The 57,671-nt window shown below is 43.7% G+C and carries 52 protein-coding genes, 1 tRNA gene and 1 riboswitch (2 of these 54 cut by a window edge); of the genes, 26 read left to right on the top strand and 27 right to left on the bottom strand.

The features are described 5' to 3' along the window. A protein-coding gene (locus WR49_RS00510) for a DUF1456 family protein (protein ID WP_046222700.1) crosses the window boundary here: on the top strand, nt 1-23 show its end. Its footprint begins 457 nt before the window's first position; only the last 23 of its 480 coding nucleotides appear in the window; its start codon lies off the left edge, out of view; the stop codon is at nt 21-23. 126 nt (nt 24-149) lie between these two features. Here the strand turns inward: WR49_RS00510 and fadR are convergent, their stop codons facing one another. Continuing rightward, nucleotides 150-989, bottom strand: a complete 840-nt coding sequence (fadR, locus tag WR49_RS00505; protein ID WP_017054971.1) for a fatty acid metabolism transcriptional regulator FadR — start codon at nt 987-989, stop codon at nt 150-152. 640 nt (nt 990-1,629) lie between these two features. On the opposite strand from fadR, the gene nhaB reads away from it, so the two are divergent. Together nhaB and dsbB are read left to right on the top strand one after the other, a co-directional pair. Further along, nucleotides 1,630-3,222 (top strand): Na(+)/H(+) antiporter NhaB, encoded by a 1,593-nt coding sequence (gene nhaB / locus WR49_RS00500; protein WP_046222699.1) that lies wholly within the window; start codon nt 1,630-1,632, stop codon nt 3,220-3,222. A 146-nt stretch (nt 3,223-3,368) separates the two neighbouring features. Further along, on the top strand, nt 3,369-3,878 hold the full coding sequence (gene dsbB / locus WR49_RS00495; protein WP_046222843.1) for a disulfide bond formation protein DsbB: 510 nt from the start codon (nt 3,369-3,371) through the stop codon (nt 3,876-3,878). A gap of 127 nt (nt 3,879-4,005) precedes the next feature. On the opposite strand, the gene WR49_RS00490 is transcribed toward dsbB, so the two are convergent. Beyond that, entirely contained in the window at nt 4,006-4,626 is a 621-nt protein-coding gene (locus tag WR49_RS00490; protein WP_017054968.1) for a YecA/YgfB family protein, read from the bottom strand. A gap of 202 nt (nt 4,627-4,828) precedes the next feature. Between WR49_RS00490 and dusC the strand changes: the two genes are divergently transcribed. Beyond that, nucleotides 4,829-5,785, top strand: a complete 957-nt coding sequence (gene dusC, locus WR49_RS00485) for a tRNA dihydrouridine(16) synthase DusC (protein ID WP_082082725.1) — start codon at nt 4,829-4,831, stop codon at nt 5,783-5,785. 42 nt (nt 5,786-5,827) lie between these two features. On the opposite strand, the gene WR49_RS00480 is transcribed toward dusC, so the two are convergent. From WR49_RS00480 to yfbV, 3 genes are all read right to left on the bottom strand, one after another. After that, nucleotides 5,828-7,300 carry a GGDEF domain-containing protein gene (locus WR49_RS00480; RefSeq protein ID WP_046222697.1) on the bottom strand — a complete coding sequence of 491 codons (1,473 nt, stop codon included), beginning with the start codon at nt 7,298-7,300 and terminating at the stop codon, nt 5,828-5,830. Nucleotides 7,301-7,556: 256 nt separating this feature from the next. Beyond that, nucleotides 7,557-8,522, bottom strand: coding sequence for an ABC transporter substrate-binding protein (locus WR49_RS00475; RefSeq protein WP_046222696.1), 966 nt, complete (start codon nt 8,520-8,522; stop codon nt 7,557-7,559). 268 nt (nt 8,523-8,790) lie between these two features. Further along, nucleotides 8,791-9,243 (bottom strand): terminus macrodomain insulation protein YfbV, encoded by a 453-nt coding sequence (gene yfbV, locus WR49_RS00470; protein WP_017054964.1) that lies wholly within the window; start codon nt 9,241-9,243, stop codon nt 8,791-8,793. A gap of 342 nt (nt 9,244-9,585) precedes the next feature. Here yfbV and WR49_RS00465 point away from each other — a divergent pair, with 342 nt between their 5' ends. Both WR49_RS00465 and pta read left to right on the top strand, forming a co-directional pair. Next, on the top strand, nt 9,586-10,782 hold the full coding sequence (locus WR49_RS00465; protein ID WP_046222695.1) for an acetate kinase: 1,197 nt from the start codon (nt 9,586-9,588) through the stop codon (nt 10,780-10,782). A 146-nt stretch (nt 10,783-10,928) separates the two neighbouring features. Continuing rightward, entirely contained in the window at nt 10,929-13,094 is a 2,166-nt protein-coding gene (gene pta, locus WR49_RS00460; RefSeq protein WP_017054962.1) for a phosphate acetyltransferase, read from the top strand. Nucleotides 13,095-13,175: 81 nt separating this feature from the next. Here the strand turns inward: pta and WR49_RS00455 are convergent, their stop codons facing one another. From WR49_RS00455 to moaA, 11 genes are all read right to left on the bottom strand, one after another. Beyond that, nucleotides 13,176-14,114, bottom strand: coding sequence for a glutathione S-transferase family protein (locus WR49_RS00455; RefSeq protein ID WP_046222694.1), 939 nt, complete (start codon nt 14,112-14,114; stop codon nt 13,176-13,178). 183 nt (nt 14,115-14,297) lie between these two features. Then, the gene (gene oppF / locus WR49_RS00450) at nt 14,298-15,284 is read right to left on the bottom strand and encodes a murein tripeptide/oligopeptide ABC transporter ATP binding protein OppF (protein WP_046222693.1); all 987 of its coding nucleotides are present in this window, start codon (nt 15,282-15,284) and stop codon (nt 14,298-14,300) included. Further along, on the bottom strand, nt 15,281-16,252 hold the full coding sequence (locus tag WR49_RS00445) for an ABC transporter ATP-binding protein (RefSeq protein ID WP_004734020.1): 972 nt from the start codon (nt 16,250-16,252) through the stop codon (nt 15,281-15,283). The genes oppF and WR49_RS00445 overlap by 4 nt, the downstream gene beginning before the upstream one ends. Nucleotides 16,253-16,294: 42 nt before the next feature. Then, a complete protein-coding gene (oppC, locus tag WR49_RS00440) occupies nt 16,295-17,197 on the bottom strand; it encodes an oligopeptide ABC transporter permease OppC (protein ID WP_017088567.1) in 903 nt (300 codons plus the stop codon). Nucleotides 17,198-17,212: 15 nt separating this feature from the next. After that, complete coding sequence (gene oppB / locus WR49_RS00435) at nt 17,213-18,133, bottom strand: oligopeptide ABC transporter permease OppB (protein ID WP_017078103.1); 921 nt, start codon at nt 18,131-18,133, stop codon at nt 17,213-17,215. Between the two features lie 103 nt (nt 18,134-18,236). Further along, the gene (locus tag WR49_RS00430; protein ID WP_046222692.1) at nt 18,237-19,868 is read right to left on the bottom strand and encodes an ABC transporter substrate-binding protein; all 1,632 of its coding nucleotides are present in this window, start codon (nt 19,866-19,868) and stop codon (nt 18,237-18,239) included. 637 nt (nt 19,869-20,505) lie between these two features. After that, nucleotides 20,506-20,979: a molybdopterin synthase catalytic subunit MoaE gene (moaE, locus tag WR49_RS00425; protein ID WP_046222691.1), complete on the bottom strand. Its 474-nt coding sequence runs from the start codon at nt 20,977-20,979 to the stop codon at nt 20,506-20,508. A 2-nt stretch (nt 20,980-20,981) separates the two neighbouring features. Further along, nucleotides 20,982-21,227 carry a molybdopterin synthase sulfur carrier subunit gene (moaD, locus tag WR49_RS00420; RefSeq protein WP_017054954.1) on the bottom strand — a complete coding sequence of 82 codons (246 nt, stop codon included), beginning with the start codon at nt 21,225-21,227 and terminating at the stop codon, nt 20,982-20,984. After that, nucleotides 21,224-21,703 carry a cyclic pyranopterin monophosphate synthase MoaC gene (gene moaC / locus WR49_RS00415; RefSeq protein ID WP_017054953.1) on the bottom strand — a complete coding sequence of 160 codons (480 nt, stop codon included), beginning with the start codon at nt 21,701-21,703 and terminating at the stop codon, nt 21,224-21,226. Before moaC ends, moaD begins: the two co-directional genes overlap by 4 nt. Before the next feature lie 12 nt (nt 21,704-21,715). After that, entirely contained in the window at nt 21,716-22,228 is a 513-nt protein-coding gene (gene moaB, locus WR49_RS00410; RefSeq protein WP_010437177.1) for a molybdenum cofactor biosynthesis protein B, read from the bottom strand. A 356-nt stretch (nt 22,229-22,584) separates the two neighbouring features. After that, a complete protein-coding gene (gene moaA, locus WR49_RS00405) occupies nt 22,585-23,574 on the bottom strand; it encodes a GTP 3',8-cyclase MoaA (protein WP_017056508.1) in 990 nt (329 codons plus the stop codon). Beyond that, a riboswitch (molybdenum cofactor riboswitch) is annotated at nt 23,563-23,715 on the bottom strand. (Overlaps the previous gene by 12 nt.) A 193-nt stretch (nt 23,716-23,908) precedes the next feature. Here moaA and WR49_RS00400 point away from each other — a divergent pair. Next, nucleotides 23,909-24,796 (top strand): YvcK family protein, encoded by an 888-nt coding sequence (locus WR49_RS00400; RefSeq protein ID WP_017056507.1) that lies wholly within the window; start codon nt 23,909-23,911, stop codon nt 24,794-24,796. A 113-nt stretch (nt 24,797-24,909) separates the two neighbouring features. On the opposite strand, the gene luxU is transcribed toward WR49_RS00400, so the two are convergent. The 3 genes from luxU to uvrB all read right to left on the bottom strand — a co-directional run bounded on the left by luxU (nt 24,910) and on the right by uvrB (nt 29,000). Then, nucleotides 24,910-25,254, bottom strand: a complete 345-nt coding sequence (gene luxU / locus WR49_RS00395) for a quorum-sensing phosphorelay protein LuxU (RefSeq protein ID WP_017056506.1) — start codon at nt 25,252-25,254, stop codon at nt 24,910-24,912. A 23-nt stretch (nt 25,255-25,277) separates the two neighbouring features. Further along, on the bottom strand, nt 25,278-26,666 hold the full coding sequence (gene luxO / locus WR49_RS00390; RefSeq protein WP_017056505.1) for a quorum-sensing sigma-54 dependent transcriptional regulator LuxO: 1,389 nt from the start codon (nt 26,664-26,666) through the stop codon (nt 25,278-25,280). Nucleotides 26,667-26,969: 303 nt separating this feature from the next. Continuing rightward, nucleotides 26,970-29,000 (bottom strand): excinuclease ABC subunit UvrB, encoded by a 2,031-nt coding sequence (gene uvrB, locus WR49_RS00385; RefSeq protein WP_046222690.1) that lies wholly within the window; start codon nt 28,998-29,000, stop codon nt 26,970-26,972. A gap of 508 nt (nt 29,001-29,508) precedes the next feature. Between uvrB and WR49_RS00380 the strand changes: the two genes are divergently transcribed. The 10 genes from WR49_RS00380 (at nt 29,509) to WR49_RS00335 (ending at nt 38,192) form a co-directional block, all read left to right on the top strand. After that, a tRNA-Asn gene (locus WR49_RS00380) sits at nt 29,509-29,584 on the top strand. A 361-nt stretch (nt 29,585-29,945) separates the two neighbouring features. After that, the gene (gene rsxA / locus WR49_RS00375; RefSeq protein ID WP_046222689.1) at nt 29,946-30,524 is read left to right on the top strand and encodes an electron transport complex subunit RsxA; all 579 of its coding nucleotides are present in this window, start codon (nt 29,946-29,948) and stop codon (nt 30,522-30,524) included. 2 nt (nt 30,525-30,526) lie between these two features. After that, a complete protein-coding gene (gene rsxB, locus WR49_RS00370) occupies nt 30,527-31,120 on the top strand; it encodes an electron transport complex subunit RsxB (protein ID WP_046222688.1) in 594 nt (197 codons plus the stop codon). Nucleotides 31,121-31,127: 7 nt separating this feature from the next. Beyond that, nucleotides 31,128-33,824: an electron transport complex subunit RsxC gene (rsxC, locus tag WR49_RS00365; RefSeq protein ID WP_046222687.1), complete on the top strand. Its 2,697-nt coding sequence runs from the start codon at nt 31,128-31,130 to the stop codon at nt 33,822-33,824. Beyond that, nucleotides 33,824-34,870: an electron transport complex subunit RsxD gene (gene rsxD / locus WR49_RS00360; RefSeq protein WP_017056502.1), complete on the top strand. Its 1,047-nt coding sequence runs from the start codon at nt 33,824-33,826 to the stop codon at nt 34,868-34,870. Before rsxC ends, rsxD begins: the two co-directional genes overlap by 1 nt. A 12-nt stretch (nt 34,871-34,882) precedes the next feature. Beyond that, entirely contained in the window at nt 34,883-35,512 is a 630-nt protein-coding gene (gene rsxG, locus WR49_RS00355; RefSeq protein ID WP_017056501.1) for an electron transport complex subunit RsxG, read from the top strand. Beyond that, the gene (locus WR49_RS00350; RefSeq protein WP_029626991.1) at nt 35,512-36,204 is read left to right on the top strand and encodes an electron transport complex subunit E; all 693 of its coding nucleotides are present in this window, start codon (nt 35,512-35,514) and stop codon (nt 36,202-36,204) included. Before rsxG ends, WR49_RS00350 begins: the two co-directional genes overlap by 1 nt. Nucleotides 36,205-36,384: 180 nt before the next feature. Then, complete coding sequence (nth, locus tag WR49_RS00345) at nt 36,385-37,020, top strand: endonuclease III (RefSeq protein WP_010437137.1); 636 nt, start codon at nt 36,385-36,387, stop codon at nt 37,018-37,020. Nucleotides 37,021-37,130: 110 nt separating this feature from the next. Continuing rightward, nucleotides 37,131-37,547, top strand: coding sequence for a lactoylglutathione lyase (gene gloA / locus WR49_RS00340; protein WP_017056499.1), 417 nt, complete (start codon nt 37,131-37,133; stop codon nt 37,545-37,547). A gap of 210 nt (nt 37,548-37,757) precedes the next feature. Then, complete coding sequence (locus tag WR49_RS00335; RefSeq protein ID WP_017056498.1) at nt 37,758-38,192, top strand: DUF2753 domain-containing protein; 435 nt, start codon at nt 37,758-37,760, stop codon at nt 38,190-38,192. Between the two features lie 108 nt (nt 38,193-38,300). Here the strand turns inward: WR49_RS00335 and motY are convergent, their stop codons facing one another. After that, entirely contained in the window at nt 38,301-39,182 is an 882-nt protein-coding gene (gene motY / locus WR49_RS00330; protein WP_017056497.1) for a flagellar protein MotY, read from the bottom strand. A gap of 188 nt (nt 39,183-39,370) precedes the next feature. On the opposite strand from motY, the gene rnt reads away from it, so the two are divergent. Next, nucleotides 39,371-40,015, top strand: coding sequence for a ribonuclease T (gene rnt, locus WR49_RS00325; protein WP_017061178.1), 645 nt, complete (start codon nt 39,371-39,373; stop codon nt 40,013-40,015). 65 nt (nt 40,016-40,080) lie between these two features. Next, nucleotides 40,081-41,406, top strand: a complete 1,326-nt coding sequence (locus WR49_RS00320) for a Na+/H+ antiporter family protein (protein ID WP_029626989.1) — start codon at nt 40,081-40,083, stop codon at nt 41,404-41,406. Nucleotides 41,407-41,599: 193 nt separating this feature from the next. On the opposite strand, the gene WR49_RS00315 is transcribed toward WR49_RS00320, so the two are convergent. Next, the gene (locus WR49_RS00315) at nt 41,600-42,229 is read right to left on the bottom strand and encodes a DsbA family protein (RefSeq protein WP_046222686.1); all 630 of its coding nucleotides are present in this window, start codon (nt 42,227-42,229) and stop codon (nt 41,600-41,602) included. A gap of 98 nt (nt 42,230-42,327) precedes the next feature. Beyond that, complete coding sequence (locus WR49_RS00310) at nt 42,328-42,666, bottom strand: Grx4 family monothiol glutaredoxin (protein ID WP_017056493.1); 339 nt, start codon at nt 42,664-42,666, stop codon at nt 42,328-42,330. A gap of 269 nt (nt 42,667-42,935) precedes the next feature. Between WR49_RS00310 and sodB the strand changes: the two genes are divergently transcribed. The 3 genes from sodB (at nt 42,936) to WR49_RS00295 (ending at nt 45,286) form a co-directional block, all read left to right on the top strand. Beyond that, the gene (gene sodB / locus WR49_RS00305) at nt 42,936-43,520 is read left to right on the top strand and encodes a superoxide dismutase [Fe] (protein WP_010437112.1); all 585 of its coding nucleotides are present in this window, start codon (nt 42,936-42,938) and stop codon (nt 43,518-43,520) included. Between the two features lie 303 nt (nt 43,521-43,823). Beyond that, complete coding sequence (locus WR49_RS00300; RefSeq protein ID WP_269429453.1) at nt 43,824-44,327, top strand: VC2046/SO_2500 family protein; 504 nt, start codon at nt 43,824-43,826, stop codon at nt 44,325-44,327. A gap of 275 nt (nt 44,328-44,602) precedes the next feature. Beyond that, complete coding sequence (locus WR49_RS00295) at nt 44,603-45,286, top strand: SDR family oxidoreductase (protein ID WP_046222684.1); 684 nt, start codon at nt 44,603-44,605, stop codon at nt 45,284-45,286. A 185-nt stretch (nt 45,287-45,471) separates the two neighbouring features. On the opposite strand, the gene adhE is transcribed toward WR49_RS00295, so the two are convergent. Then, nucleotides 45,472-48,177, bottom strand: a complete 2,706-nt coding sequence (adhE, locus tag WR49_RS00290; protein ID WP_017056490.1) for a bifunctional acetaldehyde-CoA/alcohol dehydrogenase — start codon at nt 48,175-48,177, stop codon at nt 45,472-45,474. A 638-nt stretch (nt 48,178-48,815) separates the two neighbouring features. Between adhE and WR49_RS00285 the strand changes: the two genes are divergently transcribed. Together WR49_RS00285 and WR49_RS00280 are read left to right on the top strand one after the other, a co-directional pair. Further along, the gene (locus tag WR49_RS00285; protein WP_017056489.1) at nt 48,816-49,454 is read left to right on the top strand and encodes a YchE family NAAT transporter; all 639 of its coding nucleotides are present in this window, start codon (nt 48,816-48,818) and stop codon (nt 49,452-49,454) included. 145 nt (nt 49,455-49,599) lie between these two features. Next, on the top strand, nt 49,600-50,445 hold the full coding sequence (locus tag WR49_RS00280) for an ion transporter (RefSeq protein ID WP_017056488.1): 846 nt from the start codon (nt 49,600-49,602) through the stop codon (nt 50,443-50,445). A 78-nt stretch (nt 50,446-50,523) separates the two neighbouring features. Here WR49_RS00280 and asd read toward each other — a convergent pair whose 3' ends face one another. Further along, complete coding sequence (gene asd, locus WR49_RS00275) at nt 50,524-51,642, bottom strand: aspartate-semialdehyde dehydrogenase (protein ID WP_017056487.1); 1,119 nt, start codon at nt 51,640-51,642, stop codon at nt 50,524-50,526. A gap of 498 nt (nt 51,643-52,140) precedes the next feature. On the opposite strand from asd, the gene nhaC reads away from it, so the two are divergent. Then, nucleotides 52,141-53,577, top strand: coding sequence for a Na+/H+ antiporter NhaC (gene nhaC, locus WR49_RS00270; RefSeq protein ID WP_046222683.1), 1,437 nt, complete (start codon nt 52,141-52,143; stop codon nt 53,575-53,577). Nucleotides 53,578-53,665: 88 nt separating this feature from the next. On the opposite strand, the gene WR49_RS00265 is transcribed toward nhaC, so the two are convergent. The 3 genes from WR49_RS00265 to yejK all read right to left on the bottom strand — a co-directional run bounded on the left by WR49_RS00265 (nt 53,666) and on the right by yejK (nt 57,458). Next, entirely contained in the window at nt 53,666-54,844 is a 1,179-nt protein-coding gene (locus tag WR49_RS00265; RefSeq protein ID WP_046222682.1) for a hypothetical protein, read from the bottom strand. 84 nt (nt 54,845-54,928) lie between these two features. Then, nucleotides 54,929-56,347 (bottom strand): Hpt domain-containing protein, encoded by a 1,419-nt coding sequence (locus WR49_RS00260; protein ID WP_046222681.1) that lies wholly within the window; start codon nt 56,345-56,347, stop codon nt 54,929-54,931. Nucleotides 56,348-56,453: 106 nt separating this feature from the next. Continuing rightward, nucleotides 56,454-57,458 (bottom strand): nucleoid-associated protein YejK, encoded by a 1,005-nt coding sequence (gene yejK / locus WR49_RS00255; RefSeq protein WP_017056483.1) that lies wholly within the window; start codon nt 57,456-57,458, stop codon nt 56,454-56,456. Between the two features lie 84 nt (nt 57,459-57,542). Here yejK and WR49_RS00250 point away from each other — a divergent pair, with 84 nt between their 5' ends. Beyond that, on the top strand, nt 57,543-57,671 hold the 5' portion of the coding sequence (locus WR49_RS00250; protein WP_017056482.1) for a YejL family protein. The gene runs 99 nt beyond the window's last position; the window shows 129 of its 228 coding nt (coding positions 1-129); its start codon is at nt 57,543-57,545; the stop codon falls past the right edge of the window.

Raw genomic sequence — 57,671 nt, 5'->3', positions numbered from 1 at the left:
ATTCAGAAGAGTTTGTAGCTTAAGTTACTAACATCCTCTCTTCAGAAATACAAAAGCGGCGAGATAATTTGATTATCTCGTCGCTTTTTCGTTTTCTTTATGTCACTTACCGAATAAACCTAAAATTTATCAGATTAGCGTTTACCGGATTAACTATCGTCTTCAGTGAAGTTAGTTGGCAACGTTGTTTTCATTTCATTCCAAACCTGCGCGCTTGCGATGCCGTAATTACGGATCACCAGTGGCAAGTTTTCTCGTTGACCACTCTCACAAATAACGAACAACTCTTTATAAAAGTTTATCGCCAAACGTCGAGCTTCTGGGTTGGAGAAGTAGTAACTACCAATGCGGTCATAGAATTTACGTACTCCGTTGAAAATCAAACCATAAATTTGATTACCTGAGTGGAACGCCAAACGTTGAAAAAGCATGTAGTCATAGAAGTTGAAAGTCTTCGCGATTAAGATCGTCTGACGTTTCGCTTCATCTTTCTCTGAATCTTCTTTGACTGCTTGCTTAATCTTGTCGGCGTATGGTGATGACTCTAAGAACTCATCCCACGTTGGTGCCGCAAGTAGCGCTTCACAAGATTCAATCACGTTGCTAATAGTACGCTCTGAAGCTTCTTTGTTTGCTTTGAATGCATAACGCATAAAGATCGGGCTGATATTAGTACGAGCAGCAAGTAAGTCTTCGACCATTTTACTTGCGTTATCAACATCCAACGTCATTAACGTATCTAGAATATGAAGACCTGAGGTTTCCATAAACTGGTTTACTTTGGTTGGTTTGCCGTGTTGGATTGTCAACCAACCATCACGAGCAAGACGCTGAAGCACTTCACGAAGCGTGGTGCGTGTTACACCAATCAGTTCAGAAAGCTCACGCTCAGCGGGTAAGATAGAGCCAGGAGCAAAACGGCCATTCCAAATACTTTCAATGATATACTTTTCTGCAAAACCTGCCGGGCTCTTCGCCTTAATGACCATCTACACTTCAATCCAATTAAATTATTCTGTTCTAATTTACTCATCATACCACTAGTCACACCTAGCGGAAACACCCTCAAAAACTTAACTCACTCATATCAAGCAATAGAGTTAAAACTCTAAAGATAAACACACGTTTGCACCCAAGCTTTAGAAAGCAAGTGACCATAAACAGCCATTCCAACAATTCATTAACACAACAAAAATTCTTTAAAATCAATGATATTGGTCATAATTTAAGAGCCATTAAATTGCAATATTAAGTTGTAAAAATCACACATAAACCGCCTTTATTCTGTGATTTTCAATCATTTCGATTAAATATTGATTCTAGTCGGTTTTTATTAAATTTTAAGTGATATGCTCGCACTACTTTGATCGCGTTTCTCAACAAAAAAGTGGTATTTTTAGCACTACAGAACTTTTCCTGTTGACTAAATGTTATCTAAGAGTAGAGTTTCGCTCAAAAATAAGCAGTGCTTGAGTTTCTAAGGGAGTGACTTGGCAAGACCACAGAACGTTACATGGAATGTAGTTTTTCTAAGTCACTGTTAGCTATAGTTTTTAATTGTTTCTATAGCTCGATTTTCAAAATGTTGTATTGCTTGTCTATTCATAATCAACATAAAAGAGTATTAACATGCCGATGTCTCTCGGAAACGCTTTTATCAAGAACTTCCTTGGTAAAGCTCCTGATTGGTATAAACTTGCCATCATTTCCTTTTTAATCATCAATCCATTTGTTTTTTTCCTAGTTGACCCATTTGTTGCGGGCTGGCTATTAGTGGTTGAGTTTATTTTCACTTTAGCAATGGCTTTGAAATGCTATCCTCTTCAACCAGGAGGTTTACTGGCGATTCAAGCGGTCGCCATAGGCATGACCAAACCTGAAATGGTATACCACGAGCTACAAGCTAACCTTCCTGTATTACTCTTGTTGGTATTCATGGTTGCTGGCATCTACTTCATGAAAGAACTGCTTTTGTTCATTTTCACGAAAATACTGCTCGGTATCCAATCTAAAATTCTGCTTTCTGTTGCTTTCTGTATCGCCGCCGCTTTTTTATCGGCATTCCTAGATGCGCTAACAGTAATTGCCGTTGTGATCAGTGTTGCGGTTGGCTTCTATTCTATCTACCACAAAGTGGCATCAGGCAAAGGCTCAACGTCTGCACACGATCATACTCATGATGAAGAAATCTCTGAGCTAACTCGTGATGACTTAGAAAACTACCGGGCCTTCTTACGTTCACTACTCATGCATGCAGGCGTGGGCACGGCACTAGGTGGTGTCATGACTATGGTCGGTGAACCACAGAACTTAGTGATTGCTAAACAAGCGAGTTGGGAGTTTGGTGAGTTTATCATCCGTATGCTGCCTGTCACGCTGCCCGTATTCATCTGCGGTATTCTAACTTGCGCACTTGTAGAAAAATTCAAAGTGTTTGGCTATGGTGCAAAACTACCAAATAACGTTCGCCAAATTTTGGTCGAGTTCGACAATAAAGAACGAGCAAATCGTACAAAGCAAGACATAGCAAAACTATGGGTTCAAGGTGCAATCGCAGTTTGGCTTATTGTAGGCCTTGCGCTTCACGTTGCTGAAGTGGGTTTGATTGGCCTTTCAGTTATCATCCTGGCAACGGCATTTACTGGCGTTATCGAAGAACACTCAATGGGTAAAGCGTTTGAGGAAGCACTACCATTCACCGCTCTGTTAGCTGTTTTCTTCTGCATCGTTGCAGTAATCATCGACCAATCATTATTTAAGCCTGTAATTGATGCTGTACTTCACGTTGAAGATAAAGGTGTTCAACTCGCACTATTCTATGTGGCCAACGGTATCTTATCGATGGTTTCAGATAACGTATTCGTAGGTACGGTTTACATTAACGAAGTGAAAACAGCGCTTATTGAAGGTATCATCACTCGTGACCAATTCGACCTACTCGCAGTGGCGATCAACACGGGTACTAACCTACCTTCGGTTGCAACGCCAAACGGTCAGGCAGCATTCTTGTTCCTATTAACATCAGCACTGGCTCCGTTAATTAGACTATCTTACGGGCGCATGGTTATCATGGCACTGCCTTACACAATCGTTTTGGCACTGGTTGGCCTAGCAGGCATCGTGTTCTTGGTAGAGCCGATGACAGCATGGTTCTACGATGCTGGTTGGATCATTCATCGAGCAGGTGAAGTCGTTGCTCCAGTTATCTCTGGTGGTCACTGATCCAACTTTGTGTTGTAAAGCACAATAAGTGTATCTAACTAGTCAAAAATATTAGTTGATTAGGAAACTTATCCAAGATAAAAAGCTCTGAGTATTCAGAGCTTTTTTATTTTATAGACAGGGTTAAATTCGTGAACTTTTTTGTAATGCTCAAAGACTTCTCTAAGGGACGTTTATCTTGGCTTTTACTGCTGGCTTTTATTGTATTTTTTGAGGCGTGCGCTCTTTTTTTTCAACATGTGATGATGCTTGGCCCTTGCGTGATGTGTATCTATGAACGCGTTGCTATGCTCGCAATTGGTGTTGCTGCCCTCATTGGTGTAATTGCTCCGAACAATCCAATATCGCGCTGGTTGGGCCTAGCTGGTTGGGGGTTTGGCGCATACAAAGGTTTGACACTGGCTTTAGAACACGTTGACTATCAGTTTAATCCGTCTCCTTTTGCTACTTGTGACCTATTCGTGACCTTCCCTAGCTGGGCACCTTTAAACCAATGGGCTCCTTGGATGTTTGAGGCTTATGGCGACTGCAGCAAGGTTGTGTGGCAGCTCTTAGAGCTTTCAATGCCACAGTGGCTGGTCATCATCTTCGCGGGTAACTTAGTTGCTTTCGGTTTTGTAGTGATTTCTCAATTCGTTAAATCAAAGAATGATTAACAATTAGCTCATTCATCATGTTCAGAAACGAAAAAGTCGACCCAAAGGTCGACTTTTTATTACTTAAAATTTTATCACTTAAGAAAATCTGTTACTCACTCAAGCTAAGTTGCTCAATAAGACGTAATTAGCTGTTTTTACCGCAGCATTGTTTAAACTTCTTACCGCTTTCACAAGGGCAAAGGTCGTTTCGACCAATATCTTTAAACGGGTTTACGCTCTGGGATTTATTGCCCAACATAGCTTCATCCGCTGCCATTGCCACTTCTGAGATCATCAGATCGACTTGACCCACTAAATCGGCAAGCGATGGTGGGTTGGTAAGCCCTGCAGCGATCATTTGTTGTTGAGTTTGCTCTTCATCAATCGCAAGCATCAAGGTTGTTAGGAGCGCTTGTAACATGCGCAGAGTGCCATCCACGACTGTTACGCTCTGCCACTGCTCTTCCACTGTTGGCCAAACCATCATGAAACCTTCCGCAAAATCTGCGAACTGCTCATTGAAGTCACCTTCAGTCAAAACGTCAGACAGTAAGTATTCACTACGCTGAATCAGGTTATGCTGGCGGTTAATCTGTTCCGTCACTAATGTTACAAGCTCTTTGCCCGCTTCAGGCGCTACAATAGCAAGCCATTCTTCAGGATCGAGTGGCTTTGTCGCTAGGTTAGACGCAAGGATTGCACCTTCAATAAACGGCGGCGTAATGTCTGAGATAGATTCAGGTAGGCTTAATAATTGATATGTCATGAAAGCTCTGGATATTGGGGCATTTTCTGTATTATAACGCCATCGCTCCTAAAATGTCGCTATTAACCGATGAAACCGACATCCATCTAACCGGCAAAGATATAGTAGTAGGTACACCACACTCATAGTGACAATCCTGTAAGCACACCGTACAATCACGCCTCTTAAATTTTCGGTACACTCAGTTTCGGTAGCAAACAATATGCGAGTAATACTTGGCCCTATGGAGGGCGTACTAGATCATCTAATGCGCGAAATTCTGACAGAGTTCAATGATTATGACCTCTGTGTGACAGAGTTTGTGCGCGTAGTTGATCAACTTCTGCCTCCGCATGTTTTCCACCGTATTTGCCCTGAATTACATCAAGGCTCTCAAACCATGGCAGGTGTGCCTATCCATCTCCAACTTCTTGGACAACACCCAAATTGGATGGCCGAAAATGCCTTCCAAGCTGCAAATTTAGGCGCTAAAGGCATTGATATTAACTTTGGTTGCCCTGCAAAGGCGGTAAACAAAAGTAATGGTGGAGCTTCACTGTTAAAAGAGCCAGAACTCATCTATCAAGTGGTAAAAGCCTGCCGAGAGGCGGTGCCTGCACACATTCCCGTTTCCGCAAAAATTCGATTAGGCTGGGAGCATCCTGAAGAGTGCTTTGAAATTGTCGACGCTATCGAGCAAGCAAAAGCTGACGAACTCACCGTACATGCACGAACCAAAATTGGCGGCTATAAAGCCAGCGAAATCAAATGGGACTACATCAATCAAATAAGAGAGAAAACGTCTCTGCCGTTGATTGCCAATGGGGAAATTTGGAACTATCAAGATGGCCAAGATTGCATTAAAGCAACAGGGGTGGACTCATTGATGGTTTGCCGCGGCGCCTTCAACATTCCGAACCTTGGTAATGTCGTTAAGCACGACCATCAAAAAATGCCGTGGAATAGAGTGATTGAACTTTTATTGCGTTATTCAGAGTTTCAAATTAAAGGGGATAAAGGCATGTACTACCCCAATAGAGTAAAGCAGTGGTTTGTCTACCTGAGTAAAGGTTACCCTGAAGCGAACGAACTATTTAAAGAAATTCGTACTTTCAAGAAAGCGCCTCCCATTGTAGAGCGCCTTCAGCGTTATCAAGAGGAACACAGCCAAACAGTTTGAGTGAGTTCACTCTTATCTCTTTATAAAGCCTCAATAGCGTGGTTAAAATACTATGCGGTCTTTGCCAGTAGTCTTAGCCACATAAAGCTTTTCATCCGCGTATTTGAATATCTCGTCAAAGTTGAGGTTGTTGTGTTCAGCCTCAACAATACAAACCCCACCTGATATCGTGAAACCATCAGGGATAATGTCCGTTGAGTTCGCACTAATTGCATTTTTAACGCGTTGTAATGTTTTTATCATGGCCGCTCGATCATCACCTTCCAGATAAACGACGAATTCTTCCCCACCAAACCTTGCAGCTACATCGCTATTTCGAATACTACTACTAATCTGACGCGACATATAACGAATCACATCATCACCTTTATCATGACCATAGGTATCATTAATCGACTTGAAGTCATCAATATCAAATACTATTAAAGCAAACAATTGGTCATGTTCTACGCTACTCCAAAAAACTTCCAAGCCACGTCGATTCAATAACCCAGTCATAGGATCTTTAGCTGCAAGATCTTTAAAATAGATACGTTCCATATTGGAATTAACGTAGAAAAAAATCGTTACAGAAAACATATACACGATAATAGCCACAATAAGGCTGTCTTTCTCATAAACAAAAAAGTGCTCAATCTCTTTCGCAAGGTCAAACTCGTAGTAAATCGCTTGATGAGACGCGACCCCTTCCAATGCTATCTCGTGATAGAAGGTGGCATTATCAGTCGGATTGACTAATGTGATATCAACGATATCAATTCGACCCACTAGATGCTCACTAGAGTTAGCAAGTAGCTTATCAGCATCAATATCCACCGATAACATCCCTTGATGGGCTCCTTTATGAAATACTGGAATTGTCATACTAATAATTCGATCAAGGGAATCAAACCGGTATGCAGGGCCAGATAGTGTTAGATGATCTGGGTTGTTAGCTGTTTTCTGCCAATAAGGGCGACTTTTGATTGTCGACAGTAGTTCTTTGCTTAATCCCTTAGCAATATCTTCAGGTGATGAAATAACGTAACCAAGTGTATCAATAAAGTAAATGCCGTTGTGATACTCATCAAGCTGGGACAAGAATGAAAGAATAGGCGCCAGAGTAATCTTCTTTGAGGCATTTATGTAACTGTCACTATCACTGTTTTCAGAACATAAGGACTCCTCACCAACCAACATGTAGTTGATATCAATAGAGGGAATGTCTGAAGTTTTGCCATCGGCAAGCAGTAACACGTCAATAGGCCAAATACGACAAAGGCCACCAACCACTTGTTTGTTATGATCGAGGGAAAAAGGATTACCGGATTTATGGTAATTAGAAAAGCTATAATCTAAGGCGATGACTATTTTAGCCGTCCGTTTAAACGCCTCTTCGATACGGTGAAATTCGCTGTCGATTTCCTTTTCTACAGCGTCAAAATAGTTCTTAACTATTAAACTAAGCAGCATTAAGGCGATCACGACGGGAAATCCGAAGACAAAGTGAAGGCTAAAGCGCCTGTTTATTTTCATATAATTTGCTCTTAGCGTTTAGCTACTTTCATTTATACCATTAATATTATTACACTAATCCACAGCCCTCTCGATATAAAATAATGTAAATTGATATTAACGGCAGGCTTAACGGTGAAGTGACTATTCGCAAACTAATAAAAAAGAACGCTGTTTGATATTAAGATGATTAAGTTTGAATCATTAAAAACTAATTCAAGCTCTGTTAACAAAGTAACTGATAGATAGTCCGTCAATTGAGACCTACTAAAGAGGTTTATCGGCTAATGACGGTACGCTCAATCACAGACTGAGGCACGATCACGCCAAGTGCACGAGCAGCGTCTAGGTTAACCACCAGCTGTGAACTCTGCGCAGTTTTGACACTCAACTTTCCAGGTTTTTGCCCATTCAGAATCGCAACTACATAGTCAGCGGTTTTCACTCCAACGTCATAATAATCTAGACCTAAACCTGCAATAGCTCCCTGTCCAACATAAGAAGTGGCCCCTGCAACCACTGGCGTCCCTGCTTGATTCGCTGCTTCTATAAGTTCTTCCATACCGCTTGCAACAGTATTGTCGGTCAACGCGTAGATAACATCAGACTTCCTAGCGACAGATTTTGCTTTTGCTTCTACGTCTTCAACACTCAATGCTTTTTCGATGAGGAGAGTGAAACCAAAATCTCGCGCAGCCTTTCTCAATAGCCCGATTAAAGCAACCGCATTTGCCTCTGCCGGATTGTAAACAACACCGATTGAACTTGCCTGAGGAAAAAGTTCTCTAATTAACGATACATGTTGAGTGATCGGTGATAAGTCAGAAAGGCCAGTGACATTTCGACCCGGTTTTTCCAACTGTTTTACAAGTCTTGCCCCGATTGGATCTGTAACCGCTGTAAACACAATAGGAATGGATCGTGTTGCCGATACCAGAGCCTGAGAGGTAGGTGTCGAGATGCCGACTAATACATGAGGGTTTTCACTGACGAACTTTCTAGCTATTTTCGCAGCTTGCGCTGGATTACCATCAGCTAGCTCATAGGAAAACTCTAAGTTTTTACCAGATTCGAAACCTTTAGCTCGTAGCCCTTCAATCAATCCTAAACGTGTCGCGTTTAAATCAGGATGGTCTACCACTTGCGATACTGACACTTTGACTATGTTTGCCATCACGTTTCCAGTCCATAGCAGCAGAAAACCACTCAAAGCAGCCGTTAATACTTTTCTTACCGAAACCATCAATACTTCCTTCATCAAGATCTCGTTGTTATTGTTCGATCTAAGAGAATAATACAACACCCGCTATTGATACAATTACCAACAGAAATTAATAACTTGAAGTGATATCTAACAGAAACACAACAAAGTTCTAATTATGTGAGAAAGATTGGTCGAGATGAGTCAGCAAATAACAAACTAAGTGGGCACAAGTAGATGCACACAATCTGAGAACAAACCATCAACGATGTGTAGCCGTTCTCAGACGATAAGGATCGATGAGGTATTGTTAGAACCAGCGTTCCATTGACGATTTATCTAACTGGCGGAATGCACGGTTCAAAATGATCGCCAATTCTTTATAGCGAGGGCGTGGCTTCATTGGCTCTAAAGCAAAACCCGTTTCAGTGATCTTCTCGTGCAGTTCGCGATACCACGATACTAACGCTGGCGGGAGTTGAGTGTTTGAGCGATTGCCTAACCACCACATACCTTGAAGCGGTAAACTAATAGCAAACAAAGCCATAACTACGGCTTGCGGTATCGCTTGGTTATTATTAAAGACCATTTGCGTCAAAACGCTGATAGCAGCTATCGCGGGCATCACTTTTACACCAAAGCGCGTGGCTTTAATGATGCGTTGCTCTGGGAAAATAGCGTTTAACTCTTTTCGGACAGGCCAAAGATCCATGTATTTTTGGCCATCTTTTAAACTGCTCGTTAAACCAACTCTATTGCTCATATGAGCCTCCCACTAAAAAAAAGTTGAAACCATCAACTAAAAACACAAGAATTTGACGAAAAATAATATTATTTCAAATTTTTTTGTTATATTTGCACAATATCGCTATTATTTGCAGACCTCAATCTCATTGTTGCCCTTATTTACAATTTAAGCAACTTTGAGAAGACTTCTGCAAGGAATGCTCAAGCCTCTTTTTTGAAAAAGTGCGCTTTCACTTTATACGGAAATTAACGTTTTTTTGACCAAGGTTAGTACGCAAGCCCACATGCTTCGTCTATTCTTGAGATTAATTTTCATCCTTAACTGATTTCGATCAGAAAAATTAACAGGTAGTCATTAATGTCTAAGCTAGTTTTAGTTTTAAACTGTGGTAGTTCTTCTCTTAAATTCGCTGTGGTTGATGCAGAAACAGGTGCGGAGCACCTCACTGGTCTTGCTGAGTGTCTAGGTCTTCCAGAAGCTCGTATGAAGTGGAAACTTGATGGCAAGCACGAAGCACAACTAGGCGCGGGCGCAGCTCACGTAGAAGCACTATCTTTCATGGTAGAAACTATTCTTGCTTCTAAGCCAGAGCTTAAAGCTAACCTTGGCGCTATCGGTCACCGTATCGTACACGGTGGCGAGCAGTTTACTTCTTCTGCCCTTATCACTGATGAAGTTCTTAAAGGTATTCAAGACGCTGCGACTTTCGCACCTCTTCACAACCCAGCTCATCTTATCGGTATCGAAGCAGCTCAACAGAACTTCCCTGGCCTTAAGAACGTTGCTGTATTTGACACTGCGTTCCACCAAACAATGCCTTCTGAGTCTTACCTATACGCTCTACCGTACAACCTATATAAAGAGCACGGTATCCGTCGTTACGGCATGCACGGTACTTCTCACCTATTCATCACTCGTGAAGTTGCAGGCCTACTAAACAAGCCAGTTGAAGAAGTTAACATCATCAACTGTCACCTAGGTAACGGCGCTTCTGTATGTGCTATCAAGAACGGTCAATCTGTAGATACGTCTATGGGTCTTACTCCTCTTGAAGGCCTTGTAATGGGTACTCGTTGTGGTGACCTAGATCCTGCAATCATCTTCCACCTACACGACGCTCTTGGTTACTCTGTTGAAGAAATCAACAACATGCTGACTAAAGAGTCTGGTCTTGCTGGTCTAACTGAAGTGACTTCTGACTGTCGTTTCGTTGAAGACAACTACGGTGAAAAAGAAGAAGCAACTCGTGCAATGGACGTGTTCTGTCACCGTCTAGCTAAATACGTTGCTGGTTACACTGCAACTCTAGAAGGTCGTCTAGACGCAATCACTTTCACTGGCGGCATCGGCGAGAACTCTGGCCCAATCCGTGAAATGGTGCTTAACCGCCTAGGCATCTTCGGCATCGAAGTTGACAGCGAAGCTAACCTTAAAGCTCGTTTCGGCGGCGAAGGTACTATCACTACAGCTAACAGCCGCATCCCTGCAATGGTTATCTCAACTAACGAAGAGCTAGTCATTGCTGAAGACACTGCGGAACTAGCAGGTCTTTAATTGATTTTTCTGACTAGTTTCACTTGAAGCTAGTCAGCTTTTCATACTAAGAAAATGGGGCTCAACTTCTATTCCTACCCCAATTTAAATATCGGTGGGGATAGCCGTTGAGCTTTTTTATTTCCAATAGTCAAAGGTGTTCGTCAATGTCACGTACTATTATGCTTATCCCTACAAGCGCTGGTGTTGGTCTTACTAGTGTTAGCATGGGTGTTCTTCGCGCTATGGAGCGCAAGGGCGTAAGTGTTTCTTTCTACAAGCCAATTGCTCAACCTCGTAGCGGTGGTGATCAACCCGATCTAACGTCTACTATTATCAGCGTAAACAGCGACATTAAGATTGGTGAGCCTATCGCGATGACTAAAGCTGAAGCTTTGATCGGTAGCGAAAAAATGGACGAACTTCTTGAGTCTGTTGTTGAACAATACAACAAGATCAACAAAGACGCAGAAGTTACGCTTATTGAAGGCCTAGTTCCAACTCGTAAGCACCCATTTGCAAACCAAGTAAACGCAGAAATCGCGAAGACACTTGGCGCGGAGATCGTATTCGTTGCAACTCCTGGTACTGACAACCCTACGCAACTTAAAGAGCGTATCGAAGTAGCATGTTCTAACTTCGGCGGTACTAAGAACAAGAGTATTAAAGGTGTAATCATCAACAAGCTTAACGCTCCTGTTGATGAAGCTGGCCGTACTCGTCCTGACCTTTCTGAAATCTTCGATGATGCAGATAGCGCTCAACAAGCGAATCTTGAAGTCATGCAAATCTTCAACTCTAGCCCTATCCGTGTTCTTGGCTGCGTGCCATGGAGCATCGACCTAATCGCAACTCGTGCGGTTGATATGGCTAAGCACCTTAACGCTGAAATCGTTAATGAAGGTGAGATCTCTAAACGTCGTATTAAGAGCATCACTTTCTGTGCACGTTCTCTACCGCACATGATTGAACACTTTAAGCCAGGTTCACTGCTAGTAACTTCTGCAGACCGTCCTGACGTTATCGTTGCTGCGGCACTTGCTGCGAAAAACGGTGTTGAAATTGGTGCAATTTTGCTGACTGGCGGTTACGACATCCCAGAAAGCATTGCTAAACTTTGTGCACCAGCATTTGCTTCAGGCTTACCGATCTTCAAAGCTCAAGGTAACACTTGGCAGACGTCTCTAAACCTACAAAGCTTCAACCTAGAAGTTCCTGCGGACGATAAAGAGCGTATCGAGTTCGTTAACGATCACGTTGCTAGCCACATTGATGGCCCTTGGATTGATTCTCTATCTGAAGGAACTCAAGGCATTCGTCGTCTAAGCCCACCAGCATTCCGTTACCAGCTAACTGAATTCGCTCGTAAAGCGGCTAAGCGTATCGTTCTTCCTGAAGGTGATGAGCCGCGTACGGTAAAAGCTGCGGCTATCTGTGCTGAGCGCGGTATCGCAACATGTGTGCTTCTAGGTAACCCTGAAGAAATCCGTCGCGTTGCTGCACAGCAAGGCGTTGAGCTTGGCGCAGGCGTTGAGATCATTGATTCTGCATCAGTTCGCGAAAACTACGTTGCTCGTCTAGTAGAACTTCGTGGCGCTAAAGGGATGACTGAAGTTGTGGCTCGTGAGAAGCTAAACGATTCAGTATTCCTAGGCACTATGATGCTCGAAGCGGGTGAAGTTGACGGTCTAGTTTCTGGTGCTGTTCACACAACGGCGAACACTATTGTTCCTCCGTTCCAGATCATCAAGACGGCTCCTGATGCTTCTATCGTATCTTCAATCTTCTTCATGCTTCTGCCTGATCAAGTTCTTGTATACGGTGACTGTGCGATCAACCCAGATCCAACAGCAGAACAACTTGCTGAAATCGCGATCCAATCTGCAGATTCTGCTGCTGCATTCGGTATCGACCCACGTGTTGCTATGATCTCTTACTCTACTGGTGAATCTGGTAAAGGTGCAGACGTAGATAAAGTACGTGAAGCAACCAAACTTGCTCAAGAGAAACGTCCTGATCTAGTGATCGACGGCCCTCTTCAGTACGACGCAGCAATCATGGAAAACGTAGCCGCTTCTAAAGCGCCTAACTCTCCAGTTGCAGGTAAAGCGACAGTATTCGTATTCCCAGACCTAAATACGGGTAACACGACTTACAAAGCGGTACAGCGTTCAGCAGACCTAGTGTCTATCGGTCCAATGCTTCAAGGTATGCGCAAGCCAGTAAATGACTTGTCTCGTGGTGCTCTAGTAGACGATATCGTTTACACAGTAGCTCTAACAGCTATCCAAGCAGACCAAGCCGCTCAAGCTGAAGAAAAAGTAATTAACTAATTTTTCTTTTGTAGAAAGCAAAAACCCTAGATTCTTATCTAGGGTTTTTTTATGTCTAATGCTTAAGGTTATTTGATGCTTCTAACCTCGTCCATGGGCTGATTCTAAATCAAGTGCAGGCCCTTTCGGCACAACTTGAGTTGGGTTAATACCTGTGTGGCTGTAATAATAGTGACGTTTGATGTGGTAAAAATCAGTTGTTTCTTTAATACCTTCGACCTGAAACAGCTCTTTCAGGTAGCCCTGAATATTAGCGTAGTCCGCTATTCGCTGCTTGTTACACTTGAAGTGACCCACATACACTGCGTCGAATCGAACTAAAGTGGTAAATAATCTCCAATCCGCTTCTGTAATCTTATTACCCGCCAGATAACGGTGTTCGCTAAGATGAGCATCAACTTTATCTAACGCTTCAAATAAGGCGTCATACGCTTCTTCATAAGCTTCTTGTGTTGTCGCAAAGCCGGTGCGATAAACGCCATTATTAATATTCGGATAGATATAATCGTTCCACTCATCAATCTTGCTCGCCAATTCCCGCGGATAGTAATCATCCGTGTTGCCTGTTAACTCGTTAAATTCTGAGTTAAACATTCGGATGATTTCAGACGACTCGTTACTCACGATAGTGTTGGTTTTCTTATCCCATAAAACAGGTACTGTTACTCTTCCTGAATAGTCCGGTTTGGCTTGGGTGTAGATTTGGTGCATACGAGTGTGGCCGAAAAGAGGTTCCGGTAACCCCATTTGCCAACCTTCGCTCATCATGTCCGGGCAGACTACCGTCACATCAATATGATCAGTTAGGCCTTTCAGCTCACGGAAGATCAGAGTTCGGTGTGCCCAAGGGCAAGCTAATGATACATATAAATGATAACGGCCGCTTTCTGGCTGAAATTGTGCGTCCGGCTTATTCTCGACCCAGTAACGAAAGCCTGCGTCTTCACGAACGAACTTACCGCCGCTTTCTTTGGTGTCGTACCACACATCGTGCCAAACACCTTCAACTAACTTACCCATATCTAAACCTCTGCCTTGCAAATCTTTTCTCTAGTATAAAAAAGGCCCATTTTTTCAAAACTAGAATAAGTTGGCTTAGTTGTTCGAATTATTTGAAGAAGGTTTGTTTAGGTACAAAAAAAGCGCAACTCATAAACAAGTTGCGCTTAAGCCTGTCACAGGCTGAACCGATATCAATAGATTCTAGACTTGTACATGCAAGCAAGAGACTGCGTGTACGTCATTACCTTGAATGGTTGGCTTGGTTTGTGCGCAGATCTCGGTTGCTTGTGGGCAGCGTGTACGGAACACACAACCCGATGGCGGGTTGATTGGCGAGGGTAAATCACCTTCCAACATCTGGATAGTTTTGCTGCGCTCTAAGCGAGGATCTGGAATCGGAACTGCAGACATCAGGGCTTTGGTGTATGGGTGCTTGGGGTCAGCGAATAAAGCATCCGATTCACCCAGCTCTACCGCGTTACCTAAGTACATCACCAATACACGGTCAGAGATGTGTTTAACCACTGACAAATCATGCGCGATGAATACCAAAGACAAACCTAACTCTTTCTGTAGTTCCATAAGAAGATTTACGACTTGAGCTTGGATAGACACATCAAGTGCTGAAACAGGCTCATCACAGATGATCATCTTAGGTTTCAAGATAAGCGCACGTGCAATACCAATACGCTGACACTGACCACCAGAGAATTCATGTGGGTAACGGTTGATTACGTTTGGAAGTAGACCAACCTTTGCCATCATCTCTTTAACTCTGTCCTTCACTTCCTGTTTAGAAAGCTCTGGATAGAAAGTTTGTAGAGGCTCGGCAATGATGTCGCCTACTGACATACGTGGGTTAAGCGACGCTAGCGGATCTTGGAAGATCATCTGAATTTCTTTACGAGTCTCACGACGCTTCACTTCTTGCATCTTAGTTAAGTCTTGACCTAACCACATTACTTGACCGTCAGTTGCTTCAACCAAGCCGATAATAGCGCGTGCAAACGTTGATTTACCACAGCCAGACTCACCAACTACACCCAGAGTCTCACCTTCGTAAAGGTGAACATCGACACCATCAACCGCTTTAAGGTTTGATGGTTTCGCCCAAGGCCAAGCTGACTTAGCCGCAATGCTAAAGTGAACTTTAAGGTTTTTAATATCTAGTAGTAATTCTTTACTCATTTTGTCCAAGTCTCCCAATCAGAAAAACAAGCACGCTGACGATCTTTTGCAAATGGCTGCAAAATAGGTGCTTCTTGCTTACAACGATCCATTACACGGTGACAACGGTCTTGGTAAGGACAACCTGTTGGCAGGCGAAGTAAGTTGGGTGGGTTACCTGGAATCGTCGGTAGAATTTCACCTTCGGTATCCAAACGAGGAATTGCTTTAAGCAGGCCTTCCGCATAAGGGTGGCTAGGCTCATAGAAGATTTCATCGACTGTGCCATATTCCATGGTACGGCCAGCGTACATCACTAGAACTTTGTCACAAGAACCGGCAACCACACCCAAATCATGGGTGATCATGATGATTGCTGTATTGAACTCATCTTTAAGTTCGTTCAGCAATTCCATGATTTGCGCTTGAATGGTTACATCCAGTGCCGTTGTTGGTTCATCAGCAATCAGTAGTTTTGGACGACATAGCAAAGCCATTGCAATCATCACACGCTGACGCATACCGCCAGAAAATTCGTGTGGATACATGGTAATACGTTTACGTGCCTCAGGGATTTTAACCGCTTCCAGCATACGTACTGATTCTTCAAACGCTTCTGCTTTGCCCATGCCTTTATGCAGCATAAGTACTTCCATCAACTGATCACTTACTTTCATGTAAGGATTCAGTGACGTCATTGGATCTTGGAAGATCATCGCGATCTGTTCAGCGCGAACTTTGTTCAGTGCTTTCTCAGGTAGATTGAGAATCTCATTACCTTCAAACTTTGCACTGCCTGAGATGATGCCGTTCTTAGCCAGCAGTCCCATCAGTGCAAATACCGTTTGAGATTTACCCGAACCCGACTCACCAACAATACCCAGCGTTTCGCCTTGGTTGAGTGAGAAGTTCAGGTCGTTTACTGCGGTTACCGTACCATCTTGCGTGGTAAATTCGACGCGCAGATCTTTGACATCTAATAAGCTCATTATTGCTTCCTTAATCTTTTATAGCTTTTAATTGCTATTTCTTTATCTGTCTTTTGGATCAAGCGCGTCGCGCAGACCATCACCTACGTAGTTAAAGCAGAACAGCGTAACTACCATGAATGCCGCAGGGAATGTCAGTTGCCAGATTGCAACTTCCATTGTTTGCGAACCTTCTTGAAGCAATGCGCCCCAGCTTGTCATAGGCTCTTGAACACCAAGACCAAGGAAAGATAAGAATGATTCTGTAAGGATCATGCTCGGGATAAGTAGCGTTGAGTAAACCGCAACAATACCCAGTACGTTCGGTACGATATGACGTGTAATGATTTTCCATTTGCTGACACCACATACGTGCGCAGCCTCAATGAATTCTTTACTACGTAAACTCAACGTTTGGCCACGTACGATTCGCGCCATATCGAGCCAAGCAATCGCACCGATAGCAACAAAGATGAGTACGATATTACGACCAAAGAACGTCACCAGTACGATCACGAGGAACATGAAAGGAACCGCGTATAAGATCTCCAGGATACGCATCATCACTCGGTCAGTGCGACCGCCAATGAAGCCTGAAGCTGCACCGTAAAGCGTACCAATCAGTACCGCTACGAATGCGCCCATCACACCAACCATAAGAGAAATACGGCCACCGATCATCGTACGAACGTATAGGTCACGACCTAAACTGTCAGTACCGAACCAGTGATCCGCGCTTGGCGCTGCATGCATTGCGTACCAGTCAGTATCATCATAAGCATGCTGTGCTAGCATAGGTAGGAAGATTACCGATAGCACCATGATAGTAAGGATAAACAAACTGACCATTGCAGCTTTGTTACGCATAAAACGAATACGCGCATCTTGCCACAAGCTACGACCTTCAATTTCCAAACTCTCAGAGAATTTTTCGATCGCTTCTAAGTTTTCTTTTTTCTTCAACATAACCATGCGTCCCTGCTAGTAGCGAATTTTCGGGTCAATAAGCGCTAGTAAAATATCAACGATTGCGTTGAACAAGATGAATAGGAAACCAATCAAAATGGTAACACCCATTACTAACGAATAATCACGGTTAAACGCGGCGTTAACAAACAGCTTACCGATACCCGGCAGGCCGAAGATGGTTTCAACAACAACTGAACCTGTGATGATACCTACGAACGCTGGCCCCATGTATGAAACAACAGGGAGTAGTGCTGGTTTGAGCGCATGTTTAAGAACGATATAACGGTAGCTTAGACCTTTAGCACGAGCAGTACGGATAAAGTTACTGTTAAGGGTTTCAATCATGCTACCTCGAGTGATACGAGCAAAGGTTGCTACATATAAAAGAGACATCGCGATAACGGGTAGGACGATATACATGTACGTACCACCGTGCCAGCCGCCGGCAGGGAAAATATGCCAGTGCAGAGAGAATAGGTAAATAAGCGCTGGTGCCAACACGAAGGATGGCATCACCACCCCGAGCATGGCGGTCGACATTATAGTGTAGTCGACCCAAGTATTGTGCTTAAGCGCGGCAATGGTTCCGACCGATACCCCCATAATCAGGGTAAAGATAAATGCTACAAAACCTACCTTCGCAGATACTGGAAGCGCAACCGCGATCAGCTCATTTACGGTGTAATCTTGGTATTTAAAAGATGGACCAAAATCACCCTGAAGGATGTTGGTCAAGTACGTGGTGTACTGTTCAAATACAGGTTTATCTAAGCCGTATTTAGCTTCGATGTTAGCCATAACTTCTGGCGGTAATGGACGCTCGCTTGAAAACGGGTTACCCGGTGCGAAACGCATGAGAAAGAAAGATATAGTGATCAACACCAACATGGTTGGAATCGCTTCAAATATCCTTTTCATAATGAATTTAAGCATAAACTCACTCTTTTCAGTCCGTGACAATTAAAAATCAAATAGACACCGTGTGCGCTTTACGCACACAGGTCTAAGTTAGTTATATTTTATTTTTTATAGGAGGTTATTTTGCTTTGATATAAAGATCTTTTGAATAAATCTTATCTTCGGCGTTACCTTCTGGGTAACCACCTAATTGAGGCGATACTAGACGTGTTGTAACGTACTGGTAGACAGGAGCAATTGGCATGTCTTTAGCTAGCAATTTTTCTGCATCAATGTATAGCTTAGTGCGCTCTTCTTCTGAAGTAGAGTGCAGTGCTTTATCGATAATCTTGTCATAGTCTGCACTCTTGTAGTGCTGACCAGCAGTAGTATTTTGACTAACCATCAATGTTAGGAATGAAGATGCTTCATTGTAGTCACCACACCAACCTGCACGAGCAACGTCAAAGTTACCAGTATCTTTACTGTCTAAGTATGATTTCCACTCTTGGTTTTCGAGTTTCGCATCAATGCCAAGCTCTTTTTTCCACATTGATGCGATTGCGACTGCAAGCTTCTTATGGTTTTCAGATGTGTTGTAAAGGAGATTGAACTCAAGAGGATTACTCTTCGTGTAACCAGCTTCTTCTAGAAGACGCTTCGCTTCAGCGATACGCTCTTTTTGAGAAAGTTGACCATACTCTGGAGTTACTGGGTCAAAACCAGCAGTAATTTCAGGAGTCAGGAAATACGCAGGTTTTTGGCCTTGGCCAAGGATCGCTTTAGTCACGATATCGCGGTCCATAGCGTAAGACATCGCTTTACGTACACGTACATCGTTGAAAGGCGCTTTCTGTGCGTTAAACTGGTAGTAGTAAGTACACAGGTTACCCTTGATGTTTACATCTTGTGGGTATTCTTTCTGTAGACGACGAAAGTGTTCGTTAGGTACTTCGTATGTGAAATCTAGCTCACCAGAAAGGAAGCGGTTCATTTCAGCAACTTGGTTTTCGATTGGCAGGAACGTTACTTTATTAAGAACTGTGTGTTCGTTATCCCAGTAGTTTTCGCTACGAACAAGTTCAAGACGCTCGTTAACTACCCATTGATTTGGAACAAATGCACCATTGCCAACAAAGTTTTCTGGTTTAGTCCATTGATCACCGAACTTCTCAACAGTTGCCTTATGTACTGGCTTAACTGTTGTGTGGCCCATCATCATTACGAAATATGGAACAGCTGTATCTAGCGTAACTTCTAACGTGTAATCGTCTACAGCTTTAACACCTAGTTCACTCTTATCTTTCTTACCTGCAACGATGTCTTTCGCGTTCGCCATTTTGGTGTATTCCATGTACCAAGCATATGGAGAAGCGGTTACAGGATCAACAGCGCGCTGGAAGCTGTATACGAAATCATTTGCTGTTACAGGATCGCCGTTAGACCATTTAGCGTCTTTACGTAGGTGAAATGTGTACGTTTGGTTGTCTGTCGTTTCCCAGGTCTCAGCAACACCAGGGATAGTCTTGCCATTAGCATCTTGGTTTACTAACCCTTCTAGCAAGTCACGAATTACGTGTGACTCTGGAACACCTTGAGATTTGTGCGGATCCAGCGTTGCTACTTCAGTACCGTTACCGCGAACAAGTTCCTGAACTTTTGCTAGTTCTGTACCTGCTGGAACGTCAGCAGCGATAGAAAGAGTAGAAGTGGCAGCCACTGCCAGACCTGCACCTAGAAGAAGGGCTTGAGTGATTTTATTCTTGTACATTTAATAAACTCCAAGTTTTTTGTATTGCATCCATGACTTCTTTGCTCGGTTCACTGAAAGGCAGTGATTTAGATGTATTTAGCTCAAATATTAAGCATTAAAACCTAAAACCTTACAAAGATTGCGGCTCACACTATCAACCATTGAAGTAATTTGCTATTAACATGTCGCAAAAAATCGGAGAATTTCCCAAAATATTCATGATATCAGTGTAAATATCTAATAAAAACCTAATGCGTAGTGAATTACACAGAGTAACTTTATTAAGAAACAGCCTTTAGTGTTGATGTATCTGTATTGATACTTTTTTTTAGCATCTTGTCCTATAACACCGCCAGAAAATTAACATTAATGCCACATTAAATCTAATTGCATATCACATATCACCTAAACAGACTGCACTATTTGTGAGGGTCATCACTTTAAACAAAATAGCATAGTGTTCTGCACTAAAACGGATAAAGCGACGCACCAATCCAGACCAAATAAGCCCTTGAATTTACATGCAATCTAGCCGAGTAATTATTTATCAGGACAACGTTTTTTATACAAAAACTTTATAGTATCCACAAAAAAACCGACGTTAATCGTCGGCTTTCTACTGTTTACTTCTGGATCAAACACAATGTTGAGAGGCTTACTTTCCCCAACGCTCCGCAGCTTTTGCATCTGAATCTCGAGAATCGACCCAACGAGTCGCCTCGGTAGTACGTTCTTTTTTCCAAAACGGCGCTTTGGTTTTGAGGAAATCCATAACAAACTCACAGGCTTCAAAGGCTGAACTGCGATGCGCACTGGATACACCAACGTAAACTATCTGATCACCGATATCTAGGTCACCAACGCGGTGAATCACTCGCATCTTCTGAATAGGCCAGCGCGCTTCAGCTTGATCACAAATCTCGCTCAGCGACTTCTCTGTCATGCCAGGGTAATGCTCCAGAGACAAACCAATCACATTGTCGCCAAGATTCATGTCCCGAACTTTACCGACAAACGTCACTACCGCTCCTGCAGCTGTGCCTTGAGCTAGATAATCGTATTCGTCACCCACAGAAAAATCATCTGCAGTAACTACTACTCTTAGATCTATAACTCGAGAATCATTCATACTTAGCCTCCCGTTACTGGCGGGAAAAAAGCGACTTCATCGCCATCTTTCACTTCCGTAGTCAAAGGTACGATGGATTGGTTAAGCGCAGCGAGAAGCTTGCCCTCTTCCAATGCGATGTCCCATTTCCCTTCTTTTTCTACAAGATGGCTACGAATCGCTTCAATCGTCTTGAACTGTGCATCAACTTCAACGCTGTCCACACCAACCAGTTCACGAGTTTGAGCAAAGAAGAGTACTGTAATCATGATTCCACCTTGAAGTGACCTGATTTACCACCTGTCTTCTCTAACAGGCGTACGTTCTCGATAACAATGTCTTTCTGAACAGCTTTACACATATCGTAAATAGTCAACGCAGCGACCGAAGCTGCGGTCAGCGCTTCCATTTCTACGCCTGTCTTACCAGCAAGCTTACAGACAGATTCGATACGAACCTTGTTTTCAGATTTGATTGCTTCAAGCTGAACTTCTACTTTAGTCAGTAGCAAAGGATGACACAGTGGAATCAGATCCCATGTCTTCTTAGCCGCTTGGATACCAGCAATGCGTGCCGTTGCGAAAACATCACCTTTATGGTGGCTACCAGAAACAATCAGCTCTAGCGTTTCAGCAGACATTTGAACGTAAGCTTCCGCTCTTGCTTCGCGTACCGTTTCCGCTTTAGCCGATACATCGACCATGTTTGCTTCGCCAGACGCGTTAATGTGTGTAAATTGGCTCATACTAAAACCGCCTTATACAGAAAGGTGTGGCATAAAGTTACAAGGACGATGGCTAGCATCCATCTGTTGCTTGATGATCTTAGTCCAACCTGTGCGACACGCACCTGTAGAACCTGGCATTGCAAAGATTACTGTGTGGTTAGCAAAGCCCGCAATCGCACGAGATTGAATTGTCGATGTACCGATCTCTTCGTAAGACACTTGACGGAATAGCTCACCAAAACCCTCTACTTCTTTATCGAACAAAGGCTTAAGCGCTTCAGGTGTGCTGTCTCGAGACGTAAAACCCGTACCACCAGTAATCATGATCGCTTGTACGCTGTCATCAGCAATCCACTGAGATACGATCGCACGGATCTTGTACATATCGTCGATAACGATTTGTTTATCAACCACGTTGTGGCCGGCTTCTTTAGCATGCTCAGCTAGATAACCACCTGACGTATCATTTTCTTCTGTACGCGTATCTGAAACGGTTAACACTGCGATATTTGCAGCTTGAAACTTGCTTTCTGCGTGACCCATTTGTTCACCTATATAAAATTTTCAATTATGAGGGCGTGTTGACCTTTCGTGATTAAATTTTGTTCGAGATAAAAGCGTTTTAATCGCGGCGAGGGGGAAGTAGCCTAGTCATTCTAAGCAAATCTCCCTCAACAAAGAGTAAAACGCTTTTAGCCGAACCCTTCGGGCAGCGTTTGCTGGTCATTTCTACTACGTTATCGGCTTCTCATGTAGGCTAGCTACACATCAAAGCCTCTGCCTTGTATAAATACCCAGCAACTCGCTGCAAAAATCAGCTCGAAAGAGCAACACGCCCTAGACTGATTCGCCTAGCCTAAAGAAGCTGAGCGATAAAATGCGTTAGAGTATATAGCGGGTTAACCGCCGATTGACGCCAAGTTTGGAGTCATGCCGCTGTTGCCATCATGCAAGAAGTGGCTAACGGACTTGGTTTGAAGCTGAGCCTGAATTCGATCAATAAGCTCTTGCTCTTGTTGATCTTCTTGAATCAGATCTCTCAGTTCAACACCGTGGTCGCCAAACAGACATAGATGAAGCTTACCGGTCGCAGATACACGCAGTCGGTTACAACTCTCACAAAAGTCTTTCTCGTAAGGCATAATCAAACCGATTTCACCCTTGTAGTCAGGGTGGACAAACACTTGCGCCGGCCCATCATTAACGGCTTTGACTTTTAACAGCCAACCATTAGCAATAAGCTGGTTGCGAATCGCAACGCCAGACACATGGTGTTTATCAAACAACTCGTCCATCTCGCCGGTTTTCATCAGCTCGATAAAACGTAATTGAATAGGTTTGTCTTTGATCCAATTAAGGAAGGCTGGTAATTCCTGACTGTTGAGGTCTTTCATTAATACGACGTTTACTTTGACTTGTTCAAAGCCAACTTCAAACGCTTTATCAATACCTCGCATAACCTCAGTAAACTTATTCTCACCAGTGATCTGATGGAACATGCGCGAATCTAAGCTATCCACGCTGACATTTATGTGGGTTAAACCAGCATCACGCCATTGCCCTACTTGTTTCTCCATGCGATAACCGTTGGTTGTGGTGGCTACCTTTTCGATGCCTGGAGTAGTGGCAACAGTATGTATAATTTCAGGAAAGTCTTTACGCAGGCTCGGCTCTCCGCCTGTAATGCGGATCTTTGAGGTGCCACAATCTGCAAACGCTTTTACAATGCGTTTGATCTCGGGGACACTTAAAAAAGACGAGTTTTTCTGCCCTGACGGTTTATAACCATCTGGCAAGCAGTAAGTACATTTAAAGTTACAGACGTCTGTAACCGACAAGCGCAAGTAATAAAACTTGCGATGGAATCTATCTTCGAATTGTTGCGCCACGGAACACCTTTCCAAACACGGGAGGCATAATCATTTCCAATTAAGCCCTTGTGACAACATGTCACTGGCTCTTGATGCGTATCGGTACAGCAAATACCACTGTGCGACTTAGCATGCAAGAGCTCGGAGTTATGGCAACTGCACGTTATACTTACACGAACAGTAGCTGAGTAATAAAATACTTAATATTTGTACGTGAATCTAGCTTTGATAACCAAAAACGGGTCATATCAACAAAAAAAATGTACCAAACCCTCAAATTAACTCTTGTTAAGTATCTGACAAGAAGCATTTAACCTAAATTATAGTTAGTAATAATTTAATAGAACAAAAAATGAACATTTATTCATCAAAGAAAGTCGTAGCAATCGGTGGAGGCCATGGCTTAGGTCGTATGCTTGCTGCATTAAAAGACTTTGGTAGCAATGCGACTGGCATTGTCGCAACAACAGATAACGGTGGTTCAACCGGACGAATTCGAGACTGTCAAGGTGGTATAGCTTGGGGAGACACTCGTAACTGTATCAACCAATTGATCACCGAACCTTCCATCAGTTCGATGATGTTTGAGTACCGTTTTCGCGGTCAAGGTGAACTGAACGGCCACAACCTCGGTAATCTGATGCTCACAGCATTAGACAACCTCTCTGTTCGCCCACTAGAAGCAATTAACCTAATTCGAAATATGCTCAAGGTTGACGTCAATATCGTCCCGATGACAGAGCACCCTTCCGATCTCACAGCGTTATCAATGGATGGTCGCTGGGTTACGGGTGAAACCAATGTTGACGACATGACAGAAAAACTGCGCATGATGGACTTGTCTCCAGAAGTGCCTGCAACCAAAGAAGCCGTTGCAGCTGTCGAACAAGCCGACTGCATCGTTCTTGGCCCTGGCAGCTTCCTGACCAGTGTTATGCCCCCTCTTCTCCTTCCTGAGATTGGGAAAGCCATTGCTGCGAACACCAAGGCTAAGGTTATCTTCATCGAAAACCTTTCGCCAGAACATGGCCCTGCAGGGAAAATGACACTTCAAGAGCAGTTGGAGTGGTGTGAACGTACCTGCAAAGCGAGAAAAATTGATATCGTGCTGGGTAATGCGCCGCACCCTGAACTTGAAGGACTTTGGAACTGCGTAACCACCGACCTTGCCTCCCCTAACCGAGATTGGCGACATGACCGTTTAAAGCTTCAACAAGCGATTCGAGCTCAACTAGCTTAATGCACATAGCTTATAGCTTATAGCTTATAGCTTGGGATAAACGACAGAGGCCAGTAAAAAAAAGGAGCGTCATGCTCCTTTTTTAATACCTACTTATATCATCATCAACCGTTTTAGAGATCAGTCATCAACTGCTGATATTCCGTGTACGTTGATAACAGAAGTTCTTGCATATCTTTAAAATCCACTTCTGTCACTGGCAACGCTTGCTTAACTTTTGCATCTAAACTAATGGCGAAACTACACAAAGAATCAGCACCAAAACTCGCAGCACTGCTCTTCAATGCATGACTGATATCGGCCAAATACTTGGAAGTATCGGTATCTTTATTTAGCTCCAAGTGCTCGTAATATCCCTTCAATTCTCCTAAAAAGATCTCAAGCAACACCGGAACATTCTCTTGCCCTATTTCACCGGCAAGCTCATCAACTTTTTGCTGATTTAATACTTTCATCATCGTTCTTTCTTATTGTTTGGTAATTACGGCTTCGCATTCCACGTTTGCAATTTACGGTAAATCGTTGATGGACTGACATCCAAGAAACCAGCCGCGCGAGGGATATTACCGTCACACGCTTTTATGGCCTGTTCGATTGCCGTTTTCTCAGTGATCCACAATGGAAAAATATCTTTTACAGTGATGTCTTCATTCTGCTTCTCTTTCAGTCGCAGACGATTCTCAATCGGCTGGTTCAGTGGAGGTGGGAGCATGTTCAGAGTAATCTCTTTACCATTATTCAATACCACCACATTTCGTAAAACGTTTTGTAGCTGACGAACGTTACCCGGCCACTCGTATTGATTAAAGCGATCCAACACTTCCTGAGCAAAGCGTACGAAAGCCTTACCTTCCTCAACCGACATGTAGCCTAGTAACGAGTATGCGATCTCGATGACATCTTCTCCACGCTCACGCAGTGGCGGCAAGTGAAGAGGGATCACGTATAAACGATAGTATAAATCTTCTCTAAAGCGACCTTCTTGTACTTCTTTCCAAGGGTCACGGTTGGTCGCGCAAACAAAGCGCACATCAACGCTCTTCATTTTTGAAGAACCGACTTTTTGGAAGGTGCCGGTTTGAATGAAACGCAGAAGCTTGGTTTGCAATTCAAGATCCATTTCGCATAACTCATCGAGGAACAGGGTTCCACCATCTGCTAGTTCAGCAGCACCTTGGCGATCGGTTGCTGCGCCCGTAAAGGCACCTTTGACGTGACCAAACAGCTCACTTTCAATCAAATCTTTAGGGATAGCCGCGCAGTTAATCGCAATGAAAGGCTTATCACCACGCTTACTCGCTGCATGAATGGCTTCTGCACATACTTCTTTACCGGTACCACTTTCACCTGTGATAAAAATACTCGCCTTACTTGATGCGGCAGAATCGATGGTTCGGTAAACCTGCTGCATGGTTTGGCTACTACCGATGAATCCTTGGTAGTTTTGATTACCCGGATTTTCAGAGCTGTTCTTAAGTTTAGTGGCTTTGCGTATCGCGTTATTCACCGTAATACGGAGTCGGTCGGCTTCACAAGGTTTAATAAGGAAATCTTGAGAACCATGACGCATGGCTTCTACGGCGGTATCGATCGAGCCATGAGCCGTCATGAAGATAACGGGGACTTCAGGGTATTTTTGTTTTACAGCAAATAGTACGTCCATACCCGTCATATCAGGAAGACGTAGATCTAACAAAATTAGATCTGGGATTCGATGATTCAAACTCTCAATTGCATCGCGACCTGTGCCGACAATGTTGATATCAATTTCGAGCGGTGTCAGATAAGAGCGATACAACGCTGCGACCGAAGCCGTATCCTCCACCATCAACAAATACTTTGATTTGTTATCTAGCGTTTTTGATTGCATATCCTAGCCATTTATAATTTGCATTTCTTATTATAGTCGCATTCCGCTTTGCATTATGCAAATTAACCATAGTATTTGTATTATATTTCTTTACCTGCTTCAAATAATCAATGTATTAGCTACATGGCACGAACGATGCAAAGGCTGTATTGACCCTTCGGGTCACCTAGCCAACTGACGTTGTTAGTGGACTCATTGTTCACAAACGTAAGCCAGTAGAACATTTACTACTGGCTGTTTTTTGTCTGGAACACTCTCCACTTTAAACTTGTCCGATATGAACTTCTTGAATAAGAAGTGAGATTAGCTGTTGGTAATGAACTGCTTTCTCAACTGCTCTATCTCATCACGCTTTTGTGCCGCTAATTCAAATTCCAAGTTCTGAGCATGTTGATACATCGCCGCTTCTAGCTTACTGATCTCTTTATCAAGCTGCTGCGGGGTAAGCACGGTGTAATTTTCAGAAGGCTCGGCGACTTTCGATAGTGGAACCTGCTTAGATTGTCGCTGCTGTTTAGACTTAGTGAGATCACCCAACTCCATAATATCTTTGATATTACGTTTCAGTGCTTGCGGAGTGATGCCTTGCTCTTCATTGTAAGCCTGTTGTTTCTCCCTGCGACGGTCGGTTTCATCAATCGCTTTTCTCATCGACTTAGTAATTGAGTCTCCATACAAGATCGCTCGGCCCTCCAAGTTACGTGCCGCACGACCAATCGTTTGAATAAGAGAACGTTCAGATCGCAAGAAGCCCTCTTTGTCAGCATCAAGAATCGCCACCAGCGATACTTCAGGCATATCCAAACCTTCACGAAGTAAGTTAATACCCACTAACACGTCGAACTCGCCCAAACGTAGGTCTCGGATGATCTCTACACGCTCAACGGTATCGATATCTGAGTGCAAGTAACGCACTTTAACGCCGTGCTCACTTAGGTATTCGGTTAAGTCTTCCGCCATTCTCTTAGTCAATGTTGTGACCAAAACACGCTCTTCTTTCACTGAGCGTATTCTGATTTCAGACAACAGGTCATCAACTTGAGTCGACACAGGCCTTACTTCAATAACTGGGTCTAAAAGACCTGTCGGACGAACGACTTGATCAGCAATTTCACCACTTGACTTTTCAATCTCGTAATTGCCTGGCGTTGCTGATACAAAAATAGTCTGCGGAGCTATCGATTCAAACTCGTCAAATTTCATTGGGCGGTTATCCAATGCAGAAGGCAGGCGGAAACCAAATTCAACCAGAGTCTCTTTACGAGAGCGATCACCTTTATACATGGCGCCAATTTGCGGTACAGTCACGTGTGACTCATCGATAATCAACAGACCATCATCAGGCAAGTAATCAAATAATGTCGGAGGCGCTTCCCCTTCCGCACGACCACTCAAGTATCGTGAATAGTTTTCGATACCCGAACAGAAGCCAAGCTCAGTCATCATCTCGATATCAAACTGCGTTCTTTGAGAGATACGTTGTTCTTCCAGAAGCTTATTGTTGTCTTTTAAATATTGAGTTCGGTCTCGAAGTTCATCTTTAATGTTCTCAATCGCCTCAAGGATTTTCTCCCTAGGCGTTACATAGTGAGTTTTGGGGTAAACGGTAAAGCGCGGTAAATCTCTTTGTTTAATTGCACCAGTCAGGGGATCAAAGATGCTTATACAGTCGACTTCATCATCGAACATTTCGATTCGCACTGCATCTTGGTCAGATTCAGCAGGGAAGATATCAATGACCTCACCACGAACACGGAACTGGCCTCGTTCAAATGCGACATCATTTCTCGAATATTGAAGTTCAGCTAAGCGGCGTAAGATGTCACGTTGGTCCATAACCTCACCGCGGCTCAAGTGAAGCATCATCTTCAAGTAAGACTTAGGATCACCCAAACCGTAGATAGCCGATACAGACGCGACGATGATAGCATCTTTCCGTTCTAGCAAGGCCTTGGTTGCCGAAAGCCTCATTTGCTCGATATGGGCATTCACAGACGCATCTTTCTCGATGAATGTGTCTGTGGTCGGCACATAGGCTTCTGGTTGGTAGTAATCGTAGTAAGAAACAAAATACTCTACGGCATTATTGGGGAAAAAAGATTTCATTTCACCATAAAGTTGAGCCGCCAATGTCTTGTTAGGCGCTAACAGGATCGCAGGTCTTTGAGATTGGGAAATGACGTTGGCAAGGGTAAAGGTTTTACCAGAGCCCGTTACCCCTAATAGAGTTTGATGTGCCAAACCTGAATCTAGTCCATCTAGTAATTTGGTTATCGCCGTCGGCTGGTCACCAGACGGGCTGTAGTCCGATACCAAGTCAAAGAGTTTACTCATAGGTCGCCATTTCCATACTGTTTTTTTAATCAGGTCATTGTCACTCTAGGAGGAGTGTTGTTGCAACAATTATCTAGAGAAATGCATCTTAAGGTTTGATATCTGTTATGGCTTTTATGTTTAGAACTTGATATTATCCGTCCCCTGCAAGATCTCTTCAGCTAAGTTACTCTATTTTTAATCCACTACTTTTCCCCAAAAAATCTAAAAATACCGCTTATTTTACTGTTATCGCTGTAATCCAAAAAAGTTATACAATAGAGAAATATTTAAATAATCCCCTTAAATACATGCGATTAGCTGTATTTATTACATTTTTAGATTTATTTTAATTATTGTTATCAAAGTTTAACACACATACTTATCCACAATTTTGGTGGATAACTACATCCAAGCTAAATCCAATAAGGCGTTCAAGAAAGTAAAGTTTTTTATCTTACTTTTTTCTGCTATTTTTTGTTGACAGAAAAACGGACTGTTATTAGAATTCTCGCCGTTCACAAGTAATTCCCCTTTAGTTCAGTTGGTAGAACGGCGGACTGTTAATCCGTATGTCGCAAGTTCAAGTCTTGCAAGGGGAGCCAAATTTAAAGAAGCCGTATCACTCGATACGGCTTTTTGCGTTTTGATGCCTTTTATTCTTTTTCTTATACTGTCCCCTTTTACGACTCCTTGGGATAAACCTGCACCCAAAGAACCAACGATTGTTGCCTTGTAGCTAGTGCTAAGATCTGTCTCCATTCATTAAAGATCCAATTTAGCCACTGCTATAAACGTGTCTCAGCAAGTAAAAATTGGCCGTCTATACTTAGTGTGACTTTTAACAATCAAACGATTACCTGATGTTTTTTTCACCAAGTGTCTAAATCCCTAGTGATCCTTGGTTGTTATTAGGTGAGCAAAGCAGGATAATATCGGGATCGGAATCTCAAGAATTAATCCATTATGACCGAATACCTTTTGTTGCTGGTTGGCACAGTGCTGGTCAATAACTTTGTGCTAGTGAAGTTTTTAGGGCTATGTCCATTTATGGGAGTCTCCAAGAAGCTGGAGACTGCGATTGGCATGGGCCTCGCGACGACTTTCGTTCTGACGTTAGCGTCGGTATCTGCATACCTAGTAGAAACCTACATCCTTACCCCTCTGGGTATTGAATACCTGCGTACCATGAGTTTCATCTTGGTTATCGCGGTGGTCGTTCAATTTACGGAAATGGTTGTTCACAAAACCAGCCCGACTCTTTATCGCCTATTGGGTATCTTCCTGCCTCTTATCACCACCAACTGCGCGGTGTTAGGTGTGGCGCTTTTGAACATCAATGAAAACCACAACTTCATTCAGTCGATCATCTATGGTTTCGGCGCTGCGGTGGGGTTCTCCCTTGTTCTTATCCTATTCGCTGCGATGCGTGAACGTATTACGGTTGCTGATGTTCCAATGCCATTCAAAGGCGCATCGATTGCGATGATCACAGCAGGCCTAATGTCCCTGGCATTTATGGGCTTTACTGGGTTGGTGAAATAAGCATGAGTACCATTTTAATTGCGATCATTGCGCTAGCCGTTTTAGCCGCTGTTTTTGGCGCTATTTTGGGCTTTGCTTCTATCCGTTTTAAAGTCGAAGCCGATCCTATCGTCGATCAAATCGATACCATATTGCCGCAAACTCAATGTGGTCAGTGTGGCTACCCTGGTTGTCGTCCATACGCAGAGGCGATCGCTAACGGAGACAAGATCAACAAATGTCCTCCTGGCGGACAAGCAACCATTGAGAAGCTAGCAGACTTAATGGGCGTAGAAGTTGAAGACTCCGCTCATGACTTAGATAACAAAGTAAAAACCGTTGCTTTCATTCATGAAGATATGTGTATCGGCTGTACCAAGTGTATTCAAGCCTGTCCGGTTGACGCCATTGTTGGTGGCACCAAGGCTCTACACACAGTAATTAAAGATGAATGTACAGGTTGTGACTTATGTGTCGCACCGTGCCCTACTGACTGTATTGAAATGATTCCAGTGGCAACGACGACTGATAATTGGAAATGGCAGATGAACATCATTCCTGTTACTGATATCACTAACCAAGCGACTGATGCGACTGCGTCAGAGCCTAAGGCGTAGGGTTAGTATGATCTCTTTAATTGAACAAATTCGCACGGGCTCTATTTGGAATTTCCCAGGCGGCGTGCACCCTGCTGAAAACAAGAAACAATCCAATACCACTGACATCGTTCATGCAAGGCTTCCTGAAGAAATCGTTCTTCCTGTAAAACAACACATCGGCAAGCCAGGTAACTTATTGGTTACTGCTGGTGACACCGTGCTAAAAGGCCAACAACTGACAGCCTTGGACACGGGTTTTACGTTGCCGGTACACGCACCAACATCGGGTGTGATTACCGTTATCGAACCAAGAACCACTGCCCACCCTTCAGGTTTGAACGAGCTGAGTGTCGTTATTAAACCGGACGGTTTAGACACTTGGATAGAAAAACATCCGGTTGAAGATTTTTCTTCTAAGAACTCAGACGAACTGCTAGATGTGATTCGCCAAGCTGGTATTTCAGGCATGGGCGGCGCAGGCTTCCCTACCGCGAAAAAGCTTCAGTCAGGCCTTGGTCGTACCGACATTTTGATCGTCAACGCTGCTGAATGTGAACCTTACATCACCTCTGATGACAAGTTACTTCAAGAACATGCCGAAGAAGTATTAAAAGGCATTGAAGTGGTTGAACATATCCTTCAACCAAAGCTGACCGTTATCGGTATTGAAGACAATAAACCTGATGCAATAAAAGCACTTGAAATAGCAGCGAAAAACAAAGACATCGTCATTCGTGTTATCCCAACCAAATACCCTTCCGGTGGTGAGAAACAACTCATCAAGATCCTCACTAACAAAGAGGTGCCTGCTGGCGGTATTCCTGCGGACATTGGTGTATTGGTTCAAAACGTCGGCTCTCTCTACTCGATTAAAAGAGCAGTAATCGACGGTGAACCAGTGATTAACCGCGTGGTGACTTTAACCGGTAAAACCTTTAAGCAACCTCGTAACGTTTGGGCGCTGCTCGGTACACCAGTACACGAGTTACTAGAGGAATTTGGCTACAAAGCGGATAAAAAACTGCCACGTTTGATTTTGGGCGGCCCGATGATGGGCTTTACCTTGCCGCATGCCAATGTGCCAATCACTAAAACGTCGAACTGTATTTTAGCGCCAACGCGTCGTGAGATCTCACCAAGCACTTACGAGATGGAATGTATTCGTTGCAGCGCGTGTGCTGAAGCTTGCCCTGCGTCTCTACTTCCTCAACAACTGCAATGGCATGCCAAAGCCAACGAGTTGGATAAGTGTGAAGAGCTGAATATTAAAGACTGTATTGAATGTGGTGCTTGTGCGTTTGTCTGCCCAAGTGAAATCCCTCTTGTTCAATACTATCGCCAAGCGAAAGCTGAAATCAAAACAAGAAAAGACGAAGCAACAGCTGCAGAGCGCGCCAAGATTCGTTTCGAAGAGAAAAACGCTCGTATGGAGCGCGACAAAGCAGAGCGTGAAAACCGCTTCAAGAAAGCTGCTGACAACCGTCGTAAAGATATGAAGTCTGCGGATGGTGATGATGCGATTGCAGCTGCGATTGCTCGCGTTAAAGCGCAAAAAGCCGCGGCAGACCAAGCTCCTAATGCAGAACCAGCCGTGAAACCTGCGGTAGCTGCTGCTATTGCGAAGGCAAAAGCGAAACAAGCGGCAGCTCAGAAAGCGGATGGCGCTGAACCAGACAACTCTGAAATGTCGAAACTGCGTGAAGAACGTAAACGACAAGCTCGAGAGCGCAAGGCACAACAAGCAGCCGCTGATACTCCTGCAGAAAGCTCTGGTGATGGCAAGAAAGATGCTGTCGCTGCGGCCATTGCTCGTGCTAAAGCGAAGAAAGCTCAACAAGCGGAATCAGCTTCTGACGCTCCGGCTGAAAGTACTGGCGATGCCAAGAAAGATGCTGTTGCTGCAGCCATTGCTCGTGCTAAAGCGAAGAAGGCTCAGCAGGCGGAATCAACATCTGACGCTCCAACTGAAAGTACTGGCGATGCCAAGAAAGATGCCGTTGCTGCAGCTATCGCTCGTGCTAAAGCCAAGAAAGCTCAACAAGCGGAATCAGCTACTCAAACCGAAAGTGAAGCTCCGGCTGAAAGAACTGGCGATGCCAAGAAAGATGCTGTCGCTGCGGCCATTGCTCGTGCTAAAGCGAAGAAGGCACAACAAGCAGAATCAGCTGCTAAAACCGAAAGTGAAGCTCCAGCTGAAAGTACCGGCGACGCTAAGAAAGATGCTGTCGCTGCGGCCATTGCTCGCGCTAAAGCGAAAAAAGCTCAGCAAGCGAAACAGGCAGAGACAGCAGAAACTCCTGAACCAGTAATTGAAGTTGAAGCTGAAACTCAACAGGAGTCAGTCCATCCCAAAAAAGCTGCCGTTGCTGCCGCTATCGCACGTGCTAAAGCTAAGAAAGCACAACAAGCCAAGCAGGAAGAGACAACTGAAACGCCCGAACCAGTAACTAAAGTTGAAGCTGAAACTCAACAAGAACCAATCGATCCCAAAAAAGCTGCCGTTGCCGCTGCAATAGCTCGCGCTAAGGCGAAGAAAGCACAGCAAGCTAAACAGGTCGAAGCACAAGAAACCGCTCCTGAACCTGCAGATGAAATTGAAACGGAAGCTCACTCAGAATCCGTCGACCCTAAGAAAGCAGCCGTTGCTGCCGCAATTGCTCGTGCTAAAGCAAGAAAAGCGCAGCAAGAGCAAGATAAAAAGAACAATGAGGAGAAAGAGTAGTGGCCTTCTTTATCGCCAGCTCACCGCACGCGCACAATCGTAGAAGCACCCCAGATCTCATGAAATGGGTGGCTATTTGTGCATTGCCAGGTCTACTAGCTCAAACCTACTTCTTTGGATGGGGTACACTCATCCAGTTAGTATTTGCTATCGCACTTGCTGTTAGCTTTGAAGCAGCCGTAATGCTATTGAGAAAACGTCCGCCAGTGATGGCACTGCGTGATTACAGTGCTGTTGTGACAGCATGGCTACTCAGTGTTGCTATTCCTCCACACTCACCGTGGTGGATTCTAGTAATAGGTATGTTCTTCGCTATTATTATCGCGAAACACCTTTACGGCGGCCTTGGACAAAACCCATTTAACCCGGCGATGGTCGCTTACGTTGTTTTGCTGATCTCATTCCCAGTCCAGATGACCAGTTGGAATGCACCGACCAGCTTAACGGCTGAAGCAACGAGCTTTGTTGACTCATTCTTGATGATCTTTACTGGCTTCAATAATGAAGGGTTGTCTCTACAACAAGCTCGCCTTGGTATTGATGGCACAACGATGGCGACACCACTCGATGCATTCAAAACCGCATTAACGGCGGGCAATACAGCTTCAGAAGCACTGTCTCAACCTCAATTCAGCTGGTTAGCTGGTGTAGGCTGGGAATGGGTGAACCTTGCTTATCTAGTCGGCGGCCTTGTGCTCATTAAACAACGCGTGATTCAGTGGCATATCCCAGTGGCATTTCTAGGCAGTTTGACTGTATTTAGCCTAGTGTTCTTGATGTTCACTCCTGGCGAGACCGCATCACCGACCATTCATCTATTGTCTGGTGCGACTATGCTCGGCGCATTTTTCATTGCGACCGACCCTGTTTCAGCATCAACGACAGTCAAAGGCCGTTTAGTGTTTGGTGCTCTGATCGGCGGCTTAGTCTTTATCATCCGCAGTTGGGGTGGCTTCCCTGACGGCGTGGCGTTTGCTGTATTGTTAGCCAACATGTGTGTTCCATTGATTGACTACTACACCAAACCTCGTACATACGGCCACTAAGGAGCGGATACCATGCTAAATGCAATTAAGAAAAACGGTCTTGTACTCGCTATTTTTGCGTGTGCTTCCACCGGTTTGGTAGCGGTGACTCACGAGCTAACCAAAGAGCAGATAACACTGCAAGAACAAGCTCAATTGCTATCGGTACTTAACCAAGTAATCCCACACGAGTTACATGACAATGAGCTTTTTTCAGCTTGTACCTTAGTTGAAGCCGAGGCGCTTGGAACCAAACAAGCCATGCCAGCTTACATTGCTAGACTCAACGAAGAACCGAGTGCAATCGCGATCGAAGCCATTGCACCAGACGGCTACAACGGTGCAATCAAGGTGATTGTTGGAATGAAAATAGACGGCACTATTTTAGGTACTCGCGTTCTTTCCCATCAAGAAACTCCGGGGTTGGGTGATAAGATTGATCTACGAGTGAGTGATTGGATTCTCTCTTTTGCAGGCAAACAAGTAACTGAGTCGAATCTTGATCGATGGAAGGTTCGCAAAGATGGCGGTGATTTCGATCAGTTTACCGGCGCAACTATTACGCCGAGAGCCGTCGTAAAGTCAGTGAAACAAACGGTTGAATACGTTAACAAAAATCGCCAAGCATTGCTTGCTCAACCTCTAAATTGTGGTGGTGAATGATGAATGAACATAAAACACTAATTAAAAATGGCATGTGGGCCAATAACCCTGCCCTAGTGCAACTTCTTGGGTTATGCCCTCTACTCGCGGTTTCCTCAACCGTGACTAACGCGCTTGGATTAGGCATTGCCACGTTACTTGTTCTGGTCGGTTCGAACGTTTGCGTCTCTTTGGTTCGTAACCATGTACCAAAAGAAGTTCGCATCCCAGTATTCGTGATGATCATTGCTTCACTAGTAACCTGTGTTCAACTTCTGATGAATGCCTACGCGTACGGACTTTATCTATCTTTGGGTATCTTCATACCACTGATCGTAACCAACTGCATCATCATTGGCAGAGCGGAAGCATTCGCTTCAAAAAATGCGGTGTTGCCTGCTGCTCAAGATGGTTTTTGGATGGGTCTTGGCATGACATCGGTACTGATTGTGTTAGGTGCGATGCGTGAGGTGATAGGTAATGGGACTCTGTTTGATGGCGCCGACCTACTTCTTGGTGACTGGGCTTCAATGTTACGCATCCAGATATTCCAATTTGATAACAGTTTCTTATTAGCTCTGCTTCCACCAGGTGCCTTTATTGGTGTTGGTTTCTTGATTGCTTTGAAAAACATCATCGACAACCAAGTAAAATCTAGACAGCCAAAACAAGAAAAACCAACTATTGAACGCGCTCGCGTTACCAATGCCTGATAAGTTACAGTAGCTTAAAACCCTGCTGAGAAGCTCAACCGCTCAGCAGATATATAGATTGACCAAGTACACACATAATAATGACGCTCATAAGAGCGCGTAACCGATGATAAAGCCTGAGTATTCGGAATTAATTGAATACCGAAACTCAAGCCCTAACTATTTGAAAGTAATGTCGCTATGAACAATGTAAAACGAGTAGAAATACTTGAGCGTTTAAGAGAAAACAACCCAAAGCCAGAGACTGAGCTTAACTGGAACAGCCCTTTCGAGTTGCTGATTGCCGTACTTTTGTCTGCACAGGCAACCGATGTCAGCGTGAACAAAGCAACGGATAAGCTTTACCCAGTGGCTAATACTCCACAGGCGATTTTCGACCTAGGTGTCGATGGCTTAAAAGAGTACATCAAGACAATCGGCCTATTTAATTCAAAAGCAGAAAACACCATTAAAACGTGTCGAATGCTGCTTGACCTACACAATGGTGAAGTACCGGAAGATCGTGCGGCATTAGAAGCCCTTCCTGGCGTTGGTCGTAAAACTGCCAACGTAGTATTGAACACCGCTTTCGGTTGGCCAACCATTGCCGTGGATACTCACATCTATCGCGTATCAAACCGCACTAAGTTAGCGATGGGCAAAACAGTCGACGATGTTGAAGCTAAGCTGCTCAAAGTCATTCCAAAAGAATTCAAACTGGATGTCCACCATTGGCTCATTCTTCATGGACGCTACACTTGTGTCGCGCGTAAACCACGTTGTGGCAGCTGTATCATTGAAGATCTGTGCGAGTTTAAAGAAAAAACAGACGTCTAGGGCTAATAAGGTCTAATCAAAAAGCTAATAAGCTAAACAACACCGCACTCTTCTTGCGGTACAACAACAGAATTACAAAACGTATACACAGTTAAAGCTAGGAGCAAATCATGTCAAACGGCCGTATTTTACACACCATGCTACGCGTTGGTGATCTAGATAAGTCTATCGAGTTCTACACCAATGTAATGGGCATGCAGCTATTACGTAAGAACGAAAACAAAGAGTATGAATACACACTGGCTTTCGTTGGCTTTGGTGACGAATCTCAAGGTGCTGTAATTGAGCTTACATACAACTGGGGAACGTCTGAATACGACCTTGGCTCTGCTTTTGGTCACGTTGCGATTGGTGTAGACGATATCTACACAACGTGTGATGCGATTAAAGCCGCGGGTGGTGATGTGACTAGAGAAGCGGGGCCAGTTAAGGGAGGAACAACACACATTGCCTTTGTAAAAGACCCAGATGGCTACATGATTGAGCTTATTCAGAACAAGCAAGCAAGTGCGGGGTTAGAAGGTTAATTTAAATCTAAAAGACCAAGGATGACTTTGAAAAGTAATCCTCAAACGTGGATTGACCAATAGTAGAAAGCGAGCGCTATGCTCGCTTTTTGTTTATTGCGATCGCTCATATTTTTGCTCAATCATTTATTGTAACAATCCTATCTAAACGCTTTACATGATAATGATTATCATTTAAATTAAACCTCTCTAAACCAGTGAGGTCATACAATGATTAGCGAATGGGAAAAACACACGTTACTTGCCGACACGGCATTACAACTCGACGATCCTGTACGAAGTATTCTTCACTATAAGCAGGCATTGAACTTAAGCGAAAAAATCACTGAGCGTACCGATATTCAAGCCGATGAACGCTTACTTATTTCCGTCATCTCTTGCCATAATCTCGCCCAGTTTTGGCGATGGGCTGGCGAGACAGATTATGAACTCAAATATCTCCAACTGGCTTCAGAAAAAGTGCTGACACTTATCCCTCAATGCCCTAATACGCAATGTTCAAGCTTCATTGACTCTATTGGCTGCTGTAAAAAAGCGCTTATCGATTTCATGAAACGCCATCCTAACCCTAAAATTGCCTCTATGGTTGAAAAAATCGATACCGCAACCAACTGTGAAATTATCGCCCGTTTTCGCCTAAATTAAGTTTGCTTTTGATTAAACTCAAATAGTTTTTTCGTGGCTAAGGCACTTACATTACAGCCCCATTTAAGTAGAAAAAAGCTCGCCTCTTTACATTTAGGGTCGTTCAGCTTAAACCTGTGTACGACCTAAAGAGATAACAACGCGTCGGTTTTTATCTTTGCCAATTGGTGAGCTGTTATCGGCAATCGGACGACGTTTACCATAACCTTGAACTTGAATACGGTCTCCAGGTAAACCAAGTGACTTGAAGTACTCTCTTAACGACTCAGCTCTTCTCTCAGAGAGGTTCTGGCTAATACTTTTACTGTCTGCAGAGTCCGTGTACGTCGCGACTAGCACAAGGTCGATATCTTGGTTGTAACGAACATAATCTGCGATCTGGCTTAGCCTTTTACGTGACGACTTATTCAACTGATCGCTATTGCGATCGTAATGCAGAATAGTAAAAGAGATATCTTCAAAGCTGTAAGGCAATAAGTTTGCAATACAGTCACTAAATACATTGTACTTTTCTTGGAATAACACCGACGACAACGACACTTCGATACGCTGATCTCGGCTCTGCCACTCTTGGTAACTGAATGTCGGGTAGCGCCCTTTCTCCAGTTCACTCAAGATACCCCACGCCGTTTGACCGCCAACGTACCCATCAAATTGTTGGAAGAACTTAATGGTTGTCATGCGATCAGCACTTTCGCCCGGACGCCAAGGTGGCGGCATAGAGATCAAGCTTACATTGCGCGTCGCACCCATTGGGCGGCGCATTTTAAGCTCAAAGTCCAAAATGATTTTTTTACTCGCGCGAGATGAGAACTCAGCATCACCAAAGTTTGGAATTGGGTGAACCAAGCGACATTCTAGTGGTGTGTTGGCCACCATCTCCCACGTTGACTGTTGAGGAGATGCTCCGTAACGCTTTTCTTGTGCCATGACCGATGACGACACAAGTAGCGAAAATAGCATTGAACCTGTTATGAGTTGTTTCTTCATAAAGTGGAGTATCTCTTAAGCAATTCGTTTAACAATGCAGCCAATTGCCGCATTTTTCTCTCGTGTTTAAATATGCAATTATCAAGCCGAAATGGGGTGGCTAATTTATGATTTATTGCCCTTCCCTAGTTTTTATCACTGCTATTATCTGCAATAATGCAGGCTTAATCACACTTATTTGGGCTAACATGACTGTAGAAAACGAGGCTCTGACCCTAAAAAAACGCTTTCGCGGCTATTTTCCAGTGGTCATTGACGTGGAAACCGCAGGGTTTAACGCAGAAACCGATGCATTATTAGAAATCTGTGCCATTACATTAAAAATGGATGAGAACGGAGACCTGCACCCTGCATCAACGCTTCATTTTCACATTGAGCCTTTTGAAGGCGCAAATATAGAGCAGGCAGCATTAGACTTTAACGGAATTAAAGACCCATTTAGCCCATTACGTGGTGCTGTGTCGGAACAAGAAGCCCTTAAAGAAATCTACAAGCTAGTGCGAAAAGAACAAAAAGCTTCAGATTGCAGTCGCGCAATCATGGTTGCTCACAACGCTACATTTGATTTGAACTTCGTGAATGCGGCAAGTGAGCGCTGTAAGCTTAAACGCGTCCCGTTCCATCCATTTGCAACTTTTGACACTGCAGCTCTTAGTGGTCTTGCCTACGGTCAAACCGTTTTGGCTAAAGCTTGCCGCACTGCAGGGATGGAATTTGACAACAAAGAAGCACACTCTGCTTTATATGATACGCAAAAAACCACAGAGTTATTTTGCGGCATAGTAAATAAATGGAAAGCCCTTGGTGGTTGGCCGCTTGTTGACGAAGAATAACAAATAGAGTCGGTAAACGTTTGTTCGTATTACCTTCATAAAAAACACAACATCCCGAGAATAATATGAATCCTGTTGTAATTTCAGTTTGCATCATGCTTGTTTTAGCTTTGATGCGCGTAAACGTTGTCGTTGCTCTTACGTTCAGCGCAATTATCGGTGGCGTTGCCTCTGGTATGGGCTTGAACGACGCAGTCGCAGCTTTCGAAAGTGGATTAGGTGGCGGTGCAACTATCGCACTTAGCTACGCTATGCTTGGTACATTCGCTGTTGCTATCTCACGTTCTGGTATCACAGATCTCCTTGCTCAAAGTGTTATCAAACGCATTCACGGCAAAGAGAACAGTGCGGCATCGACTGGCCTTAAATACGGCATCCTTGCGTCGTTGATCTTAGTGACCATGTCTTCGCAAAACGTGATTCCTGTACATATCGCCTTCATCCCAATCTTAATCCCACCTCTACTAGGCGTATTCGCAAAAATGAACCTAGACCGTCGTTTAGTTGCGTGTGTGCTTACTTTTGGTCTGATTACACCTTACATGGTGTTACCGATTGGCTTTGGTGGCATCTTCCTAAACAACATCCTGCTTAAAAACCTTCACGACAACGGTCTTGAAAACGTTGTAGCAAGCCAAGTACCTATGGCAATGTTGTTACCAGCAGCAGGCATGATCTTCGGCCTTCTTACTGCAGTATTCTTTACTTACCGTAAGCCTCGCCAATACAAAGAAACCTCTCACACTGTTGTTTCAACAGAAGTGAAAGAGATCAACAAGAAGCACATCCTAGTAGCGGCGGCAGGTATCGTTGCAGCACTAACGGTTCAACTGTCGACGGGGTCTATGATCATCGGTGCACTTGCTGGTTTCATGGTATTTACCTTCGGTGGCGTAATCGCTTGGAAAGAGACGCAAGATGTCTTCACCAAGGGCGTTCACATGATGGCAATGATCGGTTTCATCATGATTGCAGCGGCCGGTTTTGCGGCAGTTATGAAGCAAACGGGTGGCGTTGAATCTCTGGTTGAAGCACTTTCAACAAGCATCGGCGACAACAAACCTCTAGCTGCACTACTTATGCTAATTGTTGGTCTATTGGTTACTATGGGCATTGGTTCTTCGTTCTCAACGATTCCAATCCTTGCGACTATCTACGTTCCACTAGCGGCAGCATTTGGTTTCTCGCCAATGGCAACAATCGCTCTAGTAGGTACAGCAGCAGCACTTGGTGATGCGGGCTCTCCGGCTTCTGACTCAACACTAGGTCCAACGTCTGGTCTAAATGCTGATGGTCAACATGAGCATGTTTGGGAAACCGTAGTTCCAACATTCCTGCACTACAACATCCCACTGATCGTATTCGGTTGGATTGCAGCTATGGTTCTGTAATTAGGTTCTGTAGTTAAAGAATCCTACGCTCACTTTTATAAAGACCGCCCTGTGCGGTCTTTTTTGTATCTGGGGTTCATTCCACTCTCCCTTCCGCTCACTCTCAATGAACTAGCGACGCCAAACAAAAAAGGCTTACTCTTATGAGTAAGCCTTAGAGATCATTGCGTCAACACAGACAACTCTCGCTGAATTATGCAGCGGGAGCATTGCTCACTAGAATTTCGCGAATAGATCTAAGCGTTGCGTCCGTTGAATGGTAATCCAATTCAACTTCACTAAAGATGCCGTTCACTTCAAGCATTAAAGTCGGGTAAGAGAATACTCCCATCGCTTCTTTAAAACCTAATTGGTCAGCCAACTCACTTTCCAATAACTTGCTAGAAAGATCATTTTCAAACTGTTGTACATTCATGCCTAATTCTTCAGCCAACTGCAGATGCGTTCCTTGGCAGTGTGGCAACATCGCACGAAGGTAGTAAGCGTGTTGAACCCCTTCCAGCATCGCTTCGTAGTGATCTTGAAAACCTGCGGCAATCACAGCACGGCACGCAGGGTAAGTGCTGCGAACAGGCTTGCACTCAGTCCAAAACTCGTGGTTAAACTCGGTACCTAGCTTAGCTTCGATCTGCTTCCAGATTGCTTGCAGCTTGCCTTTCATCTCTTCTGACATTGGCTCATCAGAATCCGGGGCTAAACCACCCACTACATAGTTAAACTCAATGCTCGCAGGCAATTGTTGTTTCAATAACTCAAGTGTTGGCTTGTAACCCCAGCACCAGCTGCACATTGGATCATGCACATAATGAAGTTTTACGTTCATTGTTCATTCCTTATCGAGTCAATGATTCGATCAATTCCAATAAAAAAGGAGCCTGATTAAGGCCCCTCATTTTAACTATTCAGCGCAAAGGCTAGAACTTACTCAGCGTCATCGCCAGCAACTTTAGCCGCCGCTTCTTTGATGATTGGCTGAAGTTCACCTTTTTGGAACATCTCAAGAATGATGTCACAACCACCGATTAGCTCACCTTCAACCCAAAGTTGTGGGAAAGTTGGCCACTGTGCGTAAACCGGAAGCTCTGCACGGATATCAGGGTTTTGTAGGATATCTACGTAAGCAAACTTTTCACCACACGCCATTAGAGCTTGAGATGCTTGAGAAGAAAAACCACAGCTTGGTAGCTTAGGTGAACCTTTCATGTAAAGTAGAATCGTGTTTTCTTCAAGTTGCTGTTTGATTTTATCGATAGTTTCCATTGCTTCCTCGTTGATGGATTACGGCTTTTATTGCCTTTATTCTACCCCAAACCAAAAGAATAAAAACCATATAAAAAAAAAGGCTAACAAACTGAGCTAGCAATTCAAATAAAAGTGATGAATTGGGCTTTTAATAAAGTAAAAACTTGCTAAACTATACTCCAAGTCAGAAAATTGACCATGGTTAGCCGTATAGCGAACCATGAATAATAATATCACTGGAAGCAATCGAAAGAGTTAACTCTTTCATATCAATGGAGAATTGATCAATGGCATTTGAACTACCGGCTCTTCCTTACGCGAAAGACGCACTAGAACCACACATTTCAGCAGAAACGCTAGATTTCCACCACGGTAAGCACCACAACACTTACGTTGTTAAGCTAAACGGCCTTATCCCTGGTACTGAATTTGAAGGTAAAACACTAGAAGAGATCATTAAGACTTCTACTGGTGGTGTTTTCAATAACGCAGCTCAAATCTGGAACCACACGTTCTACTGGCACTGTCTTGCTCCTAAAGCAGGCGGCGAACCAACTGGCGCTGTTGCAGAAGCTATTAACGCTGCATTCGGTTCTTTCGAAGAATTCAAAGCAAAATTCACTGATTCAGCAATCAATAACTTCGGTTCTTCTTGGACTTGGTTAGTTAAGAAAGCTGACGGTTCTCTAGACATCGTTAACACTTCTAACGCTGCAACTCCTCTAACAGAAGAAGGTGTTACTCCACTTCTAACTGTTGACCTATGGGAACACGCTTACTACATCGATTTCCGCAATGTTCGCCCTGACTACATGGCTGCATTCTGGAACCTAGTAAACTGGTCTTTCGTAGAAGAGAACCTAGCTAAGTAATTATTACTTACGCTACGCTATTTATAGCGCGTTATCTATTGAAAGCTCATGCCTCGGCGTGAGCTTTTTTGTATCTATCGTATTCCACAAAATCTAGACCTTTCTTAGCCTATTAACCTATTAACCAGTTAGCCACTTAGCCACTTAGCCACTTAGCCACTTAGCCACTTAGCCAAGAGAGCTTACTTCTCGACCAACTCCTAGCACTCTTCCCCGCCCTGCATAAATTCTCTATTCGCTTGTAATTAAAGACTAAAGTTTGCCGACTCCATGCCGTTAAAGGAGTATCAAATGAGAGGCGTCATGCAAATACACACTTTAGACAAAGCAGGGATCATCAACGAACTGAAGTTCGGCATCGGGATCAGCCAAGCGGTTGAGCAAGGTCGCCGTGCAGATTTCGCGTTGCTGTTATCTATGTTTTCTAATGACGTTCGTGATTGCACGCCGATTGACACCATTGAAGTCACAGAGACAACTGAAGATCGCCTGCGTAAACACTTCGGCGTTGCAGAACCGCAGCAGCTGCGTTCGAACCAATCTTCGTATGAGATTTCAGCTCAGCAATCTAATTATTTTCATCAAGCTAGCCTTGCCAGCGCAAAACTCAGCCATTACTTGAAACCTGAAGCGCTCGCTTTTATGCCTGAAGATACGGCCGACTTACCCGAAGAGGTTTACCAAAACCTTTCTGGTCATGACCGACGTAAACTGGCGAACAAGCATGTCCCTGATCTGTCTCATGCCACGCTCTATAACGCGTTATCTACAGCCCAACGTCAGTATCAAATTCAAGCTCAAGTATAGCTTCACTCTCCTTTTCTTGCTCTAGCTCTATATTCATCTGTACTCTCTTCCATTCACGTTAAAGAATGATTGATATGAGTGATATGAACCACCAGCCTTGGATGAATTAAAAACTCGAGTTGTCGATTACTTCTTGAAGTTACTGGAAAATGTGACTTGCCACTAAGTTCATAAAAACTTATTAATTGGCACACCTTAGTTTGAACCAATTCACACCCATTGTATGAAATTTAACCCATCCTTATCCCACATGGACGATTTATTTAGGTACTGAGATGGAAATAAAAAGCTCAATCATATTGGTGACATCAGCAGGATCGCGTTTAGGAGGGACGATTGCGAACCACTTTGTTAACCTCGGAGCCACTGTTATCCTTTGTGATAAGGATCCTACAGCACTTGAAAAAACCTATCTCCAATGCTCTCGCGCCTCAGACTCCGTCTACCGTTACAAACTCGAAGATAACCATAATCAAGCCATATTAGATGTCTTTGATTTTGTCCAACGCACTTTCAACACCACACCTGATGTATTAGTAAATAACTGGATCAGTTCCCCAATGCCTAGTCTGATTGGTGACCAACCAGTCAGCAGCTTTATCGAGGATTTGTCTTCGAAAGCGTCGACCCTTTTTGCATTTGGGCAGATTAGTGCAGAGAGGTTACGCGAAGCAAATAAGGAGGGGGTGATCGTTAATGTGATATCTCACGACGACTTTCATGACGTATCAGGCTTGGAGAGTGCAAACTCGATGATTACGGGCTTTACCCACAGCTGGGCTAAAGAATTAACCCCGTTTAATATCCGTGTAGGTGGTGTCGTTCCCGCTATTCACAATGCCGACGGTAAGTTTAACCGTTGTCACTGGGCACAGCTGCAAGACGAGCTAACCAGAACTGCTGAATACATAATCTCTAATGACTACTTCAGTGGGCGAGTTGTCGCGGCAGAAGTTTAACTCCCTATTCCAATTGAACATGACTGACTCAGCCCATATTGAGTAACAGAGCTACTGCCTTTCAATCCGTTTACAAACGAACCAAACATAAAAAATGCCCCAGTCTCTCGACTGGGGCTTTCATCTTTTCCCGATAGATAAGTATCGTGCTAGCGAAAACTTATCTCAAAACTAATGCTTACTTATTATGCGTTAGCTTTTTCTTTTTTAGCTTTTGGCGCTTTCGCTTCAGCTGGCTTTTGGTCTGCTTTCTTAAGGATAACTGTAGTACCTTCGAAAGTTTCGCCTTCAACGTATGGTTGGCCGAAGTAAGAAGTTGTTAGAACTTCTTTTAGCTCAGTAATTAGAGGGTAACGTGGGTTAGCACCTGTACACTGGTCATCGAACGCTTCAACAGCTAGCTCGTCTAGTTTAGCGATGAAGTCAGACTCGTTAACACCCGCAGCTTGGATAGATAGTGGGATGTCTAGGTCAACTTTAAGCTCTTCTAACCAAGTCAATAGACGTTCAATCTTCTGAGCAGTACGGTCACCAGCTTGGCTTAGGCCTAGGTGGTCAGCAACTTCAGCGTAACGACGACGTGCTTGTGGACGGTCGTACTGAGAGAATGCAGTCTGCTTAGTTGGGTTATCGTTCGCGTTGTAACGTACAACGTTTGAGATAAGTAGTGCGTTAGCAAGACCGTGTGGTAGGTGGAACTCAGCACCAATTTTGTGAGCCATTGAGTGACACACACCTAGGAATGCGTTCGCAAATGCTACACCAGCGATAGTTGCTGCGTTGTGTACTTTCTCACGAGCGATTGGGTCAGCCGCACCATTTTTGTAGCTTGATGGTAGGTATTCTTTAAGCATCTTAAGTGCTTGAAGAGCTTGACCGTCTGAGTACTCGTTCGCTAGAACAGATACGTAAGCTTCAAGAGCGTGAGTTACTGCATCGTAACCACCGAACGCTGTTAGAGACTTAGGCATGTTCATAACTAGGTTCGCATCAACGATAGCCATGTTTGGCGTGATTTCGTAATCAGCTAGTGGGTATTTAGCACCAGTCTTGTCGTCTGTAACAACAGCGAATGGAGTAACCTCTGAACCCGTACCTGAAGTTGTAGTGATACATACAAGCTCAGCTTTTTGACCCATTTTAGGGAACTTGTAGATACGTTTACGGATATCCATAAAGCGCATTGCTAGTTCTTCGAAGTGAGTTTCTGGGTGCTCGTACATAACCCACATGATCTTAGCAGCATCCATTGGAGAACCGCCACCTAGAGCAAGGATTACGTCAGGTTGGAAGCTCTTCATTGCTTCAGCGCCTTTCTCAACAACAGATAGTGTTGGATCCGCTTCTACGTCGAAGAAAGTTTGAACTTCGATGCCTTGTGCTTTCAGCAGGCTAACTACGTCATCTGCGTAACCGTTGTTGAATAGGAAACGGTCAGTTACTAGGAATGCGCGTTTCTTACCTTCTAGGTCGCTCATTGCGATTGGAAGGCTACCACGACGGAAGTAGATAGACTTAGGTAGTTTGTGCCACAACATGTTTTCAGCTCGCTTCGCTACAGTTTTCTTGTTGATAAGGTGCTTAGGACCTACGTTCTCAGAGATAGAGTTACCACCCCATGAACCACAACCTAGAGTTAGAGAAGGTGCAACGTTGAAGTTGTACAGGTCACCGATACCACCGTGAGTAGTCGGGATGTTGATTAGGATACGAGCAGTCTTCATCTTGTCACCGAAGTAACGGATGCGGTCTGCGTTAGTATCTTGGTTAGTGTAAAGACCAGATGTGTGACCGATACCACCGATTTCAACCATAGTTACCGCTTGAGCAACTGCGTCTTCGAAGTCGTCTGCGCGGAATAGACCTAAAGTTGGAGATAGTTTCTCGTGAGCGAATTCGTCATCGTAAGAAACTTTACCAAGACCTTCACCTACAAGTACTTTTGTATCAGCAGGAACTTTAACACCCGCCATTTCAGCGATTGCTGGAGCAGGTTGACCTACGATTTTAGCGTTTAGGTTGCCGTCGATAAGAAGCACTTTACGTACTTTATCAGCGTCAGCTTTAGATAGAACGTGAGCTTTGTGAGAAGCGAAACGCTCTTTCACTTCGTCGTATACTTCACCAACTACGATTGCAGCTTGCTCAGAAGCACATACAACGCCGTTATCGAATGTTTTAGACATAAGGATAGATGCTACAGCACGTTTGATGTCAGCTGTTTCATCGATAACGACAGGAACGTTACCAGCACCAACACCGATAGCAGGCTTACCAGAAGAGTATGCTGCTTTAACCATGCCTGGACCACCAGTAGCAAGGATAAGTGCAATACCGTCGTGCTTCATCAGCGCGTTAGAAAGCTCTACAGATGGTTGGTCGATCCAACCGATGATGTCTCTCGGAGCACCAGCTGCAACAGCTGCGTCTAGAACTAGTTTCGCTGCGTCGTTAGTTGAGTTCTTTGCACGTGGGTGTGGCGAGAAGATAATGCCGTTACGTGTCTTAAGAGAAATTAGAGATTTGAAGATTGCTGTAGAAGTTGGGTTCGTTGTTGGAACGATACCACAGATGATACCTACAGGCTCAGCGATAGTCATTGTGCCTAGGTTGTCATCTTCTTCTAAGATGCCACATGTTTTTTCGTCTTTGTATTTGTTGTAGATAAATTCAGATGCAAAGTGGTTTTTGATAACCTTATCTTCAACAATACCCATTCCAGATTCAGCAACTGCTTGTTGAGCAAGTGGAATACGAGCGTGGTTAGCAGCAAGAGAAGCTGCGCGGAAGATTGCGTCTACTTTCTCTTGAGAGAATGTTGCAAACTCTTCTTGTGCTGCTTTAACGCGAGCTACTAGAGCATCAAGTTCCGCTAAGTTAGTTACAGGCATGGTGGATCTCCTAAAATAATAAATATTAAAAACTTTTTATTAAATTCGCTGCTTGTCTTTAACTTTAATCGACAACGTTCTTAGTAAATTGCTTTCAGGACTGAGTATATTATTTCATTGTGTGAAAAAAATTGACCCAGATCAGTTACCCAAAAATAATTAACCAGAAAGTAGTAAGACAATCACAAATTTCAACTTAAGAGCATGATTTATATAGATTAAAATCACACTTATCGCGCGTACAAAAAACAATCAAACAGACAAGTTTTTTTCACATAACGCCATAAACTGTAAAAAAATTTCATTTTTAGTCCTTTAAATTACATGTATACAGCTATATTCGTGCTACTGAGAGTATATCCATACCATTGCACGGGCTAGCTTCTGACATAACTTTTATTAATTTCGTGCGACAGCTAACAGTTACCCAACAAGAAGTTACAAAATGAAACACTAACGACTAACTTGAAACAAGACTAATACAAAAGTGAGATTCAATTAGTTTTTCTAAAAACAATCACCTATTTCAAGTTAGTTTTTTTCATTCGTACAAATTGAAATTGTCCCTTACATTACGCGCTCAGAATATTCACAGATCAAACCTTCCACATTAAGTACGCTAACTGGAGATCGCTCTCATGCAAGGCTTAGAACTCGCAATCTTTATGCAATTCTTCCTTGGGCTTGTTGCTGCCGTAAACCCAATCGGCATCATGCCTGTTTTTGTTTCTCTTACTGCCCATATGCCGCCAGAAGAGAGGAACAAAACAGCCTTGCAAGCCAATATTGCTGTTGCCGTTATCTTGATTGTATCGCTGATTGCGGGACAATTACTTCTAGATATGTTTAGCATCTCACTAGATTCATTCCGCGTTGCAGGTGGCCTGCTATTACTAAGCATCGCATTTTCGATGATGAGCGGTAAACTCGGTGAAGATAAGCAGAACAAACAAGAGAAATCGGAATACATCAGCAAAGAGCAAATCGGTGTTGTTCCACTGGCAATGCCTCTAATGGCTGGCCCGGGAGCAATCAGTTCGACGATTGTTTACGGGTCTCGCTACCCTGCTGCTATTGATACGGTCGGCATCGGCATTAGCATCATCGCATTCGCAACATGCTCTTGGCTTTTGTTCCGTTCAGCGCCGGTTATCGTTCGCTTTTTAGGTCAAACGGGTATCAACGTTATCACTCGTATCATGGGCCTGGTTCTTGGCGCATTGGGCATCGAGTTCATCGCCAATGGCCTACGTAACCTATTCCCAGGGTTAGCGTAACGTTTAGCTTGGATCATCTAATTAGTGGCAATCAGCTATGTAATATCAATGAGGCGGGTAAAGCGATTGGACTTTCACTCGCCTCGTTATTATGAAGCTTGTATAATGGTTATTAACAATTTTAACAAAAGATGAACTTCACCTTATGTCACGCCAGCCTATAAAGCATCATTTATACGTCATTATCTTTGGTACCCACACACGTGCTGGACGTGCGTTTGATATCTCACTTATCATCGCGATTGTGGCCTCACTTATCGTCCTGATTTTAGAGTCAATTCCTAGTATGGCGACCGAATGGTCACAACATTTACGCTACATCGAGTACAGCTTCACGGCACTATTCACACTGGAATATCTGTTAAGGCTCTACTGCTCACCTAACCCAAAATCTTACGCCACTAGCTTCTTCGGTGTGGTTGACCTATTAGCGATTCTTCCAACTTACATTGCTATCTTTTTCCCCGGCGCATCGTTCATGGGCGTTATTAGGCTATTGCGTGTCATGCGTATATTTAGAATTCTTAAATTGATTCGCTACTTACAGGACTCTAATATCCTTCTGCGTTCACTGTTGATGGCAAGAAGGAAAATATTCATATTCTTCAGCACCGTCGGTATTCTTGTTACGATCTTCGGCGCTTTGATTTTTATTATTGAAGGGCCAGAAAATGGCTTCACCAGCATACCTCAGAGCATATATTGGGCCATCGTGACCATCACAACCGTAGGTTACGGCGACATGGTGCCGCAAACCGCATTAGGTAAAGCTATCGCATCTCTGACTATGCTCTTGGGTTACTCAATCTTAGCCGTGCCGACCGGGATTATTACCGCAGAACTCAGTAATGAAATGAACTCGCATAAAGAGTTGGTCAAATGCCCAAACTGCAACCGCGCTGGTCATGATTCTGATGCCATGTACTGCAAACATTGTGCTAGTGGGTTAGCAGATCCAGATAAGCGAGTCGTTGTTAAAGAACAAGAGTGAACACAAATCCTTGTCATTAAAAACAAAAAAAGCGCCCTAAGGCGCTTCTTCACTCACTACTTTCAGTAAATCAGTCCGTTATGCTTTCTCAGCTAAGATAATACGTAAAGTACGACGTAGTGGTTCTGCTGCACCCCAAAGTAATTGGTCACCCACAGTGAACGCGTTCAAGAAATCGTTCCCCATAGACATTTTACGCAGACGGCCAACAGGTACCGACATTGTCCCTGTTACTTTAGCAGGCGTCAGCTCTTGCGCTGTGATATCACGATCATTAGGTATCACTTTAACCCAATCATTGTGCGTTGCGATGATCTCTTCGATTTCGTCCATTGGAACGTCTTGCTTAAGCTTGATCGTCAATGCTTGAGCGTGACAACGCATTGCACCGATTCGGACACACGTACCATCGATAGGAATTGGCTGACCATCTAGGCCAAGGATTTTGTTCGCTTCTGCACCCGCTTTCCACTCTTCTTTACTTTGGCCGTTCTCACGTTTTACATCGATCCAAGGAATCAGTGAGCCCGCAAGAGGAGCACCAAATTGATCTGTTGGGAATGAAGATGAACGAATCGTATCGGCAACCTTCTTATCAATATCAAGAATCGAACTTGAAGGATTAGCCAACTCAGAGCTTACACTGTCGTTGATCACGCCCATTTGCGAGATAAGCTCACGCATATTCTTAGCGCCAGCACCTGATGCCGCTTGATAAGTCATAGCACTCATCCACTCGACCATGCCTTTCTCATATAGGCCGCCTAGCGCCATAAGCATTAAGCTCACAGTGCAATTACCACCAACGAAAGTATTTGTACCGTCATGAATACCTTGCTGTATTTGAGCCAAGTTCACAGGATCAAGAGCTATGATTGAATCAGTGTCCATTCGCAAGGTAGAAGCAGCATCAATCCAGTAACCCTTCCAACCTGCTTGGCGCAGTGCTGGGTACACCTTTGATGTATAATCGCCACCTTGACAAGTGATCACTGCATCAAGTTGTTTTAGGCTATCAATGTCAAAAGCATCTTGAAGTAGACCCGCATCTTTACCACCTAAAACAGGAGCAGGGATACCAATCTGAGATGTGCTGTAATAAACAGGCTCAATTAGGTCGAAGTCTTTCTCTTCAACCATACGTTGCATTAGTACAGAACCAACCATACCACGCCAACCAACTAGACCTACTCTCATCTCTCACTCTCCATGTATAAATTAAAAAATTATTACCCCCCATCTATAAGTTTTTCAGAAACAGAACTCAAGTGCTTTTTGTAAAAAAGTGTAACTTTTTCGTTTATTTTAAGTGAACACGATGAATAATGCAGTTATCTCAGTTAAGCATTCCATTCCTTTATCATTGACAAAACACTCAGTATTCATTCAATTCAAACGTTTACCTCGATAAAACGTTCAATTTTCAAACGGCCCTCTCGCTCTACAATAGCAATAACCACTAGTTAAGAAAGGTTAAGCAGCATAATGCTTCACAAAATAAAAACAAAAACCAACATATAATAATCATGAATTTAACACTTTTTTAGATTATGAAACCAACTTTGATTTACTTAACAGTCAAATATCACAACTTGGAGGTATTTTTTCGATATAATAAACTAATTACTGTAGTGTCCACTTCGTAAACACACTATAACGAAGCACTATAAATGCTCGAAATCACAAGAGGCTTTTATGAAGCAGAGTAAAACTCGCCTACCGAACCTATTGCAGGTATTCATCGCGTTAGGATTATTCCTATCCCTTGCTTTTTCCTTTACAGCTAAGCTTGACCTTCCTATTCAACTTGCCTTGTATATTGGTTGGTTCATTATCATGGTTCTTGGTATTCGTCTTGGCCACCAATACAAAGACTTAGAAAAAGCAGCGCTCAAAGGTATATCCAACGGTTTAGGCGCAGTTTTAATACTTTTAGCTGTGGGCGCTCTTGTTGGTACCTGGATCTCGGGCGGGATCGTACCTACTATCATCTATTATGGTCTGAAAGCTATTCACCCTTCTATCTTCCTTTTAGCGACCATGATCATCTGCTCTCTAACAGCATTGGCTACCGGCACTTCTTGGGGTGCAGCGGGTACAGCCGGCATTGCGATGATGGGTATTGGCCAAGGCCTAGGTGTTCCAGCACCAATCACCGCAGGCGCTGTACTTTCGGGCTGTTACTTCGGCGATAAGATGTCACCTCTGTCTGATTCAGTGATCCTTGCTTCTTCAATGTCTGGTGTTGAAGTAGTTGAACACATAAAGGGCATGCTGCCTGTTGCGTTAATAAGCTACGTAATTACGGGCATTATGTTTACCGCATTTGGTTTCCACTATGCGGGCAACGTTGACATGAGCCAAGTAGACTCTGTGATTAAAGCAATGGAAGCTCAGTTCTACATCACACCTTACTCATTCGTTCCAGTAGTGATCGTGCTTGGCCTATTAGCTTTCCGCATGCCTTCATTCCCTGTGATCAGTTTTGGTTCTCTGCTAGGTATTATCTGGGCAGTCATGATCCAAGAGATCGACTTCCTTACTGCATTTAACACAGCATGGGCACCATTCTCTATCTCATCTGGTGTTGAGTTCATTGATTCAATTCTTAACCGTGGCGGCATGTCTTCAATGCTTGGTTCGGTTGCGGTTATCGTGTTTGGTTTAGGTTTCGGTGGCTTATTGGATAAAGTAGGCGTGCTAGAGACGATTGCTAAAGTGTTCGAGCGCCGTGTAAACAGCGCAGGCTCACTAGCAACTAGCACCATTGGTACGGCTTTCATGGGTAACGTATTTGGTTCAGCGATGTATGTATCACTTATCCTTACGCCAAAAATCTGTGCGAAAAACTACGACCGTTTAGGCTACAAACGTAAGAACCTTTCTCGCAACGCTGAGTTTGGTGGCACTCTAACGTCAGGTATGGTTCCGTGGAGTGATAACGGCATTTACATGGCGAGTATTCTTGGCGTTGCGACGCTGTCTTACGCACCGTTCATGTGGCTAAGCTTTATCTGTATCATCGTAACGATCGTGACGTCTTACATGGGCTGGTTCGTTGATAAGTGTGAACCAACAGCGCCAGCACTTGAAACTGAGGAAACGGCACAATTAGACAAGCAGCAAGCGTAAGTCATTCAAACGTTAATGATTTACATGCAAAAAGAGCGCCCTAGAGCGCTCTTTTTTGATCTACTTAGTTACTGAATTAGGAATTTACTTATTTGTTGGCGGTTCGTTTCCCCAACCAGTAACCGATGCCTAACGGTGCAAAGAACACCACCAAGATAAACAGGATGAAGTAGATAATCACACCTTTGATTAACTCCATTAGCTTATCAATCGCAAGCACGACCACTTCTTGAGAAACACGGTCTAGATCTTGAGTGAACAGCTCTCTTTCTGAAGTCACAATACCTGCAATCTCAATGCGCTCTTTCTCAATCATCTGTACTAAAGCTTCTCTCTCACGCGTCACCATCTTTTCCAGTGCCACGCGTTCATCGCTCAGCATCGCTAATTTTTGGTCGGTTTTATCACTAAAATCGTTTAGCAATGGCTGCATTTCTGTCGACAGAATAGAAGCCAGCGTTCGCATGTACTCAGGGTTATTTTCGATAAAGTCTTGCATGCTTGCTGATGTTTGACGAAGGCTTTCCAACGTCGTAGACAGATCTTCACCCGTTAGTGAGCTGTTCAATGCAACCAATTCGGCCTTCCACGACATCAGCTTTGGCGTCTGATCAGCCATTACACTTAAACGGTCTGATGCATCACTCATTGCTTCTGGCATGCTTCCCAAATTTTGCACGATTTGAGATTCGTCTTTACCTAAGTAAGTAAGCCAATCACGGTAAGCGGGCGTAATCCTGAATGTGAGATTTTTAAATGGATAGCTAGCAGCAAACTGCTCGACAAACGCTTGGCTCTTCTTAAAGTCACTAGTACTCAATACGCCTTTTGCCAATTTTTCCGCTTCTTGAGTAAGAGCGTGAGCGGTTTCTACTGCATGATCAGTTTCGAATAGGTCGGCACCATCACCTTGCGTATAAAATTGATCCATTTGAGCAGTAAATACCCACGAATCAATTAACGCTGAAGTCGGAGAAGTTTGGTAAGCCGCTTGCTGAAGTCCCTGCTCTGCATGTATTTTCCAAAGCAGAACATAAGATTGGTGTAAGGTATCATCGTCAGGATAAGATTGAGCGATGAGATCCGCAGAATCTTCCACGCGAGTAAAGAAAATTCTAGCGTATTCACGCGTCATAATCCGAGCATTGAGCTCTTGTTGAGTCAGCGGTGTTGTTTGGCTATCTAACTTAACTTCTAATAGAGAACAACCACTTAGAACTATGATAAATAACCACACCATCAAACACTTACTAGAAACACGCAACATATCCACCTTTGACAAAGACTAATGGCGCGGATTGTATGATCACTTCGTCAGAGTATTGTCAAAATTCCCACAAAATTAGTATGATTATTCTAAATATGCCATAGCAGAGTCAACTGAAGCCTGAATCGCCTGTTCCAGCTCTTCTAAATCGTGTTCACTGATAGGTCTAGATTGTTTCATTGTCATTTCAATACTTGCGGCAATGATCGCTAATCTGGACGCTTTAATGCTACCAGCAACACCTTTTAGGCTATGTACAACACGAGCAGCAGCAGGTTCATCTTGAGTGAGCAAAGATTGGAACTTAGCGAAATCGTCAGCATGATCTTGTACAAAGACACCAAGCAACAATTCAACGGACTCAACATCACCATCGAGCGTGTCTAACATTTCTTCGATATCAATCTCAGGCTTTGAATCCGTCACGCTGACAATATACCCCTCAGACATTTGCGCCTCTTCTGTGTTGTGCTGAATAGTTTGTTGTATTGCAACGCCAGGTTGCTTTGGAGGCTGAAGCTCGGAGTTTTGGTCCCGTGAGTCCCTTTCCGATAGGTAAGAGTCATTTTCGGATTGCTTGATAGCCGAGGACATTACATTGTCATCAGGTTCTTCAAACGCACAATATTCTGCACTAGAAAACGGGGGGACATTGTCCTGACTAGACTTCATTTCAGGCTCCCGGTCCTGTTCTTTATCTACTTCTTGCATCGCTCGCTTAGAGCTAACTCCCCACCAAACCAACGCTATTATCGTAACCAAACTTAAGGCTAGCATGACAGTTAAAAGATTGAATTGCCGATCATTAAATTCAGCTTCGAGTTTAATGATCTGTTCGTTAACCGAGTTTTTCTTAATTTTATCAACCAGAAAATTTATCCGAGCATAATCACCCAACAATACGGAAGCGTCAGCCAGTAACTGTTGGATAGCATCTTTCTCTTCGTCTTCTAACGAATAAGACTTATTCAAAATAGAATCAAAAGCTCGATAAGTCGCTGATGAACGATGAGTGTCGGAATACATGGCTTCAAAAACAACCACACCGAGTTCATTCAGTAATGGTTTTAGCTCAGGATACAGGCCAGTATCAGCGCGTAATATCTTTATGTTATCGACAAGACCTTGAACCTGACTTTCTATTGGGATGAATTCATCAAACTTCTCAAGAAATTGGTCCACAACATAAAGTAGCTGATTAACATCAGGCTGAAAGAATGTGTGTTGAAAATCAGATTCAATCTGTAATCGAATCGAATACACTAACTGTGCATCAAGGGCTAAGTCATTAATACGAGAAACTCGAAGCGGTTCAGAAAAGTAAAGCGACTGCCTTAACTCCGTAACACGAATGCCGAGTTCTTCGATTTGAGCAAGGGAATGGTTATAAGAACGGCTAAGCTGAAGGATGGCCAACGCAGGAAGCAACCATAGAGTCAGAAGTACAACCAAGAAAGTTGCAGGCTTTTTAAAGCGATGGGGCATTGCCACTGATTGTTCCATCAATATTCCTTGTGCGTATCGACTTCACACCATTGCAGTTATCAGAGAGTGTAAAGCGAAAAATAAGCGACAACATCCCGCTGCCGCTATTATCTATGAACAGGTGTTATGACTTGTTACGAGTCAATTGGTCACGCAAGTTCGGGGGCGTACCTTTAATCGTTAGTGTATCTGTCTCCGGATCGTAAAAAACACGTTCACCAAGAAGCAGACTATCAAAACTAACATTCAAACCGCCACCAGCACCAACAAATTTTGTTAGTTTACGCATAGTTGCGCGATCTGCAGGAAAGCTATCTTCTAACTCGTAGCCTTGTTCACTAGTATAGTCAAAGAAGCTAGTGCCATCAGTGCTTGCTGGTAATTCACCTGAAAGCTCACGAACTTGAACCTCATCACCGGCTTTTAGCTGTTCATTGCAGTAATCCGCCACCTGCTTTTTATAGCTAATCGCTTCTTCTTTCTCTAATTTAGAGTCAGAAACAAAATCTTCTACCGCTTGCATCAATACTTGGTTTTGCTGCTTAGCATCTAAACCCACTTCGGCTTGAAGGAAGTCGAGGAAGAAATCAGCAACTTTACGCCCAACACGCCCCTTAATATAAGTAAGGTAACGATTCGATTCTTTATCTGTATCGTATGTAGAAAGATCAAGACGCGCGACGATGTCCATCTTTGAAATATCAAGGTAGTCAGTCGCGCTAATGTCTAGCCCTTCCGTTACTTTCAGACTTTGATTCGAAGGTAACAAACCAATAAAAAGATAGTCCGTTGCCAGTGATTGGTATTCGGCTAACACCAAAGTACCCTCGTCAGCAAAAGGGTATTTTGAAAGTTCATCTTTTAGACGTAGCGCACTTTTCTGAGAAAAATCATAGAAACTTTGCTCTCCCGCCCGAAATTCATGCAACGACTGCTGGAATTCGCTGTCGGATTTGAAAGAACCAAACCCTTTGCCTGCTTTTGAGTTGAACACTCGATGAAGTTCAGCGACTAGGCTTTCAGATGAAGCATCGTTTTCTAAAGATTCAGCACGATAGTTAACAATCAGCTCTTCCTGATCATTCTTGCTTAGTTGATGTAAAATTACGTTGGAAAGGTGAAGGCTCATAGTGAAAATATTACCGTTCAGGTTTCAGTTGTTGTGCATAGTAGGTTATCATAAGCCGCTTTTACTATCATTATTAGAGTCCTTATGCCGATTACATCTAAATATACAGATGATCAAGTTGAAAAAATCCTAGCTGAAGTAGGTGCCGTGTTATCTAAGCACAAAGCTTCACCAGAACTTTCACTGATGATCGCTGGAAATATCGCAACCAAT

It is taken from the genome of Vibrio sp. ECSMB14106, from assembly GCF_000972265.1.
GTDB classification, from domain to species: domain Bacteria; phylum Pseudomonadota; class Gammaproteobacteria; order Enterobacterales; family Vibrionaceae; genus Vibrio; species Vibrio kanaloae.
The sequence above is the reverse complement of the archived record's forward strand: the minus strand, read 5'-3'. Positions and strand labels throughout refer to the sequence as shown.

Excerpts from the sequence above, each read along its gene's own strand:
- asd (WP_017056487.1), bottom strand. The coding sequence starts at position 51,642 with ATGAGAGTAGGTCTAGTTGGTTGGCGTGGTATGGTTGGTTCTGTACTA.
- WR49_RS00455 (WP_046222694.1), bottom strand. The coding sequence starts at position 14,114 with ATGGGTAAGTTAGTTGAAGGTGTTTGGCACGATGTGTGGTACGACACC.
- rsxC (WP_046222687.1), top strand. The coding sequence starts at position 31,128 with ATGATCTCTTTAATTGAACAAATTCGCACGGGCTCTATTTGGAATTTC.
- rsxG (WP_017056501.1), top strand. The coding sequence starts at position 34,883 with ATGCTAAATGCAATTAAGAAAAACGGTCTTGTACTCGCTATTTTTGCG.
- luxO (WP_017056505.1), bottom strand. The coding sequence starts at position 26,666 with ATGCAATCAAAAACGCTAGATAACAAATCAAAGTATTTGTTGATGGTG.
- oppF (WP_046222693.1), bottom strand. The coding sequence starts at position 15,284 with ATGAGTAAAGAATTACTACTAGATATTAAAAACCTTAAAGTTCACTTT.
- yejK (WP_017056483.1), bottom strand. The coding sequence starts at position 57,458 with ATGAGCCTTCACCTTTCCAACGTAATTTTACATCAACTAAGCAAGAAT.
- WR49_RS00310 (WP_017056493.1), bottom strand. The coding sequence starts at position 42,666 with ATGGAAACTATCGATAAAATCAAACAGCAACTTGAAGAAAACACGATT.
- moaB (WP_010437177.1), bottom strand. The coding sequence starts at position 22,228 with ATGGGTCACGCAGAAAGCAAGTTTCAAGCTGCAAATATCGCAGTGTTA.
- rsxB (WP_046222688.1), top strand. The coding sequence starts at position 30,527 with ATGAGTACCATTTTAATTGCGATCATTGCGCTAGCCGTTTTAGCCGCT.
- sodB (WP_010437112.1), top strand. The coding sequence starts at position 42,936 with ATGGCATTTGAACTACCGGCTCTTCCTTACGCGAAAGACGCACTAGAA.
- dusC (WP_082082725.1), top strand. The coding sequence starts at position 4,829 with ATGCGAGTAATACTTGGCCCTATGGAGGGCGTACTAGATCATCTAATG.
- motY (WP_017056497.1), bottom strand. The coding sequence starts at position 39,182 with ATGAAGAAACAACTCATAACAGGTTCAATGCTATTTTCGCTACTTGTG.
- rnt (WP_017061178.1), top strand. The coding sequence starts at position 39,371 with ATGACTGTAGAAAACGAGGCTCTGACCCTAAAAAAACGCTTTCGCGGC.
- oppC (WP_017088567.1), bottom strand. The coding sequence starts at position 17,197 with ATGTTGAAGAAAAAAGAAAACTTAGAAGCGATCGAAAAATTCTCTGAG.
- WR49_RS00285 (WP_017056489.1), top strand. The coding sequence starts at position 48,816 with ATGCAAGGCTTAGAACTCGCAATCTTTATGCAATTCTTCCTTGGGCTT.
- nhaC (WP_046222683.1), top strand. The coding sequence starts at position 52,141 with ATGAAGCAGAGTAAAACTCGCCTACCGAACCTATTGCAGGTATTCATC.
- nth (WP_010437137.1), top strand. The coding sequence starts at position 36,385 with ATGAACAATGTAAAACGAGTAGAAATACTTGAGCGTTTAAGAGAAAAC.
- moaE (WP_046222691.1), bottom strand. The coding sequence starts at position 20,979 with ATGAATGATTCTCGAGTTATAGATCTAAGAGTAGTAGTTACTGCAGAT.
- gloA (WP_017056499.1), top strand. The coding sequence starts at position 37,131 with ATGTCAAACGGCCGTATTTTACACACCATGCTACGCGTTGGTGATCTA.
- WR49_RS00265 (WP_046222682.1), bottom strand. The coding sequence starts at position 54,844 with ATGTTGCGTGTTTCTAGTAAGTGTTTGATGGTGTGGTTATTTATCATA.
- WR49_RS00445 (WP_004734020.1), bottom strand. The coding sequence starts at position 16,252 with ATGAGCTTATTAGATGTCAAAGATCTGCGCGTCGAATTTACCACGCAA.
- WR49_RS00350 (WP_029626991.1), top strand. The coding sequence starts at position 35,512 with ATGAATGAACATAAAACACTAATTAAAAATGGCATGTGGGCCAATAAC.
- rsxA (WP_046222689.1), top strand. The coding sequence starts at position 29,946 with ATGACCGAATACCTTTTGTTGCTGGTTGGCACAGTGCTGGTCAATAAC.
- adhE (WP_017056490.1), bottom strand. The coding sequence starts at position 48,177 with ATGCCTGTAACTAACTTAGCGGAACTTGATGCTCTAGTAGCTCGCGTT.
- WR49_RS00260 (WP_046222681.1), bottom strand. The coding sequence starts at position 56,347 with ATGGAACAATCAGTGGCAATGCCCCATCGCTTTAAAAAGCCTGCAACT.
- fadR (WP_017054971.1), bottom strand. The coding sequence starts at position 989 with ATGGTCATTAAGGCGAAGAGCCCGGCAGGTTTTGCAGAAAAGTATATC.
- WR49_RS00335 (WP_017056498.1), top strand. The coding sequence starts at position 37,758 with ATGATTAGCGAATGGGAAAAACACACGTTACTTGCCGACACGGCATTA.
- oppB (WP_017078103.1), bottom strand. The coding sequence starts at position 18,133 with ATGCTTAAATTCATTATGAAAAGGATATTTGAAGCGATTCCAACCATG.
- WR49_RS00475 (WP_046222696.1), bottom strand. The coding sequence starts at position 8,522 with ATGGTTTCGGTAAGAAAAGTATTAACGGCTGCTTTGAGTGGTTTTCTG.
- WR49_RS00400 (WP_017056507.1), top strand. The coding sequence starts at position 23,909 with ATGAACATTTATTCATCAAAGAAAGTCGTAGCAATCGGTGGAGGCCAT.
- WR49_RS00465 (WP_046222695.1), top strand. The coding sequence starts at position 9,586 with ATGTCTAAGCTAGTTTTAGTTTTAAACTGTGGTAGTTCTTCTCTTAAA.
- WR49_RS00295 (WP_046222684.1), top strand. The coding sequence starts at position 44,603 with ATGGAAATAAAAAGCTCAATCATATTGGTGACATCAGCAGGATCGCGT.
- dsbB (WP_046222843.1), top strand. The coding sequence starts at position 3,369 with ATGCTCAAAGACTTCTCTAAGGGACGTTTATCTTGGCTTTTACTGCTG.
- WR49_RS00480 (WP_046222697.1), bottom strand. The coding sequence starts at position 7,300 with ATGAAAATAAACAGGCGCTTTAGCCTTCACTTTGTCTTCGGATTTCCC.
- moaD (WP_017054954.1), bottom strand. The coding sequence starts at position 21,227 with ATGATTACAGTACTCTTCTTTGCTCAAACTCGTGAACTGGTTGGTGTG.
- nhaB (WP_046222699.1), top strand. The coding sequence starts at position 1,630 with ATGCCGATGTCTCTCGGAAACGCTTTTATCAAGAACTTCCTTGGTAAA.
- WR49_RS00490 (WP_017054968.1), bottom strand. The coding sequence starts at position 4,626 with ATGACATATCAATTATTAAGCCTACCTGAATCTATCTCAGACATTACG.
- WR49_RS00300 (WP_269429453.1), top strand. The coding sequence starts at position 43,824 with ATGCAAATACACACTTTAGACAAAGCAGGGATCATCAACGAACTGAAG.
- WR49_RS00315 (WP_046222686.1), bottom strand. The coding sequence starts at position 42,229 with ATGAACGTAAAACTTCATTATGTGCATGATCCAATGTGCAGCTGGTGC.
- yfbV (WP_017054964.1), bottom strand. The coding sequence starts at position 9,243 with ATGAGCAATAGAGTTGGTTTAACGAGCAGTTTAAAAGATGGCCAAAAA.
- WR49_RS00320 (WP_029626989.1), top strand. The coding sequence starts at position 40,081 with ATGAATCCTGTTGTAATTTCAGTTTGCATCATGCTTGTTTTAGCTTTG.
- pta (WP_017054962.1), top strand. The coding sequence starts at position 10,929 with ATGTCACGTACTATTATGCTTATCCCTACAAGCGCTGGTGTTGGTCTT.
- uvrB (WP_046222690.1), bottom strand. The coding sequence starts at position 29,000 with ATGAGTAAACTCTTTGACTTGGTATCGGACTACAGCCCGTCTGGTGAC.
- WR49_RS00280 (WP_017056488.1), top strand. The coding sequence starts at position 49,600 with ATGTCACGCCAGCCTATAAAGCATCATTTATACGTCATTATCTTTGGT.
- WR49_RS00430 (WP_046222692.1), bottom strand. The coding sequence starts at position 19,868 with ATGTACAAGAATAAAATCACTCAAGCCCTTCTTCTAGGTGCAGGTCTG.
- luxU (WP_017056506.1), bottom strand. The coding sequence starts at position 25,254 with ATGATGAAAGTATTAAATCAGCAAAAAGTTGATGAGCTTGCCGGTGAA.
- moaC (WP_017054953.1), bottom strand. The coding sequence starts at position 21,703 with ATGAGCCAATTTACACACATTAACGCGTCTGGCGAAGCAAACATGGTC.